Raw genomic sequence first — 57,671 nt, 5'->3', positions numbered from 1 at the left:
GGCAAACTTTTCCTGCAGGAATTTATACAATAGTTCTGTCCAATTGTTGCTTTTAATATGTGAACGGGTACCCTGCATTGTTCTTCATCAATAATAATCGGGGAATCACACTTGTTCGAGTTCTTCAATGATCGGTTCATTAAACTTCTGGAAGATACCGGATGATCCTTTCGCTTTTTGTAAGTTATCCCTTCCTCTTCAAAAGGAATACCCCCCATTTCTCTTAGCGACGTTTTTGTATGCCTTTTCATAGTCTTTTGTGTTTTGGTTTGACAAATACTTATGAAGCTGCGCCAGCCTGAGACCGGCACTAAGTGCAAGAGGAAACGGAATAAACCAGCAAGGGCAAGAGCGCAAGCTTTATGCCGTAGTCTCTTGCCTCGTGTGACGGGATCAGGCTAAATTGGCGGAAAAAGGAATGGAAAAATAGTATTGTTTTAAAATCATCTATTATAAGAAAATGATACAAGTAATATCATATTCTACTAGGTCTAACTCATCTTGTGATCCACCCGTAACCAGATGAACCTCAAATACAGAACTTGTATATAGTGAGCTGCGAAGCCCATACAAAAAAATTACCAGAAGATCATTTCTTCAAAACACCGCATTTACCTTATTAGCCATCAGATTGCTGGAAAGTATACCAATAGATGAAACCCCAAATGGAGATCGCCTTCATCTATCATATCGTGCATAGTACTTCTGCTCCTCCTTGCAATTTACTTTTTTCAGCAGCATCCATAAAGGCATAGATTTCCAAGGTTTCAGTAAAATCAACCGGTGAAACCTTGGTTCTGAAAAACCGGGCAATTTGCTTTGCCAAGGCTTCATAGCCGTCAAAGGAACCCAGCGTAAGATTGCCCCCTGTCCCGAAGGCAGTCCCACCATAGTCATGTACACCTGTACGCATTCCCCTAAAAGTCCCGATTCTTCCATCAGCCCATTTTCCTACTACTATGTCCGCATCATGGCTATAAATCCTCTTAACAGATTCACACCCGGGCCCCATCACAGTAAAAAGCATTTCCACCCCATGAATTCCATACCAAAACAGGTCGCTATGGCCTGGTTCTATTTCAGCAGGACTGAATGTATCACAGCCGATAATTTTGCCGAGTAAGTCCTCATTACGTATGGCATGTACATTTTGCTGATATCGCAGAGAAGAAGCAGAAAATAGTGGTACCCCGCTCTCCTGAGCCTCGGAATAAATCGCCTTGACTTCTTTGTAATTCGCCGCCACAGGCTTATCAATAAATAGAGGTTTATTCGCTTTAAAAACCTTTCTTGCCTGCTCTAGGTGAAGGTTGCCATCATTGGTTTCAAGAAGAACGACATCTATTTCTTCCAGAAGTTCCTCTATGGAATTTGAAATTCTTACTCCCATATCCTGGACAGCCTTTGTATATTCCGGAATCCTCTCCATACTCGATGAAATTTTCATACTGCCATAAGGAAAAGCAGATACCACTTTGAATCCCTCAAATTCTTTTAGGGGATTTTCAGCATTAAACAATTTTGTGAATGCTACTGCATGGGAAGTATCCAAGCCAATGATCCCAATCCTGATAGAAGCATTGCCGAAGTGGGGGATTGAACCTAAATCCAATCCCGCTCCAACCCCGAAAATCGCGGATTTCTTTAAAAACCTCCTTCTGGATAAATCCATGAAGTCATTATGCTGTACCATACGAGTAACTGATCTTAATTAGTATATGCATTAACCACTTGCTTATCACTTACGGCCTGAACGACCAAAGATCCGTACCCCTTCGGAAGAAAAGCGTTCCCTGATTATCCATGACCAGTAAACCTGCCTTATCAGACAGCTCGGTTAAGATCATTGACTTTGGGTCAATCCTGAAAAGCTTCTTGTTATCTGTTCCATATACATGACCATCTGGATGTAAGATAAGAAAAGAACTTCTCCAGATGTGGCTTTTAAACTCCGGAAATTCATACATTTTATGCGTATTGACAACCTTCCTGCCTATCGGGTCAAATTTAAAAAGAGTTCCATCTCCCATTCCCCATATATTACCGTCAGGACCTTTAATAAAACCTGTTAAGGCTGAGGCTCCTGGAATAGGAACAGTCTGAAAAAGCTTTTTGCCAGTTTCCGGATCCCATCCAACCAAAACCGCTTCTGTAGTTGTAGGCTTTATTCCTAGCCCACCGGAAATAGTAGTACCTACCAAAACGTATTCACCTGTATAGATAAGACCTGAAATAGCCTGTGAATCAACTGGACTTGGATGACCTTTTAGTTCGTCGCTGTTAAGATCGTAAGTGATTAAGGCACCCCCAAGTTTACCGTATTCAGGGATCATCCCAAAAACCACCATCTCTTTTTCAGGGATACTAACTTGCGCAAATGACCTGCTTTGGTTAGGGATTTGTCCAAGCATTCTTGGGTTTCCCCCTTTTGGATCCCATGGAATTCTGATGTCATATTCATAGAATTTACCTTTGGGATAGACTCCAAAATATATCTTATCCTCTTGATATGACATCCCCTCAGTCTGGTCAAGTCCCGGTAGGAATCTATGCTCTCCGGTTAAGGGATTATAGGTAGCATTTCCCCCTGCTAGGTAACCTCCCGACCAAATGTTTCCATCCGGACCATACATTAAAGACTGGATCGGTATAGGTTGGCCTGGTACGTTTAATTTAGTTTTATCAAACCGCCTGCTTTTCGGGTCATATTTAATCAGGTTTGCGCCAGAAGTCAACACATATACTTCACCTTCATTTCCCATGCTGAAGGCGTTGGCAGTACCAACTTCATCCTCCAAAACCTCAGCGTTAGCTTCTGAAAAGGCAGGGTCGAATCTTTTCAAAGAACCCCCAGAAGTATAATAAACAGCATCCCCGCTAGGTACTCCAGTAATAGAACGCATATCCATCCTTTCTATTTCCTGCTCGAATTCACCTGATTTCAGGTTATAAACCAGCGTCACACTGCCATTGGTCAGCAAGACGAACAAGCGGTCATTTCCATCTATCCCAGGAACAATTTCCAACCCATAAACAAATTCATAGCCTTGGTATTTTTCAGGAAGGATGTCCCTCTTTTCTCCTGTTTTGGGGTTGATTTCGATAAGGTGTGCTTTAGAACCCACTCCTGCATAAATCATTTCGGTTTTATGATAATAAGCTATGCTCCTCACGTAATTCTCATTTTCAACCAAAGGCCCCTTACCTACATCAGAAAATCCATCGGCAGGATGGTATCTAAACACCCTACATCCGGGGTAAGTAGCCCCAAAAACCTCAGCATCTTTTCCTGCTGTAAGATTCCACAGGTAAGTCTCTCCTTCGAGTGCCACCCCCAGATCAATCACTTCCGCACTTCCCGGCTTATGGGAAAACATCGTACCATCAGCTCCGGGGATATAAAGTGTACCATCTGAAGTCTGGGCCATATCCCAGGCACCATCTGCCTCACCCAAAGGAAGATCTACGAGTAGGTCTTTGGTTTCCACATCATAACCAAGCAGGTGCGCAGGTTCTCCCCTTACCACCGTATAGATCAATTCCCTGCCATTCCCATCCTTTAAAAAAGCACTGCCCTGTATCATTGAGGCAAATAATTGGGGGCCGTGATTATTGAATTGCACTGTATCCACTTGGGCAATCCCTGGGACACCGGAAATCAAAAAAATAAATACCGCCCCAAACTTTATTAGAAATTTCATAAATCTAGTATTTATCGTTGAGTAAAAACTCCCTTACAAATGAGTCATCATTCAGGTCGGGATATTCTTGGTGGACTCGTTGGATTTCTTCCAACTGACCGACAGATAATCGCTCATCTGGATTAAGACAATGTGTGGTCCCAAGTAAGTCTTGCTGTTTAAGCATGGTATGCATACCCGGAATACAGCCATGAAACTGATGGGATGGATCAAACATAGCCGCGTTTACATCCGTAATAGCGACTCCTTTGGAGAGTAGGCTTGCCCAGTCCTCTCCACTCCCTTGGGCCTTGCATTGCTTTACTTCCTCCAAGAGACTGACTGCCTTTTGTGTCCATACTGCCCAATGTCCCAGCAGTCCTCCCACAAAAGCTTTTTTAACCAGCTTTCCGGCAACGGTGAAACGATAGTCGGTCAACAAATCCGCTACGATATTATCATCATTGCCGGTGTACATAGCAATGCTATCTACCCTTGAACTGTTGCATACAGCCCGCATCACATCCAAGGTCTGATACCGGTTGAATGAAGCGCATTTTATCGCTACAACATTGCTGATTTCGGCGAACAGTCTCCAGAAGCCATAACTAAAAACCCTTCCTCCAACTGAAGGCTGCAGGTAAAATCCAAAAACAGGAATCACCGCGGCTACCTCTCTGACCCTATCCAATATTTCCTGTTCTGTCCACCCCTGTAATCCTCCCATACTGAGCAATCCTAATTCATAACCGTTTTCCAAAGCCAGTTTCGCCTCAGATACTGCCTGCAGGGTATCCCCACAGATGCCGGCAATTTTCAGGAAAGGACGACCCAGATTTGCTTCGTCAATCTCTTCTGATGCCCATTTTAGCACTGTTTCGTACAGGTTATGTCTGGGATCCCGTATTTCAAATTGTGTAGAGTGCACGCCTACGGCGATTCCCCCTGCCCCGCTGGCCATATAATACCTGGTTAGTTGCCTTTGCCTTTGCTCATCTATGGACCGGTTTTGGTCCAAAGCGAGTGGATGTGCAGGAATTACGGTTCCATTAAGCAGGTGTTGATACAGTTCTTTCCTTAATTCCTTCATCAAAACTTCCCCCCTCTCTGCTGAAAATGTGTAGGCTTGCCAAACTCATCACCCCCTTGAAGCAACCAATTGGCAGTGATTTCCACCATCTCCCTAGGGGTGGTTTTAGGATAACCGAATAAACGGTGACATTCGGAAGCATTGTTCAGTAATGCTGTACCGACAGGCTCATTGATGAACTTAGGCTCTTTGTTAAAAATTCTTCCAAATTCCGAGGCAATCCAGTGAATGGAAAGGATTTCCGGCCCGGTAACATTCAGCAGTTTTGCAGGTGCCGTGGTGTGTAAGAGGGCTCTTAATGCTATTTCATTGGCATCTTTTTGCCAGATTACATTCACATTAGATGTGCTCAGATCAATTTCCTTTTCGTGAAAAACAGCTTTAGCAATTTCCAGTAAAATACCATACCTAAAGTCCACCGCATAGTTAAGCCTATAGATCAACATGGGGGTCTGGTTTGTTTTTGAGAAGTACTCAAAAACCCTTTCCCTCCCTAAGCAGGACTGGGCATACTCCCCTATGGGCTCAGGTGCAGTATCCTCTGTTGCCCCTCCTGAAGAGAGAGGGACAAATGGCAGCACATTTCCTGATGAAAACACGACCAGTCTGGAATTTTTGAATTTTTCCGAAACCCTTCCCGGTAAATAGGCATTCATTGCCCAGGTAAACCCCTCATTTCCTGTAGTTCCAAACTTATGTCCAGCCAGGTAAATAATATTTTCCACCTGAGGCAAATTCTGCAGCTCACTGTCATTGAGCAGATCACAGGAAATTGTTTCAACGCCTGCCTCCTGTAATGATTTCATTGCACCAGCATCTGAAAACCTGGAAACCCCAAATACACGTTTGCCCAATCCTCCCGCTTTAATGGCATCTTTGGCAAGTTTACCCATGCTTGGCCCCATTTTTCCTCCTATCCCAAGCAACATGATATCCCCTTCTATCCGGGCCATATCTTCAATCAGTGCCTCTGATGGAACAGTCAGTTCTTTTTCTAATTCCTTTAAATTTTTCATTGATATCGGTTTATATTTTCATTCTAGTTCATAAAAAGTGCTTTGAAATTCCAGCTGGCCAAAGCGATCAGCAGCAGCAAGCCAACTGCTCCCGAGACCTTTACAAAAGGGTTATTCACTCGGTCACCCATCATCTTCTTGTCATTGGCTACTACGTACATGGCTCCCCCGATGAAAGGGACAAGAAAAATGGTCACACTTTGGGCAAAAATGATCAGCTCCAGCGGAAGCTTGCCAAAAGCCAACGAGATGCCTGCTCCGCAGACCATGACCAGAGCGATCAATCCCCTGACCTTGCCGGAGCTCAACCCGCTGCCAAATCCAACAGCGTCTCCCAATAGACTACCCCCGACTGTGGCATTTCCAATAAGTGATGAAAATGAAGCTCCGAACAGTCCTGCCAAAAACAAATAAGCCGCAGCTGAACCGAACAGTGGCTCCAGAGCTTTGGACATTTCAGACGCCGAATTGACCTGGATTCCCTGGGGGTACAAGACCGCGGCTGCGCAAATGATCACCACAGCACTCATCAACCCCAACAGGACAATTCCTGTGATACTGGTATTTTTGTCAGTATTTCCTCCTTTGCTCTTGTTTCTCTCCTGGACGAGATAGGTTTGATAAAATGCTCCTACAATTGAAAAGCATGAAGCAACAAAAGCAATCATAATAGCTTCCGAGCCAATAGGAACATTAGGAACCAATCCACTGCCGATGGCTGCAAAATCCGGTTTAATCATTACCACAGTGGTCAGGAATGAAAGTAGCATCAAACCGACCAGACCAATCATCAACTTTTCCAACGTCTTATAAAAACTCCTGAAGAACAGCAAGCTCATCCCGAGGAGATTAAAAACCAAAACCCAAACCCAGCTGGAAGTTCCGGTTGCTTCCGCAACAGCGATCCCCACTCCTATGGAGTTACCTGCCTGAAAGGAGGTAGTTACCAAGAACACTCCCATCCCTATGATGACCCCAACTGTCCTCCCCCACTTTTTTCTTATCTGGGACAGTAAGGTCTCCTGGCTACTCAGACCAATCCTTGCCCCCATATCGGTAAACACCAGCATAAAAAAGATGGCCACCACGACCAACCATAAGGTACTATACCCATATAAGGCACCCAATTTTGAAGTAATGGTCATTTTGCTTGGCCCAAAGACCAAGGCCGCGGTGATGATACCGGGACCAAGACTCTTGAGCCTGCTTATTATTATTTCTACCTGTTTGCTCATCTGTTTTGTTCAATAAAATCCGGATCGATTATTTGCGCATTCTCTGTCCATTCAGCCCTGATATAATTAAGGATATCAGCTACTTGCCTGTTGTCCAAAAACGCAAAGCTTGGCATCTGTTGCACGCTCCCGGATGCTTCTGAACCCTTCAGCACCAGTCCAATCAAAGCGGAAGGGTCTCCTGTGATCAATCGGGAGTCTTTTAAGGAAGGGAATACCTCAGGAATACCACTTCCATCCTCTTTATGGCAGGAAGCACAGTAACTTAAGTATAGATCACCGCCATTCAATATTGGCCCTTGTCGTGCTTTCTCCGGAATGAGTGGCGACGTAGACATTTCGTCCGAACGGCTTATTTTTAAGATTTTGTCATCCCCATCCAAAGGAAACCCCGGCTGGGGATTCCAGTCGAGGTTACTGGTGCTCAGATAGATTTCGCCCCCACTACCTGTCACGATATCCCGCAGCCTACCATAGCGGTTTTCAAACAGTATTTCTTCTGAGATGATATCATCCCCTTTTTCATTCAATGAAAGTATTCTGAGGCTCTTGCCCTTTAGGGTTGTCAACAGTAAAGAATTAGTCCATTCCGGAATAGCATTGCTCCCGTAATAGGTCAATCCTGAAGGCGCAATTACCGGAGTCCAGGAACGCAAGGGCTCTACCGTATTATTCTTGAGGGCAAAATCCAATTCCCCTTCAAGATCCTGTTTTCCCTCAATCTCAGGCCAGCCATAATTCCCTGACTTTTGGATGAGGTTTACCTCATCTTCAATTGCATCACCATGTTCAGAGGTATAAAGCATACCACTGGAAGAGAACACCAGTCCCTGCATATTCCTAAATCCCATCGCCCACACATAGCTTTCGGGATCAGGATTGTCCTTTGGAATGCTTCCATCTTGATTGATTCTAAGGATTTTCCCGTTCAGGGATTGGGGATTCTGTGCATTCGAGAAATCATGTATATCCCCGGTAGCCCAATACAATTTGTCATCTGGGCCGAAGTCCAGCCTGGAGCCATTGTGAGATGTCCCACCTTCGATTTCCAATAGTACAAATGGTTGGATTAGCGTATCGTTTTGGCAGGTATACCGGACGAGGCGACTAACAATTTTACTATTTTCCTTTAAAGTATAGTTAAGGTATACATAAGGAAATTCCCTAAAATCAGGATGTACAGTCATCCCCAATAAGCCTGAGGTCCTCTCTTGCCAAACATCAGAGAGTGTCAAAAGATGTTTTAAAGAACCTGTCTTTAGGTTCATCCGGGATACTTTGCCCTTTTGCTCAGCGATCCACAAATCCCCCAGTCCGTCAACTTCCAAGTCCCAAGGAACTTCCAGTCCAGAGGCCAGTATCTCTACTTTCAAGCTTGAAGAACTCAAATAGACCATATCAAGGAGATCCAGTTCAATCTCCTTTTCCTGCCTGCAGCCCGTTAATATGTACAAGCCTAGCAGTAAAAACCCCAGTACAGTCCTGTTACTTGCCATTGTTTCCAGAGATTAGTTCAGGTTTTGCAAACTGCCCGTCCATTTTGGCTGGAAGCCGATAGACATTCCCTGAACGGTCAGAAAAATAGAGTGCGGAAACTGATTTTTCCCGTCCGTGCCCGTCGGCCCAAAATGCATAAAAACCATCATTGGCATTCACTGGTTTTCGGGCATATGAGTGATTATAACTGCTGTCAAAAGTGAGCTTTCTACTTGTCCAGTTTTTACCTTGATCCAGACTGGTCCAGAGCACCATCTCGCCTCCAGTGTTGAATTTTTGGGGGCCTGCGTCAGTGGGCCCAATTACCCTCCACTTACCCTCACCATCAATGTAAAGGGATCCCATATCGTAATTATTGTCAGAGGACGTTACTGGCAGGATTTCCCACTCATTACCTGTAAATCTTGCTGTATGCCAGGTTCTGGGCCCATTTTCAGGTCCAGCTTCATACCCCTTACTGGTCAGGTATAGAATCACAGGCCTATTATGGCTGTCAAATTCCAGGTCATTGATGTAAACCAATAGACCCTCGGACTTATAATCCCTCACCAATGTCTTATTTTGAACATCCTTAAGAGGAATAGTTAGCCGATCACCACTTGCGTTTGTCCAGCTTTCCCCAAAGTCATCTGTCTGCAGGTAATATAAATTTGTTCTATAGTTGAGCCCGTTGCCCTCCTTGACAAAAGGGTGAAAATTAAAGGATGTTCCCAGCAGGTTTCCTGACTGTCCACTGGTCTGATAGTGCCCCTCCTCAATCCTGGCAATATCCTGCCACTCAGAATACGAGCTCCCATCCACACTGGTCATAAAACCAATCGTTCTTCTGGGCTTTTCCGGCTGTCCGGGTATCACTCCGGTCTGGTAATGGGTAAATAAATTGATGAATCCCTTGTTGGGTTGATACCAACTTTGGAGATAGGAAAAATTATCCATTGGGACTTTTTCACCCTGCTCGATTTTAGTGGCCAACACAGCTTCAAACTCAGAAATATCATAAGGTTGAGTACTCTTGTGAATATATGAAGGCCGTAATGTCCCATTAGAGGTAGAGAAAATCCAGATATAGCCCTCCTTATCAATGTTCATGACAGGGTTGTCATGGGCATTATCCGTTTGTTTATCCAAGACCAGTGTTGGTCTGGGAACCTGACCTGTTGTATGGTCAAAGTAGGACACCATGTGGTATAGGGTATTCCCCTCCGAATCTGCTCCCCCGTAGCAAAAAAAAGTCTTGTTTACCGCTTCTGCATACACTGAAAAGGGGTAATGGTTTGCCGGATAGGTAGCTAAACCGCCACCATATTTATAGACATACTCATTTTCAGAGGGCTCATTGCTGTACCAAATCCCTCTGTACCCCGTTTCCTTCCGGTTGGGCGTACTTATGGATTGGGCAAGTGAAGTGTTTACCAGGAGGATGGTAATAAGACAGCATATCCACGAACTGTGTAGTAGAGTTGACATTTGATAGTTTTCTTAATTCACTGATTTTCCTTATCTCAAATCAGCACATGGTAGCAAAGAGTCCCCAGCCACCCCAAAAAACTGGGGTGGTAGCTAGAGAATAGAGATATGGATAGTAGTTTTTCCGGATCAATATCCCGGATTCTGTACGATCAGACCGGGATTAATATCTATCTGACTTTGAGGTATCGGAAATAACAAGTTGTGGGCTTGGATACCTTTTGAGGAAAGTACATTCAATGCCTCATCGGTCCTGACCAGATCAAACCACCGATGTCCTTCAAAGGCAAGTTCCACTCTTCGCTCATTGGCAACTGCCGCTCTGAAATCCTGCTGGGTGGCCAACACGTATGCGGGGACTGGCCCTGAACTGCTCATCATAGGCAATCCTGCTCTTGACCGGATCTGGTTGAGCAGTAAAAAGGCCTCCCCATCCGGCTGAAAGGAGATCTCATTTAGCGCTTCGGCATACATCAGTAACACATCGGCATAGCGTAGAACAATCCAGTTATTGTCACTGTCCAGGTAAGCAGCAGGAGTTCCCGAATACTTTAGGATATAATTATGTGCCACTTCATTCCCGTTTAGCTGATAGGAAGTGGCCATTGAAAGTTCTTTTCTGGCATCCCCAACGCTGTAGGCAGCATTCATATCCTCCGTGGGAATATTCTGTCCCAGTGGATTGCCTACAGATACAACCGCTGTGCCTGATCCTATAGGAGCAAACTGGTTGGTAAAGGGACTTCCTTCTCCGTTTGAACTGCTACTAAATTGTACTTCAAAGATAGATTCAGCATTATTTTCATTCGTTGGCCCAAAAATATCCCCGTAAGAGTCCATAAGCCTATAGCCTGTCTGGCCTGAGGCATCGATCACTTCCTTGAGTTTTTGTGAAGCCTCAGTCCATTCTTTTCTGGTAAGGTAAATTTTAGCCAATAAAGTCATTGCCGCTCCTTTTGTTGCTCTTCCTGCTTCAGCACTGCTGTAAGTGAAAGGAAGACTTGCTTCGGCATCATTCAAATCAGTTATAATCTGTGTATAAACTTCCTCTTTTGGATTCCTTCCAAAAGTATAGCCTTGCTCAGGGCTGGAAATCATCTGTAACACTAAAGGAACATCCCCATATATTCTGACCAGGTTAAAATACAGCAAAGCTCTAAGGAATTTTGCCTCGCCCACGTAGCGTGTTTTGAGTGTTGCATCCATTTCTACAGTAGCGATTTTGTCTATTACAATATTCGCGGCCTGGATCCCCTGATAATGTGCATTCCAGGTAGTGCTGCTTATGGAATTGACAGCATCATTGGTGAAGTCATCCACAGCCTGTAGGTTTGCGCCAGCATTGGGGTTTGTAATTTCGGTATTGTCTGATCTGAGTTCCCCGATTATGTGCATGGAAGAATAGTAGGTTCCGCCATATTGAAGCGACCCGTAAACTGCCGTCAGGGCATTTTCCATATCAGAGGCGGTCTTGTAAAAATTAGTACTGTTTTCCTGGGAGATAGGAGCCAAATCCAGAAAATCACTGTTGCATGCGCTAAGTCCCATCATGAGCAAAGCACCAACCAATTTATATTTTAGTATGTTATTCATAAGATAATCCATTTAGAAGCCAATAGTTAAACCCAACATGTATGTCCTCGCCAGCGGATATCCTCCGGCATCAACACCAGGCACAAGTGGGTTTCCTCCCTGTGCCGAAACTTCCGGGTTGAATCCCTCATATTTGGTAAAGGTGTAGGCATTTTGAACGGTAAAATTCAACCGTGCATTGGAAACTTTTATACGCTCCAGGATAGTTGCCGGGAAGGTATATCCTAGAGTAATGTTTCTGATCCTTAAGAATGATCCGTCCTCTACAAACTGCGAAGTCACATTGTTTACCACATTGCTTCCTGCGTAAGCGTTGAAATTCCTGTCAATCATGGGAGAAGATCCATCTCCCCGGTCAGCTTCGGATTTCCATCCATTTGACGCACTTCGAAGTACATTGTAAGACCCGGCATAATTGCCATAATATCTTCTGGCCAAGTTGAGTACCTCAAATCCCTGTACTCCCTGCAGTGTAAAGGAAAAATCCACATTCCGGAACGAGAACCTATTTGTCATTCCATAGGTAAAATCAGGAAAAGGATCACCTAAAATCGTTCTGTCATCGGTATTGATAATCCCGTCACCATTGACATCGGCAAATTTCAATCTCCCTGGAATGGACTGAACAGTTCCATCGCCGTTCAATACTACCGCACTGTTTTCAACATCTTCCTGATTTTGATAAACGCCGACTACCTGATAACCATAAAAACTTCCGGGGACAGAACCGATCTGTGTAATATGTGTTGGTGAAGAGGAGGAAGTTGCCTGTCTGGAAATAATCGGTGACCCGTCCGGCCCCAATGCCATCACCTCAATCTGATTAAAAGCAATATTAAAATCTGTTGTCCAGGTAAAATCAGACACCAGGTTTCTGCTGGTCAGTGTAAATTCAATTCCTTTATTCTTAATCTCCCCTATATTCTGCAATGCATTGGTATAGCCAGTAAGAGTAGGCACCGGAACATTCAACAATAAATCAGAAGTACGTTTGATGTAATAATCTGCCGCCAGGTAAATCCTGTTTTGAAATACACCTAGTTCCAACCCAAAATCGAGTTGTTTGTTTTTCTCCCATCCCAACGTGGAGTTGGGAATATTCGCCAATCTCATGCCGTTGCTGATACTGGTACCCAGTGGATAATTCTCTATGGCGGTCAGACCGATTGCACCATAGTTAGAAATGAAATTATTACCTGTCAGACCGTAACTGGCACGTAGTCTAAGTTCCGACAACCAGCTTACCTGATTCAGGAAATTCTCTTCTGAAAGCCTCCATCCAAGTGATAGGGATGGAAATGCTCCCCATCGGTTATCAGATCCGAACCTGGACGAACCGTCCTGTCGGAAAGTTGCAGTTAAAAGATAACGATCATCATAATTGTAATTCAATCGTGCCAAATATGACAATATGGACCACTCTTCCTCAGTATTCAGTGCCCGGGTAATCAATCCTGCAGCATTTGTTGTTCTTATATTGTCATTTGCGAAATTTGTCCCAGTGATCTGACTGGCCTCTAGTTTCTCTTTTTGTACCGTATATCCAAGAACGGCATCAAATGTATGCTTGCCCAACGTCTTCCCATAGCTTAGCGTAAATTCGCCAAGCCAGTTTACCGTCTGTGCCGTATTATTGGATCCCACGGCGGGCCGGGTAAGATTGACACTGTTTGGATTGATAATGGAAGAACTGAAAATATCCTCTCTAAAGCTTCTGATATCTGTGCCTACCAAAGCTTTGAACATAAGGTTATCGACCAGACTAATCTCAGTAAAGGCTGTGCCCAGCAATCTCAGGTTTTTTTGCTGATGAAAATATTCCCTGGCAATTTTTACCGGATTATCTACCTCCGAGGTCCCAATTCCCTGTCCGGTTATCTTGGTATAGTTACCTTCTGAATCGTAGGGAGTCAAATGTGGGCCGGCCGTAATTGCGGATTGGATTATCCCACCCCCTTGCCAGTTTCCTTCGGCCAGTGACTGATTGGAAAAAGTATACGATGGAGTAATGTTCACACCCACTTTTACGCGATCGTTCATCTGGGATTCCACATTTACTCTAAAGGAATACCGTTTCAAATCCGAATTTATGATCACACCTTCCTGCTCCAAGTACCCTCCGGAAATAAAGTACCTGGTTTTAGCATTTCCTCCCGAAAAGTTAAGGCGGTAATCACTCATACGTGCGGTACGAAAAACAGCATCTTGCCAGTTTGTGCCTTTCCCCAAACTTTGTGGATTTTCAAACCCTTCAGGAATCAGGTACATGACATTCTGGATTCTATCAGCGTTGGGATCTGATGCAGATCTTCCTGGCCCAGAATTCACCCATGCATTATTTCTGGCTTCATTGATATAAGTTGCAAACTCAGATGCATTCAGCACATCCAATGTCTTTTCTACCTGCTGAAACCCTGAACTCACATTCAACTCAATTTTTGCCTGTCCTTCCTTGCCCGATTTTGTTGTGATCAGCACAACGCCATTGGAACCCCTAGAGCCATAAATAGCAGTGGCGGAAGCGTCTTTTAACACCTGGATATTATCAATGTCCGCAGGATTAATGGTGTTGAGCGGGTTGTTCCGCTGATCAAAATCATTCGTTACCGGAAATCCATCAACCACGTATAAAGGCTCGTTTCCGGCACTTAATGAACCTGCACCACGGATACGCACTGAAGCCCCTCCCCCAGGTGCCCCTGTTGCCTGGGTTACCACCACACCTGCCAATCTACCGGCGATTGCCTGATCAATACTGACAATTGGTTGATCCTTGAGCTCCTCAGATTCTATGGCGCTGACGGCCCCGGTGATGTCTTTCTTTTTGACCGTACCATATCCTACCACCACAAATTCATCAAGGGAATTCTCCTCCTCTTCCATCATCACCTGTAATACAAAATCAGAATCGATCAGGATTTCTTTTCGTTTATATCCGATAAATGAAAACAAGAGGGTCTGTCCAGGATTTGCGTCTATCGAAAAACTGCCGTCCAGTTCGGTCACTGTCCCTTCGCTTGTACCTTTTACCAAGACAGAGACACCCGGCATGGGCTCACCCAATGAATCTTTTACCGTTCCTGTGATATTTTCTTCATCTGATCTTTTGACCAACAAAGAATTATCCTGAGTTGGGTTCCTAATCACACTGATCGCATTATTGACCTGTTTAAACCTCAGTTCTGTTTGTGAGGCAATGTTAATTAGGTGATTTTCTACGCTTTCATATTCTTCAAGATAAGAAATAGCCGAGTCTGACTTGACCGCCACATAGGTATAAAAGAATTTGAACTCTGTCTTTTTCTCAATTTCATTAAAAAATTGAACCAAAGATTTGGGTTGTTTTTCCAGTTTAAGAAAAACCTCATCAATGCTTTTTACCTGGGCTTTAGAGGTATTGGCCAAAAGAGGATTGAGTGATATGCAGAGCATGAAAATTCCTCTGGCCACTAGCTTAATAGACATGACTATTAATGGTAATATTTTTTTCATATGTTTGAGGGTAAGTTGAAACATGATAATTCCCCAGACGACAGTTTGCAATGCTTCTGAACGGGGCAATGTGTTTTGATTTTAGCAGGAGCGTATTCGTAGTACGTTCCTGTTTTTTCCTTACTTGGATTTAATCATAGGCTAATCAGTTTAGTGTTATCATTACCTTTTTATCTTTTAATTCATAACTGAAATCCAAGGATCCGCTCAGAACTTCCAAGACATTCCTTAAGCTTTCATTTGAATCAAATGTCCCGCTTGCCAGCTTCTTACCGCTTCCCTGAAGAGTTATTTGCACATCATACCACCTTTCGAGAATTTTAGCGAGTTGATCAAAGTCAGTATCCTTGAATTTTAAAATCCCTTCAGTCCACAATATCCTATCCCGTGCATTTATCGCTGTCTTGCTCAGGTGTTCATCATTCCTGGACAGAACAGACCCTTCTCCGGGAACAAGCTGAATGGCATTCCCTTTACCCTCCTGTCTGAGCTCTACCTTTCCGGTAAGCAAGGTGACAGCTACTTTATCTTCTGTCCCAAAGGTGGATATATTAAAGGAGGTGCCTAAAGCGGTCGTCACTATGCCCTTGGATTCCACAGTAAAAGGATGTTCATGATCTTTGATCACCTCAAAAAAGCCTTCCCCTTCCAATGAAATGGACCTGTCCTGAAGAAAATCAGCCGGATAAGTCAACTTACTTGCTGAATTTAAAAACACAGTGGATCCATCAGGAAGAGTGATTTTGGTTTTTTTGCCGGCTGGATTGTAATGGGTAACTAGTTTGGTATCCAGTAACAACTCTTGTTCTTGATCAGGTCTATATTTTTCCCGGTTAACAAAAAACAGCGTTGAAAGACCAATTGCAATAAAAACCACTGCTGCCCTGGCCCAAGGAAGCCAATTTCTCCTTGAGTTGCTATCTCGCTGAACATAAGGACGTGCATAATTGGACTTGTTGTGGTTTAATTTTTCCCACAAAGCCATATGATCCCAATTATACTCCTTAGACTTAAACTTGCTGGACCATAACTGAATCAACTCTGCGGATAAGAATTCCTCTGCCTCCTGACTTTCTAAAAAGTCGAGAAATTCCTGGGCTTCTTCCCTAGTAAGCTTTCCTTCAAAAAAATCCTTAATTCTTTTATGATGATTCATCTTGCCTTTGTTCTATAGTATATACCCTCAGCAGATAATTTATACTCAAGACAAATTCAAAAAAAATTGGAAAATTTTAAATTCGACCAAAAATAGAATTGTTTTAGCCCGTCAAAAACAAATCAATTACTTCATTTAAAGCAATTATCCAAACACTTTTTGAAACAATTTCTAATTTATCGAGTCCTTCCTTAAAAAGTTTGGTGCTTCGGAATATGTGGTTTTCAACAGTTCGTCTGGAAAGATTCAATGCTTCTGATATTTCTGCTACTGATTTATTCTCAAGGTGCCGTAACTTAAATATCTGACGCTGCGCAGGGGGAAGTTTCTCAATAAGCTCCAATGATAGATTATGAAATTCAGCGTATATCAAATCACTGTCTGCGCTGAAGTTCGTGACCTGTTGTAAAAGTGGAATCTGATATTCCTGGAATGCAAAAAAACGTGCTTGTTTCTTTAACTGGTTTATAACCCTAGACCTTAAAATCGCAAATATATAAGCATTAATAGACAACTCTGGATCCAGTTTAGCCCTGTTTTTCCATATTTTCAAAAATACTTCCTGAACCACTCCTTCTGCATCCTCATGCCCAAGCCCCATTTTTCTGGTGATGTTGTAAACTTTTACAGAAAACAGCTCATAAAGATTTTTAAAGCATGCCTCATCACCGAGAACAAGTCCTTCCACAAGTTGCTTCAAATAAGTAGAATCTTTTACCTCCAAAACCGGATAGCTTAAGTTTGTTTCACCTGCAGTAAGAAAAGGAACTATTACACTAAGTTCTTTATCAAGTAATAATGATATGATAATATTTTTTTAAAGCCAAAAAGTCAGCAAAATTGAAATTAATTAGTGACATAGTTTTCCGGTTGGAAACATTCACATGAAATTAAAACAGCAGGCTCCGTCACCTTAAAATCAAATGCCCCAACTCAGGGGTATCAAACACCCGCTCCATTTCCATTCTGACTATCTCCTCGACATCTAGTTTGATTCTTCTATAATTCCCCTCAACCTCCTCAGAAGAAATGTCCCGTACTTTGGGGATGGCCTTATAACATTCTTCTTCTTTTTTAAGGGCAGCATGATCATTGATGATTTCAGAATGAAAAGCTTTTAACCCAATCTTCTGATCAGGCGTATCCGCCACCATGCCAACAAATTCTCCCGAAGAAAGTGAGGAGATGGTAGAAGGAGGAACCGCCTGATCCAGTTGGGTGGATTTACTCACTGATGTCTCCGAACTGTTGATTGATATACTTTCTCTGTTTTGGATAATCCTTCCAAACCGTTCGGAAAGTTGCTTCGCTGTATCCCCCAGCACCTGACCACTGATGAAATTACCCACCGTGTTCATGATTACCTCTGCTTGTTCACGTCCATAATCCTTTTTAAGCTGACTGTAATCCTGCACCCCCAAGCAGGTGGCTACCATATTGGATCGTGCAGTGGCTATCAGGTTATCAATTCCATTGAAATAGATCGTGGGAAACTCATCGAAAACCAGACTGGATTTCAGTTTTCCCTTTTTGTTAACAAGTTTGACAATCCTTGAAATATATAGTGATAAGACTGCTCCATAGACCTGCTGCTTTTGGGGATTGTTTCCCATGCAGATGATTTTAGGTGCATCGGGATTGTTCAGATCGAGCGTGAATTCACTTTCCGAAAGCACAAAATAAAGCTGTGGGGAAGACAATCGTGCCATGGTAACCTTGGCACTGGCCACCTGCCCTTCCAGCTGGTCAAATGCCTTTTTGACCAATGCGGAAACAAAGGGATTGATCAGCACTTCGATTTCAGGTTCGGTACGCAGTACCGTAAAGAGTTTCTCATATTCGACCTGCATCAACTCAATCACATGGGGAAGCGTACAGTACCTCCCCCTCCTATGCTTCTTCAAAAACCAGATAATCGCAGTCAGGAAGTTAATCGGGCTTTCCACAAAGAAATCGCCCTGCTTTCTTATCCACTCCCTGTTAAGACCCAACATAATAGTACGTGCGGCTTCAGAGGCATCGGTAATATCCAACATCGCATCAGGTTCCAGAGGATTACAGCGATGGGTATGTGACAAGCGGTCAAAATTGATCGTATAGAATTCTGGTTTTATGCTATAAGCAGAAAAATTCTTTTGAAGCGTATTGTAGGCAATTCGGGAGAGGTCATCGTACTTGAAATCATACACAAACATGGAAAAACCTTTACTGATGTGTTGGGTGATCACATGGCGGATCACAAAGTAACTTTTGCCGGAACCTGGAGTACCAGCCACCAATAATGCACGGAAGGGATTGATGATGTTGATCCAAGAGTTGCGGATCTTGCTTTTCAGTCTGTATCTAGCCGGAAGATTAACCGAGTATTCATTATCCAAATACCGCTCTTCCTGAGGGAAGGTCTCATTCAGATAATTAAAAACTTCCTGATTCTGCTGGTTCTTTAGCAACCTACTCAGCAATGATCCCCCCATCAGAATAAGGGAATACCCCAGTGCGGTGAGGGTCATATAGATAATACTTAACCTTTCCTCAGTAAAAGTCAGGTAAAAAGTAATATGGCTAGTTCCGTAAATAATAGCCCCACATATGAGTGGCCATAGAACCTGAGTGAGTTTAAGTTTATCGTCCTTCTTGCCTTTTGCACCGATCAATGAAATCAGCAATAACCCCAGCGCAAAAGCTTTGGAAATATGAAATGCGCTGAACAACCCTGTATTTCTGATATTTAACAGCAGTCTCTCCCCTATGTCATGGGTTAAACCCCACTTATCAAACGAGTGATAGCAGTAATAATAAAAATGAAGGCACAATACCCCTATACTCAACTTCCTCGTGAGGTCGATGATTTTTCTAAGTCCTTCCGTGCTCTCCCCTGTCTGCATAGGTTTAAGTGTGCAGCTTCTTGCGTCTCTTCTTTTTCTTTTGCCTCAATTCATAAGGTGTCGGATCATCCGGTTGGTAAGTATTAACAATGATCCTATTGCTAGGAACTGGCGGCTTTAACAATTCATCCGAAGGAAATTCCCTAAGGTCAGGAGCACTGAATGAAATGGTGGTTTTTCGGGAAAAATATGCAGAAAGAGCGTTGGCAGAAAGCCGTTTATCCAATGATGAACCGGTGAACACAGTGCGGCTCACATTGTCAACATAAGTAACTCCATAAAGTCTGCCGTCATCATTAATCCTGAATACCGGACGGATCCCTTTGCTTCTTAGTCTGTCTGAAAGCTCTTTCTGGGAACTGCATTTATCGACCGTCTCCAAGATTGTATTCCGGAGCTCCTCCTTATATGATTTTCGCTCCTCTTTATTCCTGACAAAACACTTTTCCAGATTGGATAACGTGGGTTTCGAATAAATAGAACTGGCTTTAATAGGCACCCCAATCCTATGACCGTTTGAATCCAGTACTGAATAGATTATCCCTCTATTCTTGTACATTTCACTTTCTTTTTCCCCACGGTAAGCGCAGACATTAAATTGTCCCAACACTGCATTCAATTCAGGAATGGAAGTAAACCGATAGGTTCTGATAACTTCCCTTGTAATATTGGAAATGGCTGCCTTTGTTTCAGTCTTGCTATACGAAGCTTTCTCCAACGACTGAAGAAAATTTACTTTTTGCTTCAGCTGCTCTTCCGCTTTTACAAGATGGTATCGCTCCTCAATTTCTTTCCGGGTCTGTTCTGACCATAACTTGCCGAGGTTATGCGTTTCAATCCGTTTTCCTGAACTTGAAATATTGGTTGTGACCAGGTGAATATGTGGATGGGCAGCATCAAAGTGCTGATATAGCAGGTAAGGTTGGTTTTCAAATCCAATTCCTTTCAAATAATCAGCTGCAATCTTTTGAAGCATAAACTCATCCACTTTATCCTTTGGAGAAAAATTCAGCGAAATATGGACGGCGTTTGTTTTCGTCCTTTTATTCAATTTCTGCAGCTTTTCAAATGATTGGATCTTATCAGCCACAGAAAGATTTTTAACCGCAAATCCTCCCATCTGTACCAGTTTTGCCTGTTCAGTTTTCACTTTCTGTTCATTGTATCGGATCACTCCTCCGATAGTCTTTCCTGTAATGATTTTAGCAACCAATTAGGTTAGATTTTTCAATCCTTCAATCAAGCTATGGAGCGCCTCTATTTTTGCTTTAGTCCGCTCAAAGTGAGGGAGCATTTCCTTCACAAAAAACAGACGCTCTTTTGGATCAGCCTGCATATGAAAATAGTGGGTAATCTGGTTGATATTCACTCCGATTTTATTCAGTTCATTTCTTAGCAGTCCCAATTCTTCAAGAGTGTTCTCCAAGGATTCGTTTCGTGTATTGAGGGTTAGTTTTCTTTTGAAAAGCACGTCTCTAACAAGCTCACTTATCGTCTGACAATAGGCGGCTTTTTCGAGTAAGGAATTGAGCTTTTGCTTTTCAAGGGCAGTCAGTCTTACCGTGAGCCATATGGATTTTTCCTTAGCTGATTGTTTCATATAGGCAACAGGACTATAAAATTCGACTTCGGAGAAATTTTATGCCCACCCGCAACTCCGGCAGCGGTGGGCAAGATCGGATTGTGGCACAATCCTACATCTTGCTCATTGCAAACACGCAATGCCAAGCTTGCCCTCAGCAGAAGGTCGAGTTGATCAAGTAAGAAATTATTATTCTTGGCAAAAGCCTCAGTTTTCCAAATTCCAGACCCAATCATCAGCGGCCATCACCCAATCTCGTATAGCGGAACCCATTTCATTTCGCCAGTCCATTCCCTGGTAATAGAAATAGAAAACTTCTGCTTCGGAAGCCGGAACTTGGAGGGAGTTAAAGTAGGCTTGTACCTGCTCCAGTGATGGCGGGACATTTCTGGAAAAGTTGAGATTCTGAGCTTCGAGATTCATAACGATTATCGTTTTTGATGAAGCTCAAAAATGTGGCAGGGATGGTTGAAAAGGTCACACTGAGATCAGAAGGGGGATGGGACAATTAATTGGGAATTGGAGGGAATTCTGTATTTTCCCAAAGGATTAAAGAATAAAAAATTAAGGTTTAGAATTTTTCATAAACAAATGGCTGCCGTATGATCAAATACACAAATTTAAGAAGGTTTAATGTTTCCTGAATTGTTTCAGCAATACTATTTCACTTTGAAAAGAAACACATCCAAATGTATGAGCTATTAAAGTTTCATTGTAGTAATTCGGTAGTTATTCTATATTCTAAAAAAATGGAAGTCCTGAAGTTATAAATCCGTTTTGGTTAGGCTAACCACAATTCTTACCTGATTGTATCAGAATTGCTAAAGGAAATCAAAATAAATGTAATGATAAAAATCCTCCACACCGCTGATTGGCATATTGGTCAGCTCTTCCACGAATATGACCGTACTTATGAGCACCAACAATTCTTGGATTGGCTGACAAAATCGTTACAAGACGAACAGGTGGATGTGCTGCTGATCAGTGGTGATGTATTTGATTTGTCTAATCCTTCTGCCGCTTCCATCAGGCTATTCTACACATTCCTTAACAGGGCCACAAGAGTCAACCCCGACCTGCAGGTGGTTATTACCGCAGGCAACCACGATTCCGCGTCACGCCTGGAATCACCCAAACCGCTTTTGGAGTCATCCAATATCCATATTGTCGGGCTGGTCGAAAAAGATGAAAACGGAGAGATTGATTATAGTCAACTAATCATTCCGCTGAAAGACAAACAAGGGAATGTGAAAGCCTGGTGCATGGCCGTTCCTTTCCTGCGCATGGGAGATTACCCGGCAATACCGGATAGTGATAATCCTTATTCGGAAGGAGTCGCCACCTTTTATAAAGAAGCGTATGCATACGCACTGGCTAAAAAGCAACCCGGGCAGGCCATCATTGCGATGGGACACCTACACGCCCAACAGGCAGAGGTAAGCGAAATGGACAAAGCTGAAAGGCTCATCATGGGCGGCGTGGAATGCATTTCCGCGTACGCATTTCACGAAGATATCCGCTATGTGGCACTGGGGCATATTCATAAAGCGCAGCGAATCGGCGGAAAAGAATATGTCCGCTACTGCGGTAGCCCAATACCCATGTCATTTTCAGAACTGAATTACAAACACCAAGTAATCGTCTTTGACGTGGATAGCGAAACCCTCGGCAAAATCAAATCAATAGAAGTACCCGTATCCATACCGCTTCAGCGCATCCCTGCCGTACATAGCACGCTGACGGAGGTGATTGCCGCCCTGACACAATTACCCGAAACGGGAGACGATCCGGCATTCGCCCCGTATCTTGAAGTACGCGTATTGCTCGATGGCCCTGAACCCGCACTCCGACATAAGGTAGAGACTGCCTTAAGTGGTAAACATGTACGGCTGGCAAAAATCGATGTGCGTTACACCACCTCATCGCCGCTGGCAAATAAAGACGAAATGGTGAGCCCGGATCAACTGAACGAACTACAACCGCTGGATGTGTTTAGTAAAGTCTACCAATCCCGGTATGGCCATGCGCTGCCGGAAGAACTGCTGCAATTGTTTCACCAGGTAACCCAGAAAGTTTCCCAAACCGAATAACGGCATGAAGATATTGGCCATACGCATCAAAAACCTAGCTTCGCTCGACGGAACCACGGAAATCGACTTCACGCAGGAGCCGCTACAGTCCGCCGGTATCTTTGCGATCACCGGTCCAACGGGCGCGGGCAAATCCACCATCCTCGATGCGCTTTGCCTTGCTTTATATGCCAGAACCCCAAGATACAAACTGGCCGAAACCGGCGTTGAAATCAAGGATGTGCAAGGGAGCACCATCCTTCAGGGCGACGTCCGGGGCATACTTCGTGATGGCACAGGAGAAGGGTTTGCGGGAGTAGATTTTGTTGGTGTAGACGGTTATCACTACCGGTCTACATGGAGTGTAAGAAGAGCCCGCAACAAAGCCGATGGCAACTTGCAGGCTTACGAGATAGCACTGAAAAACACCAGTACTAATCAGGATATCCCTGGCCGGAAAACAGAATTACTACAGGAGATAGAACGGTTGGTCGGATTGAACTTCGAGCAATTTACCCGTTCGGTGCTGCTGGCTCAGGGTGATTTTACCGCCTTTCTTAAAGCCGGCAGGGACGAAAAATCTTCCTTGCTGGAGAAGCTGACCGGTACGCACGTCTATTCCGAAATTTCAAGGCATGTTTTTGAAAAACACCGGGAACAGACTCAGCAACTTCGTGAGCTCAATGTACAACGGGAAGGTATCCCCACCCTGACTTCCGGAGAATTGGATGCCTTGGAGGTACAAAAAGAAGCCACCCAATCCGCGATAAAAACACAGGAAAAATCAGTGGCTGAGTTAGGCAAAGAAATCACCTGGCACGAACAATACGTGACATTACAGTCCCATCTGGAAACCGCACGGCTGCAATATGAGCAGGGCGCCGCTGCCAAAGAAGAAGCCTTGCCGCGAGAGCGCCGGTTGCAGCAAATCATACGGGTACAGCCTGTAAGACCAACAGTCGACAACCTGCACCACACGCAAAGTCTACTCACCGATAAATCAACACAATCAGAACAGCTTATTACCCGATTAGCGGCTTTGGATCAGCAAAAAGAAACGCTCGACCTTTCCCTGCAGCAGGCAGAATCCAACCTGAATACCAGGATTCAGGAGCAGGAAGCCGCCCAGTCCCTGCTCGATGCCGCAAAGAAACTGGATACGCAACTGACCGACAAGGAGACGCAAATCCGGCAGGCAGAAGATGAAGTAAACACCGCTCTTGAAAAGCTACAACAGCACCAGGAAAAATCAACACAAACCAAGCAGGAGGCAGACCAGTTGGAAAAGGCTTTACAACAGCTCAACCAATGGAAAGAAAAGCATGCATCGCACCAGCCCATTGCCGAACAACACCAATGGATCATATCCAAGCTCAGTGATGCCGAAACCCTGCTGGACACCCTACAGCACCGGTCTTCCCTCATGGATACTGCCGAAAAGGAGATCGGTCATAACCAACAGGAAAAAGAACGGCTAGATATTGAACAAGCTTCCTTACAAGCATCCCTGCAACAGGCACAACAGGACTTCGACAGCCTACAGGCGGCATTATCCGCCCTACCCATAGCCTCCCTGGTACAGGAAAAGTCCACCATTGATGCCTCCGTGGAAGACGCCATTGCAGCTGAGGCCCATTGGAAATTGCTTTATAGCGCGCAGACAGAACGAGACACCCTTCAACAACTACTCAAAGACAACAAAAAGCAACTGGAAGACAACCTGAATCAATTAACTGCTACTGCAAAGTCGCTCGAAACGACTAGGGCACAGCGGGACACTTCACTAAGCATGCTGGAAAAAGCCCGGCTGGCCGCCGCGAAAGATGTGGAAAGCCTGCGTGCGACGCTTGAGCCGGATGAACCCTGCCCGGTTTGCGGCAGCACCACCCACCCCTATGCGACGCACAATCCGCAGCTCGATTACGTGCTCCGCCAGCTCGAAGCCAGTCACCAGGAGATAGAAACCGACTATACACAACTCCTGACGACGCATAGTAGCCTGAATCAAGCTTGTGAGCAATTGCAAAAGTCCATCGGCACACAGGACAAAGACCTGACCTTTAAAGAAAAAGCTATTCAGCAATTGGAGGAAACATGGACTTTGTTTAAAATCCATACGGCTTGTATGAAGCAGCCTGTCGGAGATAGGGCCACATGGCTTCGGCAACAACTACAGCAACAGAAAGACAGGCAACACGAGTTGCGGGAACAAATCCGGGATTACGGCACCGGGAAAGAACAACTGGAAGCGCTGAAAAACCAACGGGATGCGTGGGATAAGCAACTCACCGAAACCGACAATGCTCTGAAAGACATAGAAAGAAATCTCAAATCCCTGCAGGAGCAATTTGCAAACCATACACAGGAACAACAGTTAGCCAATGCCAACCTCGACAAAACACAGCAAAGCCTGTCCCCCTATTTCACCTCCGAACAATGGTTCCGGCATTGGAAAACCGACCCTGAGGCCTTCATACAACGTATCCGGAAATTTGCAGAGGAATGGATAACCAATGAACAACAGCTGGAAGAAGGCGTACGGCAGCAAGGTGTGCTAACCGCAACCCTGAAGGGTATACAGGAACAAGGGGATAACTTTTCGGAAGCGGTAAAGCTAAAAGAGCAGAACCTGTCTCAGCTACAAGAACAATGGAATGATCTGACGGAAAAGCGAAAGACCATTTTCGATGGGGAGTCAATATCGAAAGTGGAAGCCAACCTGAAAGAATCGGTAACCCAGACCCGGCAGAAATTGGATGAGCGAAGAGCAGAAAAGGAGACACTACAGGCCGAGCTCACCCGCACCATCACTCAAAAAGAACAGACAGAAAAAGATATTTCCACCCTGAAGCAGCAGGAAACAAACCTTGAAGCCAAAATAAAAGAATGGCTTGATGCCCATAACCGGCAACATGCCACCACGTTGACAGAATCCGAATTAATACTACTATTGAATTTTACCCAGGATTGGATAGAGGCGGAACGGGCAGCCTTGCGTACTGTGGACGATGCGGTAACACTGACCAAATCAGTATGGAGCGAGCGGAGTCATACACTGGAAAAGCATATGCAGCAACGCCTGTCAGAACGGTCACTTGACGAACTGACAACATTGCAGGATGAAGCAACCTCCACATTACGTCAATACATGCAAACCGTCAATGAAATTGGCTTCCGCCTACGGGAAGATGCCTCCAACAAACAGCGCATCGGCCAGCTTTTGCAGGACATCGAGCGGCAGTCACTGGCAGTGGACAATTGGGCAAAGCTCAATGAGATCATCGGGTCTGCCGATGGCAAGAAATTCCGGCAGATCGCCCAGGAATATACCCTGGACGTATTGCTCAGCTATGCCAATGTCCATCTGGAAGTACTGAGTAAACGCTACATATTGCAGCGTATCCCCAACTCGTTGGGCCTACAGGTATTGGATCAGGACATGGGCGATGAAGTGCGTACCGTGTATTCCCTTTCAGGTGGAGAATCCTTCCTGGTATCATTGGCTTTGGCATTGGGGCTGGCCTCGCTTTCGTCCAGTCGCATGAAGGTGGAATCCCTGTTCATCGACGAGGGCTTCGGTTCGCTCGACCCCACCACGCTCAACATCGCCATGGATGCTTTAGAAAGGCTACATAACCAGGGCCGCAAGGTGGGTGTAATATCGCACGTGCAGGAAATGACGGAGCGCATACCCATGCAGATCAAAGTGAGTAAACAGCAGAGCGGGAGGAGTAAAGTGGAGGTGTTGGGGAATATTTAATATAAAAATATAAATACATAAAAATGCATTTAGCCAAGCTTATAATACTAAATTATAGAAGTTGCCAAAATGTTCAAATTGAATTTGACGAGCAAGAACCTAATGTTCTTATTGGCATTAATGATAGTGGAAAGTCTTCAATATTAAAAGCAGCCGATCTTTTATTTAGCGATAAACCCACTTTTAGTTTTGTAAAAGATAATAGTGCTAAAAATGATTTATCAAATACCACGTTAACGCAGGAAGAATTTGATCAAGTAATCAATGGAAATCAACTGCCGATTTTGCCATATGATAGGCGACAAAGTTTTGTGATTGGTAAATTAAATGTTGGGGAGAATGAATTAACACAAGAGTTTCTCCTAACCCTATCGCCTACTGCAAGATGGGCTTTGGAGTCAAACAATTCAAATTTCTTATGGATCGCAAAAGTCTTTGACACAAGCAATAATAGCTCAAAACCATTTGTCATCCTTAATGATTTTGATACAGGGGGTGCTTATCTCGAAGCATATTCATTGACAAATGCGCAGCTAAATAAATTGGTTGCTGATTTAGAAGTTCCGAAAGAACTTCTCCAAAATGAAAACAATGCCGGTCCTCTTTCAAATATCGAAAAAGTCAGAGCTGTATATCAAGTACGACAACCTGTTTTAATCTGGCGAGAATTTAAATTTGAAAAAGGCGATAAAGAATTATTACCAATATTTAGGTATTTAGATTGGAATTGTTCTTTAGAGGAAATAAAATCATTAGCTGCTGATGCGATGAGTGGATTGGTGGAACAGCACTTAACTCCTCTAAAAGCACAGGCCAGAAATACTGCGCAAACAGTAACAGAGGGAATTAATGAAAAGCTTCAGGAAATACAGGCGGTCATTGGGGTAGATTTTCCTAGTATAACAGCTATTAAAACAAAGGTTTATATTGACTTAAAAGAGTCTATAACTGATATCGTTATAAATAAAGCTAATGCAGACGGTGATATACATTTAGATGCTCAAGGCGAAGGAATAAAAAGACAAATATGGTTTGCAATGATCAAAGCTGCTGCCATAACAGCTCATGAACAAGGTTACACACACAACAAGTTCATTTGGGCATTTGATGAACCGGAAACTCACTTGTACCCAACAGCTCAAAGACAATTATTCGAAATTATGCGAAATATTTCTGCAGGAAATGTTCAAACTATTTTGAGCACTCATTCGACCATATTCATTGACAAAACCAAATTAGATTCTATTACAGGTGTCATACAAGGAACTAACGGCTATACTGAGCTTTACGGGATAGATAACATTGACGCCATTTTTCAAAACTTAGAAATCAGGAATAGTGATTTCTTGTTCTTCAATAAGTTTTTAATTATTGAAGGCGACACAGAAGCGTATTTAATTCCTAGGCTGTATAAAATCTGGAGAGGCCACTCTCATGAAGAAGACAATATCCAAATAATCAATATTAAGGGGAAAGATAAATGGATTGAAGCAAAGCAGATTTTGGAAAATATTTTTAGAGATTTTAGAAAAGATGTAAATAACCTAGCATTTCTGTTTGACAATGATGCGTCTTACAAAATTGGGCAAGCCGCAATTACAGAGAACATGTTTTTTGTTGGCAAACAAGATATTGAAGATAGCATAGACTCTGCTGTATGGGTAAATATTTGTAATAATAGACTAGAGCAATGGGAAATTACAGTCTCAATAGAAGAAATTAACGCAATAAAGGAAGCTATTCCTAATAATCGTTTTGCAAATAATAATGAAAAATTCTATCCACAATTACAAAGGCTTCTAAAAGAAAGAGTAAGTGTTCATATTGAAGAACCGTTGACCTATAGTCTATTATCTGATAAAGGAACAGATTCCGGAGACATGATCTTGAGTTATATATCTACTGCAGATATGATTGATTCACAGATTATTGCGGCATTTGAAAGATTAAACAATAACTAATCATAAAAAAATGAATTATGGAAAGATATGGAAATAAGAGCGGAGATTCAGGAGTTTATGCGTATGAAATTGACATGGATTATATTAGGGTACAGTTCTTCGTAACGTCCCGCACTTATACTTACAGTTATAGAAAATCCGGCAGTACACATGTTGAGAACATGAAGCAGTTGGCTCGCTATGGCAGTGGATTGAATAACTATATTAAGAGGCACACAAAATATTTGTATGACCAATTATTCGTTCAGGAGTAAAGATATACAGCTTACGTAAACCAGATTCAAAAACAATGGTAATCGCATATGAAAATAACCAACATTAAGCTCAAAGGCTTTAGAAACTTTAAAGACTCCACAATAAACGTTTCCGAGAAAACACTCATAATCGGCACAAACGATATTGGGAAATCCAATATGCTATATGCAATGCGCATACTGTTAGACAGAAGCCTCTCTGAGTGGGATATCGAACCAAAGGATTCCGATTTCTATTGTCATGAGGATACGAAGGAACTTAGCATTACAATTAAATTTGAAGAAGTAACAGAAGATTGTGTTCTTTCAAAACTTCCGGGAAAAATTAGTAATGCCGGTGTGTTATACCTTTCCTATAAAGCATGGAAAGAAAACCATGAGTACAAATTTTACGCCGGGTTCAAAGAAAACCAGCTAGAAGAAATACAGGAAAGATTCTATCGGAAAGTGCTTCATATAAAATATATAAGCAGCAACCGGGATTTACACAGCTATATAAAAAGAGAGAAGCGAAATCTCCTGAAAGATGCGCAGGAAAAGAGGTCCGATGCAGAGGTAACAACAGATGATAAAAGCCTGTTGGAAATTGAAAAAGGGTTACTTTCTACCAATGAAAAGGTATCTAAACTCTCCTATGTTAGCAGAGCAACCGAAGCTATCAATACAGAGCTGCAGGAACTATCCTTTCATCATGCAGGACAGGAGGTTATATTTGATGTGGGCAGTTCTGATGTAAACAGTTTCGTTGAAAATTTACATCTGGCTTCAAAAGTCAATAATGCAAATTTGGCAATAGGCGGAGATGGACGCAACAACCAAATCTTTTTGGCACTATGGGCAGCCAGAAATGAAATTCAGGAAGATAACCCTTTAGAAGTCACCTTTTACTGTATTGAAGAACCTGAAGCACATCTGCATCCGCACCAACAAAGGAAACTGGCTGAATACCTGATTAAGACACTAAAAGGACAAGTTTTCATTACCTCACACTCACCGCAAATTGCATCTGAGTTTTCGGCAAATTCAATTGTCCGGTTATTACAGAAGGGTAAGAGTACAAAAGCTGCCAGCGAAGGTTGCAGCCATATCATCGAAGAAGCTGTTTACAATTTTGGTTATAGACTAAATGTTATAGCGGCAGAAGCCTTTTTTGCCAATGCTGTACTTTTAGTGGAAGGGCCGTCTGAAATTCTATTTTATAAAGTCCTAGCGCGTGAATTGGGAATTGACCTGGACAGGCTTAACATCAGCATTCTAATGGCAGATGGCGTAGGATTTGAAACATTTGTAAAAATATTACACGCCTTGGAGATCGAATGGGTAATCAGGACAGATAATGATGTGTTTAAGATACCTAAAAAGGCAGAATATAGGCTTGCCGGAATTCAGCGCGCTTTATCAATTTATAAGAATAACTGTAAGAAAGCTCAAAACGTTGAGAAGCTCATTGTCTCTCATGAGAAGCTATTAAGTGGTTTTGCTATAGAAGTCCCACCAGCAAATAATTTAGATGCTGCCAATAAGTTCAGAATACAATTAGAAGGGTATGATATTTTTATTTCCCAGAAAGACTTGGAAAATGACATGTTGAGTCAAAGTCTTGAAGCCAGCATTCTGGCTCATCTTGGCGTAGATGATAAACAGGAAGCGTTAAAAGCTATGCAGAGAAGAAAGGCAACATTCATGTTTGAGTTTTTACGTAAACAATCCGGAAAATTAAAACTTTTGAGGAAATCAGAATTAGCCAAACCGCTATTTGCTTGTAAAAAACGTATTGAGAAAAATGTATGAAGCCGACAGCACAACAGGAAAAAATTATTGATGCGCCCGGTAGTCTAGTTATTGTCGCTAATCCAGGTAGTGGGAAAACATTTGTTCTATCTGAGAAAATAAAGAAAATACTCCCGGGCACAATCGAGATTAAAGGCGTAATAGCGATATCGTACACTAACAAGGCTTCTCATGAATTAAGAACTAGATGCTTAAAGGAAGGGCTGGCTCCTAAAGCATCATTTTTCGGAACTATGGACAAATTCTATTTGTCCGAAATTATTATTCCGTTTGCAAAACAGCTTTTTGGTATTCCCAAAATAGAAGTCGGTATTGTAAGAAGGAGTGATCTGAAAGACGATATTAAGGAAGAACTTAATTGGCTAGATAATGAGATTGATCCGGAGCATATGCCTCAAGAGCATATTGGCTTTTTAAAGAAGTTGTTTTTGCAGGGAAAAGTGGTGTTAGAATCAGTAGGCTTGTTGTCTATTTACATATTTAATAATAGCAAGGCTTGCCGCAACTACATTAAAGCCAGGTACACCTACATAATCATCGATGAATATCAGGATACAGGTAAGGAGCAACATCTGCTCTTTTTAAAAATTATGAAGCTGGGATTATCTGCAATTGCGGTAGGAGATGCCAATCAATCCATTTTTAAATTTTCAGGAAAAAGTTCAGAATACCTGATCAATTTAGCAAAGAGAAAAGAAGATTTTACGCTTTTTCCGCTTGATTACAATCACAGGTGTGATGCGTCTATCATTAACTATTCTCTCCTTTTACTGAACGAAGATGCTGAACTACTCCCGTATAAAGAAATCCATGTTTTTGAAAAGCAAGTACAGGGAAATGAAATTCAAATTGCTGAATGGCTAACAAAATCAATGGCTCAGTATATTAGAAAATATAATATTTACAAGGAAAACAAAATAGGCATCCTTGTTCGTAACAGCAGAACAGGAACACTGATACATAACAATATAAGACTTCCTCATAAGTATTTTGAAGCTACGCCATTAGATGAAGATTTTACAATATGGTCTGGACTTTTCAAAGAATTACTTTCCATCGTATTTGATAAAAAGCTATCGAAAACAGCATTTGTAGAAAATTATATCAGTGCCGATATAAACCGCTTTAAGGTAAAAGAAGTATTAAAACAGATCAGGAGGTTAGAAGCGGAATTGGCTGCTCCACATTTTGATGTGGTTTCAGCTATCAGCTTAGCGGATAGCATTGCGGCAAATCTTCATCCGACCGGAAAAAATGCTAATTCTATTGATCTATTGAAGGAAGTATTATCAGATTCCAGGTTGCTGGAGTCATATAAGCCTGCTGCTGATAACGAAATACAAATAATGACCTTGCATAAATCTAAGGGATTGGAGTTTGATATAGTTTTTCACTTAGATCTGTATGAGTGGATACTCCCTAAAAAGGAAATCCAAGATCATCAAAGCTTATTTTCAGATCTTACTCAGGATATTAATCTTCATTATGTGGGAATAACCCGGGCAAAAAAATGTTGTGTTTTATGTCATAGCACCAAAAGAACAAATTATAAGCAGGAGCAAAAAAACGGGAACTCATCGGAATTTTTACAATTCAATGCATTACAAAGTAAGAGAATCCCTTCACCTTTTTAAAAATTCCAGTAATCTTAAATATATACATAGATAAACCAACGTCAATAAAATCCGAAGACCGATTTCAACGCTACGAATCTTCAAAGCGTATAGCATCCGTTATTGCTAAGCCTAGGATCGATAAATCTCTAATTATAGGAATTTATGACAACGTATTTATCGAACTGTTCTGGGAAATCATAAGTGCGAAAAAATTCTATTTAAATTCTCCGGCTGACAGATTGGATCTAAATGCACAGGTAGCCAAATACTTCGGTTACTACAACCATCGCAGAAAACAAACTAGCCCAAGTGACGACACTCCATCGGGATCCTACCCTCTGATTATCATTAAGTTGATAAGTGAGAATAAATGGACAGATATTTCTCTTAAGTACTAATTCGAAGCAATTAATCGAATTTAGAAAAACCTGAACAACCTGCATAAAAGCTCCAGATCCTCCTCAAAAGAGTTCGACTTTTATACATTGTAGTGGAATTGTGGCGTACTATAGAGCGGAATATCCACCGCCAACTCCACCTGACGAGACACATACATTAAAATTATTTTTATAGGTGTCTAAGGCCATATTATGATTAATCATAATAATCAAATGATTTTGGGTTGGTGGAAACGCTTAAAGCAGAAGTCTCAGCCTACCTTGTTAGCCTACGGGTCCATAAAAACGTCCCAATGCCCATAAATCTTCTTTTAAATGGTTCGAAAACACTTTAGTTGCGTCCAAAATCCAAGCATTAACCCGGATTATCTAAAGCCTTATTTCTGAATCCAGTTTCAAAACTCTTTCAAAATCTTCCATAAATTGGTTCGATATAACTATGGCTTTGCCAGCTCCAAAATCCAAGCATTAACTCTAATTATCTAAAGTCTTATTTCTGAATCCAGCTTCAAAACCCTTTCAAAATCTTCCATAAATTGGTTCGATATAACTATGGCTTTGCCATAAAATGTAATTTGAAACCGTCACTGGATTTTGATAAAACCCTATTTTTAGAGATATATGAACATGTGAAATTTGAGCCAATGATTTTCTGTGCGAAATATTTTTCATCAAGTCTACATTTGATTAAAAGAAAAATTTAGATTCCTTTGTATAAGGTGCATCCTATATCCACGATTATAGCCCGGTTTCTACTTAGCATGTTCTGCTTGTTCATGCTGCATCAATTGGCACCCCACTCCCATCATCAGCATGGGATAAAGGATATTTCAGATCATCATCACAATAATAGTACGCATGATCATCATTCCGAAGAAAAGAGCTCTTTAGACTTTCTTTCTTTACTTTTTGCTTATCATGCACATTCACAACTGCCAGCTGATCACTCTCTTTCTCAGGTACAGCATTCCGAAAACCATGTAACTAAAAGCAAAGAGCAAAAAACGGTTCCGGAGTTTTACCGTTTATTGGTTGAGGGAGTAAGTCCTCCCTTAAAAACCAATGTCCCTGAATTGTTGGGGATAATTAAGAACACCTGCTTTTTTTCAACTGCCTTACGGGGCCCCCCTTCTTTAGGATAAATCAATCTTTGATAACCTATCAGAGTCAATGAAATAATTTCATTGAGAACAATTGATTCATTCTAAATCCAACTTCATGGTAAAAAACAATGTACTCGCTTTTTGCGTGTGCCTGTTTTCGTTTGTTGCTGTAGCCCAGTCTTCTAATCCAATGGAAGTTTTACAGCAAATCGAACAGAACAATGCCACACTAAAAGCTTTTTCTTCCTTTTTAGAAAGTAAAAAGCTATCGCAAAAAGCATCAAACAATCTTCCTGATCCACAGGCGGGGGTATATTACCTTCCTTTTGGCAATCACGCCTCGGGGGATTACACCGAGTTTCAGGTAACCCAGTCATTCGAATTTCCATCGGTATACAGTGTCCGTGGCGACCTCATTGAGATGCAAGAGGCACAGAATACTATGGAATACCAGCTGAAACGGCAGGAAGTATTACTTCCGGCTTTCAAACTATTAAACGAATTGATTTTCTTGGCCAAAAAAGAGAAAATAGAGCAACTCAGAGTCTTGCAGTCCAAGAAGATATTTGATCAGACCAATGAGCTGTTTGAGCTGGAACAAGCCGGTATCCTGGAACTCAACAAAGCCAAAATTGCCTGGATCCAAGAGCAGTTTAAGCTGGATATTTTGGAGTCAGACCGCAAAAAAATAATGATCCGTCTCAAAAATATGAATGGCGGAATTGAGTTGGACTTTGCTCCAAATGATTATATCGGATCATTGGCTATTAATGACCCGGAAACTCTGTGGCAGGAAAAAATGCAGGTTGATCCTGAATTTAAAATCCTCCTGGAACAAGAAAAAGTGGCTCAGCAGCAGATCAGGCTTTCCAAAAACAAGTCGCTTCCCAATCTAACAGCAGGGTATAATTACCAGGGTGTTTCGGGGTCTATCTATTCGGGTGTTTATGGCGGAGTTTCTATTCCCTTATGGAGCACCCGGAATACAGTAAAAGCCGCAGAGGCAAACTATGATTACCAAAAATCTTTTACCCAGGTTAAAACAGATCTGTTGCGCACAGAATTCTTGGGTGAATATGAGGTATATCAAGTGCTGCTGAAAAAATACCAGGAATACCAGTCCACCCTTGAATCTTTGGGCAGCGAAGAATTATTGCTTCAGGCCTTTGAATTGGGAGAACTTTCCTTTATGCAGTACTACATCGAATTGCAATTCTATCAAAATGCTTTGGATTCCATGCTGGTAATGGAAAACCAGTTGGTTCAATCCAAAGCCGAATTATTAAAACATCAATTATAACATTCAAACTTAACAATTATGAAAATTTCAACTATTCTATTCGCATTCCTATTCGTCGTTTCTGTTTCATGTGGCAACAAAAAAAACGTGGATGATCATGGCCACGAGCATACTACAGAAGAAGCCCACGGTCATCCGCATGAAGCAGAAGATGCAGATCATCATCAGGAAGAATTCAAGGTAGAGAAAGATACTACGGAGCATACCCATGATGACGGGACTACCCATTCTGACCATTAATATCTTCAAAGGATATTGATTATGCGATATGTAATACTAATGGTTACACTCATCCTTGCTTCCTGTCAGGCAAAGGAAGCGGAGGATCATGCACATGATGCACATGGTGCGCATCTAGTGGAAGGAGCAGAAATCCCATCTGTAGATGCCACGGTATGGACCGATAAAACGGAATTGTTCGTGGAATATCCTGCTTTGGTGGTAGGTGCTACCAGTCGATTTGCCGCTCACTTTACTATAATGGAAAGGCATCGGCCAGTCCGCGAGGGATCATTGACGGTCAGCCTGATCAAGGGTGAAAATGGAATCAGAAATACCGTTGATTCCCCGGATTCCCCGGGAATCTTTAAACCCTCTTTACAACCCAAAGAAGCGGGGCTATATCAACTGGTATTTGAACTCAAGACTTCTACAATTACAGATAAAATAGTGATTGAAGGAGTGACAGTTTACGCTTCGATGGAAGATGCTGCAAGTGACCTGAGCATGGCAGAAGGAGATGATGGTTCTATTACCTTTCTTAAAGAACAGGCTTGGAAAATAGATTTTCAGACTGCTAAAGTTGTAGAAAAAGAAATCTACCAAACCATCCCTACTTCAGGAAGGTGGAAAGTTTCTCCTTCGGATTACCAGACCCTTATTGCGCCAAACTCGGGGAAAGTGAATTTCAACAGCGGCAATCTCAACGAAGGGATGAAAGTACAAAAAGGTCAGGTACTCATGTCTGTAAGCAGTGCAGGATTGACCTCCAATAACCTTTCGGCAGAGATTCAAAAAGCGAAGGCGGCCTATGATCAGGCAAGCCTTGAATATGGGCGTAAGAAGCAGCTGTTTGAATCCAGGATTGTACCCAAGTCAGAATTCGAGCAGGTGGAGCAGAAGTATCTGGTTGCCAAGTCAACGTATGAAACTCTTAATGCCGGCTATACCTCTGATGGAAAGCAGATCCTGACACCATTTGAAGGCTATGTGAAATCAATAGCCGTGGATAATGGATCGTTTGTTTCGGAAGGTGCGAGTCTGGTGACAATTACAAGCCATAAAACCAGTCTTCTGGAAGTCCAGGTCAGCCCATCCTATGCGGTTCAGCTTCAGGATATCCACGATATCCACTATCAAAATAGATCTGATCATTGGTCTGGTCTGAAAGCCACGGCAGGTAAAGTATTATCTGTAGGGAAAGAGGTGGAAAGTGATCAGCCTCTGCTTTCAGTATTTGCTGAAATCAACGATGTGGTGGAAATGCCTGAAGGTAGTTTTACCGAGGTTCAGATAGCTTTTGGCCAGCCTAAAAAAACAGCTGTTGTTCCTGAGTCTGCACTGCTGGAAGACTACGGCATTTACTCTGTGATCGTGGAGCTTTCCGGAGAGAGTTTTGACAGGAGACCTGTTAGCATAGGCAGAAGAAATGGGCAAGAAGTAGAGATTTTAGAAGGAGTGCAGGTAGGTGAAGTGGTAGTTACACGTGGTGCTTACCAGGTGAAAATGGCTTCCATGTCAGGACAGGCACCGGCGCACGGCCATGAACATTAATGGATCGGGGCTATGCTAAATAAAATATTATCCATTTCACTTCACAATAGATTGTTGGTGCTTCTTGGGGCTGTAGTACTTAGTATCACAGGCTTGTATCTGGCACGGACGATGAATGTGGATGTGTTTCCGGATCTGACCGCACCTACTGTAACGATCCTGACAGAAGCCCATGGGATGGAATCAGAAGAAGTGGAAAAGCTGGTCACCTATCAGCTTGAAACAGCAATGAACGGTTCTCCCAATGTCAGAAGAATCCGTTCTTCATCGGCAGCGGGAATATCTATTGTATGGGTGGAATTTGACTGGGGTACCGATATCTATCGTGCCCGGCAGATTGTGGGTGAGCGGATCCCTATGGTTCAGGAAAACTTGCCTGAGGGAGTAAGTACCCCAACAATGGCTCCTATCTCATCTATTATGGGTGAAATCATGCTGTTGGGCGTTACCTCGGACAGCCTTTCTCCCATGGAATTACGTACCCTTGCAGACTGGACGGTCCGTCCACGTATCAAATCCATTGGCGGGGTTGCAAATGTGGTGGTGATAGGCGGTGATTTCAAACAATACCAGGTTTTCGCCAATCCTGAAAAGCTGAAATACTACGATGTCACGCTGGGAGAATTATTAGAAAAAGTAAGAGAGTCCAATAGGAATGCTCCGGGAGGCGTATTGAATGAGTTTGGAAATCAATACATCATCAAGGGAAGTGGCAGGGCATATGCTGTGGAAGACTTGGAAGAGGCGGTATTGAAACAGGTGAATGGGCAATCCATTAAAATAAAAGATGTAGCGACCGTGCAGATCGGGGCAGCAGACAAAATCGGAGACGGTTCATTGAATGCATCTTCGGCGGTAATTCTCACTGTTTCCAAGCAACCTGATGTAAACACCCTGGAACTTACTGAAAGTCTTGATGAGGCAATTGCAGATTTGCAGCATACCCTGCCGGCAGGTGTAGAAATCAAGAGCGAGATTTTCAGGCAGTCTAATTTCATTGATGCTTCCATTTCAAACCTGAACCGGACCTTACTAGAGGGAGCATTTTTCGTGGTGCTTGTGCTGTTTATCTTCCTGATGAACTGGCGTACTACGGTAATCTCATTAGTTGCCATCCCAATTTCCCTGCTTGTATCTGTGATTGTACTCAAGCTTTTAGGCTATACAATCAATACCATGAGCCTTGGAGGTATGGCCATTGCCATTGGTGCTTTGGTGGATGATGCAATTATCGATGTGGAGAATGTTTTCAAAAGATTAAGGGAAAACGTACGTAAGCCTGTTGGAGAGCGCCAGTCAGTGCTTCAGGTCGTTCAGGATGCATCGGTCGAAATTAGGAGCTCGATCATTATTGCCACACTGATTATCATCGTTTCATTTATTCCACTTTTCTTCTTAAGTGGTATGGAAGGACGGCTGTTGCAGCCATTGGGAATTGCATTTATCACCTCAGTCCTCACTTCATTGATCGTAGCTGTGACGGTGACTCCTGTACTTTGTTCCTATTTGTTGAAAAATAATAAGGTACTTGAAAAGCAAGCTGAAGGAACCAAAGTAGAACGTTGGCTGCAAAAGCACTATTCGGCAGTTCTGAGGAGAGCATTGGGGATCCCCAAACTAATCATCGGTATGACCGGTGCTGCATTCCTAGTAAGTCTGCTCCTTTTCTCGCAGCTCGGACGAAGCTTTCTTCCTGAATTCAACGAAGGTTCTTTGGTGATCAGCGTCGTGGGTGTTCCCGGAATGTCTTTGGAGGAAAGTAACAAAACAGGCCTGTTGGTAGAACAGCTTCTCTTAGACATGCCTGAGGTAAGTATCGTTACCAGAAGAACCGGACGGGCAGAGTTGGATGAACATGCGCAGGGAGTAAATGCCGCAGAAATAGACGTTCCTTTTGTGCTTTCTGATAAATCCAAAGAAGAGTTTTTCGAAGAAGTCCGTACCAGACTGAGCTTAGTTCCGGGCGCCAGCATTACTCTTGGTCAACCCATCGCACACAGAATCGACCATATGCTTTCCGGGACGCGTGCCAATATTGCGGTCAAAGTCTTTGGTACTGACCTGCAGCGCTTGTTTGAACTAGGCAAGAAAATCGAAACAAGTATCGAGTCAATTGATGGAATTGCAGATGTGGCAGTAGACCAGCAGGTAGAAGTCCCACAACTGAGGATTATTCCGAATCGGCAACTACTGGCTGCTAACGGAATGACAGTGTCTGACCTGATGGAACAGGTTGACATTGCCTTTGCAGGTGAAAAAGCAGGTGAAATCTATGAAGGACAACAGTATTTTGATCTGGTGGTAAGATTCAGACCCGAATCCAGAAGCACGAGGGCAAGTATAGAAAAAGCACTGATTTCACTTCCTGACGGAGGTCAGATACCGCTTGATCAGCTTGCAAGAGTAAACTCTGTAAGCAGTCCAAATTCCATAAGTAGGGAGAATGTGCAGCGTAAAATTGTGATTGCAGCAAATGTTCAGGGCAGGGATCTCCGAAGTGTTGTCAACGATATCCAACAAATCATCGGAGATCAGATTCAGCTTCCCGAAGGATACCGTGTGGAATATGACGGACAGTTTGAGAGTGAGGCCAAAGCCTCACAACTACTGTTGATCACAGCTGGTATGGCTATTATTGTCATTTTCCTTTTGCTGTATTACGAGTTTCAGGATGTCAACCTTTCCCTGGTTGTGTTACTTAACTTACCTCTAGCGCTGATCGGGGGGATCTTGCTTGTATATTTTACATCCGGTGTTATCAGTATCGCAGCTACAATTGGGTTTATCAGCCTGTTCGGTATTGCAACCAGAAACGGTATCCTGCTCGTATCGCGGTATGAAGACTTAAGAAAAGAAGGCAAAGTCGGAGCCGAACTCCTGCTTGGAGGTGCTATGGACCGGCTCAATCCAATTCTGATGACAGCGTTTACTACAGGGTTGGCATTGATCCCTTTAGCACTAAAAGGTGGTGAGGCCGGAAATGAGATTCAGAGTCCAATGGCGGTTGTGATTTTGGGGGGATTGCTGAGCGCAACCTTGCTAAATCTGATCGTAATACCCTGTGTATATGAACTGGTAACGAAGCGGAAGTAATACCTTCTCAACATTTATAAATGAAGCAAGCGTCCGGAAATTCCGGACGGTTGCTTCTTCAATAATTACCTATAAGGGTGCATATGGGCAAAGAGATGGTCTCAACCAAACTGTATAAGATTATCCCTCCCTATTGCCGGTTCCCGGATTATACATGCCATTTTTAGTGCACCTGATTACCGGGATTTCCCAATACCGGATGCCTGCTTGTCAATTAAGATCATTCCCTTCTTTGTGTATGGTCAAGTGCAGCCCTGAGCCCTTTTGCAAGTTTTTCCACCGGACCTGTACCCCAATAGTGCAAGAAGAATATCCGTGGTTCCTCATGAACCATGTGGTTGTGGACAGCAACTACTTCAATGCCGTTTTCTACCAACGTTTTGATGACAGGGGCTACTTCATCGGCAAGCATCGTGAAATCCCCTGCCACAGCTGCTTTTTCAGGAGTTCCCTGCCAGCTTGCCCACGTATTGAAGCCCATAAAAGTGCTGACAGGCGCGCCATGCTCTTTCAGAGCTACGTCTGGTCTGCCAATCGTCACCTTATAGACACCTCTGCCCATTTCTCCGCTTTGTCCCAGGGTCTTGGCAATCATAGCTGTATCTAAAGTATTGGTCACTTCTGCCTTAGGCCCATCTGCCGGATTTCCTCCACGTACCTCTTTTACTTTATCAAACACGGCTTTCACTTTGGCAGCCAGATTGGCTTCATCGCCCATCCCGCCGATGTGCATGTACATCACATTGGGGTTGTTCCTTACAAAGTGGTTGTGGATGGCTGTAATTGTAAGCCCCTGGCTGATCACTTCCTGCTGCACAGGCCACAAGTCATCCTCTGTAACCACTATATCGCCCATCAACATTACCCCTCCTTTCCCGGGAGCGAAGGCCGCCCAGCTTCCCAATCCCATAGGCGGGATGATCTGAAAACCATCGACTGTGATCTTCAGATCATTTTGGGCTACCACTACTTTATATTCCCCGTTATTTTCCGTTCCCTGCATGCCGATGGTGCTTTCAATAGCGGAGATATCCAGTGGATCAAGTTTTACTTCCTGATGCGATGGTGACGCAGGTTCTGTTTTGTGTTCCGCCTCATTTTTGGCACTAGGTTTACACGCAATGACTGAAAGTGTCATTGCCATTGCCAAACCAATAGTGTTTACGCTGAGTTTTTGCATGATTTTCATAATTTTTATGTTTAACATTAGCTAATCGAATTTCTTAATTTCAAAATCATCAAAATAAGTCACTGCATCCGCTTTTGTCCAAAAGCCCACTTTACCGGCTTCTGTAAAAGTGTTGTCCTGCACAGTAAACAGTTCTTTGTTATTGAGGAAAACCGAAAACAGATCGTCTTTTACCACTAATTTCAAGGTATTCCAGCCATTGCCCAACGGTTCCACATCCACTCCATAGGTTTTGCCCTTACCAACTAAGGGCAGATCGGTGCGCTTGCCGTTTTCCACCTTGTACAATACCACATTATCTTCCAGCGGATTGGCACGTACCACATAATAGTTGTCCTTATCGGAAAACCGCCATACAAAGCCGCCTCCCTGGTCGTGATTACCGGTAACGCCTTTCAGCCGGACAGAGAGTACCATGTCTTGGGCTGTAATGTTATTATTTACAGTAACATTAAAATGGTTGTTAGGATTATCGCTGTACAACTGTGCCATTACCTTGTTTCCAATATCTTCCACAATTTTCCATTCTGTACTGCCTGAGCCGGCATAATATTCCGACCAGTCCTCCGGGAGTTGACCGGCAGCATAATTCTCAAAATCGAATGTGATTGTTTCTTCCGGTTTGACGGAATCGGGAAATTGTGCCCGTTGATTGAACTTCTGGATTTCTTCACTCATCTGTCCTGATTTTGAGTTCGTACATGCAACCGTTATCAAAACGGATGCGATTATGGGTATTAAGTATTTTACCGCTCTTGTCATAATTCCTCCTTTTTAGGTTTTTATAAATGATTTTACAAATTCTGATGCTGAATGGCTTATTTCTTCTTTTGATCCGGCTGCTTCTACTTTTCCTGCATTCATGATAATTATCCTATCCCCTGTGTTTATGGCTTCACGGTAGTCGTGGGTTACATAAAGCATTGTGAATTTTTGCCGTTGGTGGATCCCTGACAGATGATTCAGAATATTCTCTTTTAAGTGCGTATCAATATTGGCCAGTGGTTCATCCATCAGAAGTATTTCAGGCTGCATGGCCAGGGAGCGTGCAATGGCCACCATTTGCTTCTGCCCGCCGGAAAGTTGATGCGGGTATTTGCGGGTTTTATCACTTATCCCGAATAAGTCCAGCCATTCAGCTACTTTCCCTTTCACATTCTTTTCTTTGTTTTCCTTTAATCCGAAGGCAATGTTATCATACACCGTAAAATGCGGCCAAAGGGCCAGATCCTGGAAAACGAAACCAATTTTGCGTTGGTGGGGCGGAATAAGAGTAGTCCCATTTTCACTTACCACCGTCCCGTTTATTTTTACCACACCTTTTGATGGCTTTTCCAATCCTGCCACAAGGCGCAGTACCGTAGTTTTACCACAGCCGGAAGGCCCCAGCAGACAAGTTATTTTTTCCTGCTCAAAAGAAAATGAGAAATCCTGCAAGACTTCTTTATCCTCATAGCTGTGCGTAATATGTTCGAGGGCGATCTTATACATACTGAAATTTTTTAACCATCCATTTCCCAAAAACAAAGAGCAAAAGGAGGAGAAATACTGTTACCCACAGGTTGATCAGTGTCATGCTGCTGGTAAGGGCCTGGGGCGCATTGGCGCTAATAGCAAAGGTTTTTACCTGCATCAGCTCCATACCGGGAGGATAAACCATCATCGTGGCCCCCAATTCTCCCAGGCATAAGATGAAGGACAAGACGAATGCGGTAAACAAGGACGGTATGAGCAAAGGCAGGCTGATCTTTAGAAATGTTTTCTTTGAAGAAATCCCCATTACGGACGCTGCTTCTTCAAAGGATACGGGAATTTGTTTGATACCATTGCCTATTATCCTGGATGCGATAAAGCCAAACTTTCCCAGGTACGCTATCAACAGGATGAGCGAAGTGCCATAGATGAAGTTCAGGGCAGGAAGGTTATAATACCGTATCAATGCTATTCCCAGCACGGTGGAAGGAACAATGAAAGTCAGCAAAAGCAACAAATCAGGTAGTTTGTGGTTCCTGCGTTCTTTTCCGTAAGCCGTCCATAACCCGGTGATGGTGGTGATACAGGCTCCTGCAAAGGCAAGTTTGACAGATTGAAAAGCAGCGGGGCGTATAAGCTCCCATGCCTGGGCAAAAAACAAGGTCCTCCCGGTTAAAGATTGTACAGTTAACATAAGTACAGGCAATAGCAAGGCAGAAATCAGCAAAACCCAGAAGAAGCCATGCACTATTATTTTGCGTTTTCCGGCATGATATTTTTTAGAAACACTTCCTTTTACCGATACGGAAAAGAAAGGTGCATCCGACAGATAACGGGCTTCTGACAGCATGAGCAGCAGACAGATAAGCAGCAGTATAACCGATTGCCCGATTGCCAGCGGGAAGTTATAAAGGGCGGAAAACTGTGTGAATATCTCGGTGGTAAAGGTACGTACACCAAAAAAGGCGGGAACGGAAAAATCGCTCATGCTGAATATCAGGATAAGCAAAAAAGAGATGGTCAGCGCAGGGCGAATGAGGGGGAATACGATCTTCACCATCATTTTCCTAAATGGGACGGTCATTAATCCGGCTTCCTCATATCCGGCATGAATTTGGGATAAAGCGCTTCCAATGATGAGCATCGCCAATGGAAAAAAGACAAAGGTCTGTACCAGGATCACCCCTGCTTCCGAATAGATAGCGGCTGTATTTCCCAATAGCCAAAAAAAACCGTCTTTCCAGGCCACTGCAAAAATGTAGGGAGAAATAAGCAGTGGCAATAGCAATGTCAACCTGTAAAATCCGCTGAATGGAAACTGGAACTTGTAAAGCAAAAAGGCACATATCGTTCCGGTAAAGGTTGCCAGCAACGCTACTATGGCAGACATCAGCAGACTTTTCCCGATAAGCAGCAGATTTTCCCGGTTGATAATGGAATACAGAACCGTGTCCTCTCCCGTTGTCCACCATTGCAGGAGCAGCATCAGCACCGGTAATCCCAGTACCAGGAACAGGAGAAGAAAAGGAACGGCCCCTTTGATATTTTTGACTATTGCAGTGTCCATTCTTTTAACCAAGATTGTATGGCTTCCAGTTTATCAGAAGTCTCTTTGAAATCAACTTTCATCGGATTGATGTTATCCAATGAGGGAACATTCTCCGGCACTTCCGTTCCTTTGATCAGCGGCATCTGCGCACAGGATTTGGCCAGTTTCGTTTCTGTTTCCCGTGTCAACAGGTAGTCCATTAACTTTTTCCCGTTTTCACTGTTTGGAGAACCTTTGATAAGACTAAGTGCATTGGGCATGATGAGCGTCCCGATGCCGTTTTCCTGTTGATCCAGAAAAATGTAATCCACGGCATCGCTTTCTTTTTTGGCCTCGAAAGCATCGTCGGTATCGGTAAGCCCAAAAGCCAGTTCCCCGTTCATCACCTGTTTTTTGACGTCCCCGTTGCTTGCAGTTACCACCACTCCATTTGCTTTGATATCGTTCATCCACTGTTTGGCTTGAGCATCGCCATGTGCAACAAACAGTGCTGCCATGTGAAAAGTAGTAGTGCCAAATAGCGGGTTGGCAATGGCAAATCCCCCTTTATAAGAAGGATTGGTGAAGTCAAAAACAGATTGGGGCAGGGAATCGGAAGCAATCAGATTTTTGTTATAGATCAACACCCTTGCCCTGGCCGAAAAACCAATCCAATGGTTATTTTTTTCTTTGAAGTGATCAGGGATAAGCCGGGTTTGCTCCGATTGATATGGTTCCGTAATATCCCTGGATTGCAACACGCTGTTGCGCACCGGATCGCCACTCCAGAACACATCACACTGTGGGTTGTCCTTTTCGGCTATCAGCCGGTTCATTACACCGGTAGACTTGGTCTCTTCGGTATCATACACCGCTTTTACTTTAATCCCGGTCTCTTTTTCAAAATCTTTCAGCACAGGTTCCGAAAATACCTGGTCAACGGTGCAGTAAACAGTTACTTCATCAGGTGAAGGGTTACATGCGGTAAGCAATAGCATGAATAGTACAATTATGGCAAGCAGGTGTTTCATGTCTTTTATTGTTAAATTACAAATCTCCATATCAGTTTGCCTAAAATGGTTGTTCTTTCCAGTTCCCAGTTATTCCCTGAAGTGTCGTAGGCCTGGTTGACTATGAAAAAGAAATCAGCCCCGATAATGGGAATCCATTGCAGGCGAAAATTGAGGATGGCTTCTTCATCTTCGCTGTTCCATTGGGAGAACAGGGAACCAAACAAATTCGGGTTGACTGCATATTCCATCCGGCTTCCGATCAGGTCGGTATCAAAACTTCCTTCCGGTAAGTCAATCCAGTTTTTCTCATAGTTAGCGCCAATTTTAAAATAGCGGCTTGTCCTCCATGAAAGTTCATAGGTGCTTTCTGTGCTTTTACCCAGAAAAAAATCTCCCCAGTTGATGCGGGTATAAACCGACCAGGTGCGTCCACTGAATGTAGCGGCTTGTATTTCCATCCGGTTGTACCAGTAATCGCCTTCAGGTATGGTAACTCCTTCTTTGATCTGAAAAGGTTCTCGCAAGCCTTCTGCCTTCCTTTGCAGGTTAAACTCAAAAAATTCCCCGCTGCGTGTCTCAAAGCCCAAAGGCCGTATCTCATAGGAAAAAGATTGTAATTCTCCGGTATCATCAAAGATAAAGTAATTCATATCAAACCCCTTAAAGCTGAACTGCCGAATCCATTTCAGAAAGTTTTTAGGCCGGGGTTTCCATTCTAGTTCAGCATAAAACTCCTGGAAATTGTCCCTGCGCAGGAATCCTACTTCCGGGTTGAAAGAGGGTGCGCTTCGTTGCCAGGACATGTCAAATTCCACTTTGTCGTTGGGATAGCTCAGATATATGCGATGCGCATTGGCTTTACGGTCAAAATCCCTGGAATCAATATTTTGGGTAAAAGCAGCCCCAATGTTCAGGTTTTTGTCTCCGAATAGTCTGGATATACTGTATAACCCGTAAGCACCTGTTGTGCTGTGCAGTCGGCCATTTTCGTATTTGTTGGCTGATAGCACGCCCACTGATGACTGTTCCAGGACATCCTGACGCCAACTCAATACGGAATAGTTGGCAGACGGAATGCTGTTACGGCTTGCTGTCTGCATAGACAATGCTCCCAGGGTAGATTTTTTTATCTTCCCCAAAACCCTCGCTCCGGCAATTATCGGAACGGTGGAGCGGTCTTCCGCCAGCCCTATTCTGCGGCTGTAAAAGGGGATGATTTTATCACCCATTCCCATATCGAAAAAGTCCTGCCCCTCCAGGAAAAACTCCCTGCGCTCCAGAAAGAACAGGGGAAAGCGCGTCAAGTTGATCTGCTGGCGGTCGGCCTCTACCTGGGCAAAATCGGTGTTAAAGGTCAGATTCATACGGAGGGTAGGTGTAATGAGGTAGTTGATGTCCCCGCCGGCATTCAGTTGGTTTTCGGTTTTACCGGGGACAAGTTCACTCCCGCCAATGGCATAGGGCTTTATCTCGATAAAATCCTTGCTGACGATGCTGTCCAGACCAGCCAGCGTGCCTGCCCTGTTCAGCAGTTCCAGTTCGGAATCCCTTGACCAGCCTTGCCAGAGCACTTGTTCACGCTTTCTGCGGATATTCCGCTCGAAGTTGATCCCCCATATGTGCCTATTAGTATCTGTGGGGAATTTTAGAGTGGAAAAAGGGATGGCTATTTCTGCAAACCAGCCTTCGTCAGTAATAGTGGTTTTGGCATCCCAAACCCCATTCCAGAACTCATTTTCGGATTCCCCGTTATTGATTACCTGCACGTCGGCCCTGGCACCATTGGGGTTGATTACAAAAAGAAATCCGTTACGGTCGTCATTATAGGTATCAATGATCACTTCGAAGTTGTCTTCCAGATCAAAATCAAAGTCCCGCTTCATCTCACGGGCCACCAGTTTTTGGGGCTCCCTGTCATATCCCCAAAAACCGATATAAAGAGTTTTAGCTGTATAGATAACGGCAACTTCTGTTCTTTCGGTGGCTGGTTCACCGATATTGAGTTCCCTTTGGGTAAAATTGCTGATCGGCATTGCCTGTTGCCAGACGGGTTCATTAAGCTGACCGTCCAGACGGATGGGTTCATTTGAGAATAATGCGTAAATCGTATCCGGTCTACTGGTCTGGGCCATGCAGGTAGCATTGCAAATGGCCCAAACTAGAAACGTGATAAGGAAACGGCTCATACCATACCCGAGTTAGTTGATGGACATTCCCTCAATCATTTCCTCATTGGGCTGCAAGAGGATGTGATCCCCGGCACCAAGTGCGCCAAACACCTCTATCGTGCTTTCGCTTTTCATGCCTGTTTTTACTTCTACCCATTTCAGCTTACCATCCACTATCTTTCCCACAGCTTTTCTGCGCAGGGTGGTCAATACCGCGCTGTGAGGTACCCATATACTTTCATCGGTACGCTGAACGTTCAACTGTACTTCGGCAAAAAGCCCGGCATTTAGCTCTCCTTTTTGATTGTTCACAATAAATTCCCACATCTCCGTGCGGGTGCCCGGATCGATGCTCCTGGCCCTCCTATAATAATCTGCTTTGAACCATCTCCCAGGGAAAGATTCTACATTAAACGTAGCAGAATCCTTTGCAAGGGAACTTCCGGTCAGTGCTTCCGGCACCGGTACTTTTAACCGTAATCTTTGATTGTTTTCGATCACCAGTAAAGATGCTTCCTTGTTTCCTCCCACAAGGTTTCCCGGGTCGGTAGTCCTTTGGGTGATCACTCCGTTGAAAGGTGCCCGGATAGTAAGATAATCCAGCAACTGCTGTTTTGCCCTTGCTGTATGTTCTGCCGCCACCAGCCGGGTGCTGTCTGCCATGGCTTTGTTCATTGCCCTGATAAGATCCGATTCTGAAACCGCCCCGGGCTTACCGGAGGCTTTCATCAGCCGCTCAAAGACATCTTTACTGCCCATGTAATCGGCACGGGCAGAAGCTGCCTCGCTTTGAGCCTCAGCGTAAGCAGCATCGATTTCCGGTGCCTGTATTTTCACCAGGACTGTTCCATTTGCTACTTGATCACCAATATCTACCAGCACCTCGCGTACGTACCCCTGCACTCTGGCATTAAGGTGCGCTTTCTCAAAAGCATGCAGCTCTGCGGGAAGAGTTAGGGCATATGGAGCATTTTCGTAACCCAGCGTTATGGTCTCCGCTTTTTGAGTAGGCCTCTCTTTACTTTCCGTACTCCTATTTTCAGCAGTGTTCGAACAGGCTGAGATAATGGCTACATATAAAATTGGCAGGATATATTTTTTCATGCATCTAAATTTTTACGCTTTGTCAGGTATCAAATAAATTTTTGCTATTGTCCGAAATAAGTACTTTGCTCATCATCCGGATCCAGTGATATACTTTTGTAGTGTTTATGGCCGATCAGTTGCCAGTAAATGGCAGGCAGTATAAACACAGTAGCAAATACGGAGAACAGCAATCCGCCAATCACGGCTATCCCCAGCGGAGCTGTCTGCTCGCCTCCTTCACCCAATCCAAGCGCCATGGGTGTCATACCGGCTATCATGGCAATGCTGGTCATCAGTATGGGTCTCAACCGGTCCTTTATTCCTTCCAGATGCGGGTTTTGTATCTGATCTTTCCTGTATTGCTCCACTATGGTAACAAATAATATGGCATTGGCCACTGCCACACCTATGGCCATGATACTCCCCATGAAAGATTGGATGTTCAGTGTGTTCCCACTTATCCAAATAAGAAGGAAGGAACCTACTATTACGGCCGGTACGGTAGAAAGCACTGCAAAGGAAAGCCGGAACGACTGAAAGCTGGCCGCCAGCAGCAGGAAAATCACTGCTACTGCCAGCAAGAGACCGATACTCAGTTCATTGAAGGTTTGGGTAAGGGTCTCTGCCAGTCCCCTGAATTTTACACTCATTCCAGCCGGTGGCCCTCCCAGAGCTGTTACTTCATGCCGGAGCACCTTAAGGGCACTACCCAGGTCTTTGTCATGAATGTTTCCGGTAACTGTAATGAACCGCTGCTGGTTGAGACGGTCGTATTCCCCGATCATGGTAGATGCTTCCCATTTGCTGACATCACCCACATAGACGGTTTTTCCGTTTTCCGATTTAAGCGGTACCTTTTCAATAGCATCAGGTTGATCTACCAGATATTGGGGAAACTCCACCTGCACCTGGTAGGCATTTCCCGAACTGGCATCCAGCCAGTAGTTGGGCTGAGTGAAACGACTGGAAGAGGTGGCGGCTGTTACCGAGCGGCTGATGTCTTCTATGGTAATTCCTAGCTGGCCGGCACGGACACGGTCATACTCCAGGTCAATAGAAGGGTAATTCAGTGGAATACCAAACTGAACATCCCGCATAAAAGATAACCCTTCAATTCTGTTCTTTATTTCTTCGGCAAATTTTCGCGATTCAGAAAGGTCCTTACCCTGCACGGCAATTTCCACCGACGTATTTGCCCCCTGGCTCATCACCTGATCTACCAGATCGGCAGGTTCGAAGGACAGGCGCATTTCAGGTAGGGTTTCCACCGTCCTTTTTCTGAGCTTTTCCTTGAGGTCGTCCAAGTCTTGTCCTGCTTCTTTCAGTTTGATCTTTACAACTGCTTCATGCGGACCGCTTGTCCATAAAAAAATGGTATTGACCGGATAACTGGGCGGTTGGATACCGACAAATGCGGAAGTGATCTCTACATTTTCTTTGCCGGCCACCTCATTTACGAGTTCCAGGAACTGCTTTGTTTTCTCTTCGGTGTTTTCAATACGGGTGCCATCTGGCAGCCTTAGCCGGACCTGTAACTGTCCTGAGTTGACCTTAGGAAATATTGCTGTTCCGGTAAACTGCCAGAGAGCCCCAAGCATGGCAATAATGACTACCAGATAGCTGCCAACAGTCCATGCTCTCTTATCTGTGATATTCTTTACATACCCTGTGATTCTATCACGAAACCGATGAAACTTTCCATTCTCATTTTGTGGGACATGATCTTTTAAAAACCAATTGGTAAGAATGGGCACCATCGTCTGGGAAAGCAGGAATGAGGCAATCATGGCGAAACCTACCGCCAGGGTAAGCGGCAAAAACATGGCCCGGGGCGTGCCACTCATAAAAAATGACGGAACAAATACAGCAAGGATACTGATCAGGATGAGGAGTTTGGGCAAGGCAATTTCCTTGCACGCATCCAAAATGGCCCGTGCTTTCTTCTTGCCCATTTCCTGATGTCGGTGTATGTTTTCAATCGTCACAGTCGATTCATCTACAAGAATACCTATCGCCAGTGCCAGTCCGCCCAATGTCATGATGTTGATTGTCTGTCCGGCCAGATAAAGGCACACTATTGCCGATAATATGGCAAGCGGTATGGTGAGGATCACTATAAGTGCACTGCGCCTGTCACCCAGGAACAGCAATACCATAAGGCCGGTAAACATTGCGCCCAGTACCCCTTCAAAGGACAGGGTTTTCAGCGAGTTGATCACATAGCCCGATTGATCAAATTCATAACTCACTTTGATATCATCAGGCACAGCGGCCTGCATGTCCGGAAGGTTGGCCTTGATCTGCTTTACCACATCCCAGGTGGAAGCGCTCGCCCGCTTGGTTACCGGGATATACACCGAACGGCTGCCATTGATCAGGGCATAGCCAGAGGCCACATCGGATCCGTTTTGAACCTCGGCAACATCCCGGACATAAACAGCCGGCCCGGAGCCTTTCTTCAATGGGATATTGGCCAGCTCCTGTATATCACTAACCACTGTATTCTGATTTGCGATCAAGAGCTTGTCCGCTGTCCGGATGTTTCCTGAGGGAGAAATGGTATTGCCCTTGGCAATGGCCATAACCAGTTCATCCGGACTGATGTTGTAACTGCGCAGTTTAGAGGGATCTGCCTTAATAAGAACGGTACGTTGGTTTCCACCAAAAGGAGGCGGTGCCGACACGCCTGGAATGGAGGCGAATTTGGGGCGTACTTTAAAGAGTGCAAGATCTTGTATTTCACCCAATGACCGGGTTTCACTGCTAAAAACCAGTTGGCCAACCGGTGCGCCCCCTCCGTCAAAACGGGTGATGAATGGCGGTACTGTACCGGGAGGCATAAATGCCCTGGACCGGTTGACCTGGGCCACTACTTCAGCCAGGGCCTGGGACATATCAGTCCCCTCATGAAAGGTGAGCTTCATCAAGGAAACGCCCTGGATCGTTTTGCTTTCTACTTCTTTTATACCATTGATGTACAGGAAATGATATTCGTAGTAGGAGGTCATAAAACCCTCTATTTGGTCGGGAGCCAAACCTCCGTACGTTTGGGCCACATATATAGTGGGCGTACCCAGCTTCGGGAATATATCGACCGACATGTTCCTGATGGCCAGCACAGCAAAAAATACGATCGCCAAAAGGGCCACCATGACTGTTACAGGTTTTCTTAATGCGGATATGATTAATTTGATCATCTCTTATAATTGGTTTAAAAAGATTTCCAGGTCAGCATTCACAGCAGCCATATACAGTAATGCTTGCCAGGCTTCCCAATAGGATTTTCGGAGTTCGATTTCTGCTGTTACCAGCTCATTGCGGGCTTCAATCAGCTCGGTAAAGGTGATGAGACCAGCCTGGTATTGGGATTGTATGGCTTCATAGGCAAACCTGGCATCCTGAAATTGGACAGGGGTTTTCCCGGCAACGGCCAGTGCCGTTTTTAATGTGTTATCAGTGACGGATTTTTGTTTATCAAGGGCCAGGCGGACCTCTTCCAGTTCCTGTTTACCGGCTTCAGCTTCCAGTTCCTTTGCTTTCCACTGGGTTTTGAAGCGGATGGTCTGGGTCAGCGGTATGGCCAGTTGTACGCCAATGCCATAATTGAACCGGTTGAGGCTAAGACCATCGGCAGGGTTTTCGACGAATGTGCTGCCGTTGTTATCCAGCTGCACACCGGAACCCCTGCCATAAGCAGTACCCCATACACTCAGGGTGGGCATCCAGCTTAATTTTTCTGCTTTAAACAGATATTGCGAGGTTTTCCACTCAGCCATGGCCACTTGTTCTCCCGGATGGACCATTTCTGAAGATCCTGCTAATCGAGGCAGTACGTTAAAAAAAGTAGAATCCATCAGGTTTTCAGGCAAATCAGCCGCAATCAGTTCCGATAACGTTGCCCTGTATTCATAAATAGTGTTCTGTTGCTGCAGGACCTTAATAGTTGTTTTGGAAAGTTCGGTATGAAAACGTGCCGTATCCACCCCCGAAACCAATCCGGAAGCAGCCAGGTTTACGGCCTGTCCATAATTTGCTTCGGCTCTTTCCTGATCACTTTCCAGTACATCCAGGATTTGCATGGCAAGCAGATAATTCAGGTAGGTGCCTGATAGTCGCACCTGGTGTTCCAGCAGGGTAAGGTTGTTCAGGGCTGAACTTGCCTCATAACTGCTTTCGGCTGCCTTTACCTTGTTGCCTCTGCGTCCGAAGGTGTAGGGCTCCCATTTCATGAGCAACCCGGCAGCCGATCCCCAGACCATATCGTTGAGATTCTCAGTAGATGGGGGACCGCTCACCGGTAAAATGTATTCGGGATAAAACATCCCGGTAAGATTGTTATAAGTCGAATAGTTGACCTGGGCAGAAGCGCTGATATCGGGTATCAATGTACGTCGGGCTGATTTGACCGTTTCTCCCGATGCCTGTTTCTGCGCCTCTGCGGCAAGAATTCCAGGATAGTTTTTTGTGGCCGTTTCCAATAGCTGTTTTATGGGTACTGCCGTCTGGGAGCGTACTCCCGTCCCGGCAAATGCCATAATGGCTATCAGCAGGGTGATCTTGAATATTCGAACCATTTTCAATTTTGTGATCAATTCATCACAAACCTATGATCAGATTCTGTAGAAATATGGGAATGGGGATGGAAGAGGAGAATCCTGAGTAGGAAGTTGGAAGAGGTGTCTTATGAAAAGGCGAAATGATACAGGATCCCGCATATTACACTGACCAGGATTGTTTTCAGCATGTCCCATTTCAGAATGAAATAAACAAAAGCGGCAATAAGTCCAATGACCAAGGAAGGGATGTCAATTGTAGCCCACTCCGGGATTAACCACCTTATCCCCAGGGAATGGTTTTCGTTTACTTTTCCAAAAAGCGTATGGATAGCGAACCACACCCCAAGATTGAGTACAACGCCTACTACGGCAGCTGTAATTCCGGACAAGGCAGTGGTCAGGTTTTTATTGCCCCTGAGGTATTCTATGTATGGCGCCCCTGTGAATATAAACAGGAAACTGGGAACAAAGGTAGTCCAGGTTACCAGTAAGGAAGCCAAGATTCCAGCCATCATGGGATCCAGGGAACCAGCAAAACGATAGGCACCCATAAACCCGACAAACTGTACGACCTGGATAAGTGGACCCGGTGTTGTTTCTGCCATACCCAGTCCGTCCAGCATTTCGCCGCTTTTCAACCAACCATAGTCTTCCACTGCTTTCTGAGCGATATAGGCCAATACGGAGTAGGCTCCACCAAAGGTAACCACTGCAGTTTTGCTGAAAAACAGGCCTTCCGAAAAGAAAATGTTCTCCATCCCTATCCACAGGGCGATCAGTACTAAGGGCAGTGCCCATAAACTTAAAAAGAGGAGTACGGTTTTCAGGGTCTTTACCGGGGACGGTTTTACCGGCCGTATGTAGCTGTCTATGAAGTAGCCACTATCTCCATCACTTTTTTCTCCATGTCCCTTGATCACATAAAATTTTTCTTCCCAAAGTTTTCCGCCTATAAAACCTGTTAAACCGGCTACCACAACGATATAGGGGAAATCGACCTGGAAGAAAAAAATGGCGACAAAAGCCAGTACTGCCATGGTCACCATGACCTCATTTTTTAGTGCCCTTTTCCCTATTTTGATGACTGCACCAATAACGATGGCCAAAACAGCGGGTTTAATGCCAAAAAATATGGCCGCTACAATTCCTATATCCCGGTATGCCGCATAAAGAATACTTAGTATTAATATGGAGATAAAACCGGGCAGGACAAACAATATCCCCGCAACCAGTCCACCCTTGCTTCTGTGGAGTAACCAGCCGATATAGGTAGCCAGTTGCTGTGCTTCTGGCCCCGGCAATAACATGCAGTAATTGAGAGCGTGCAGAAAGCGGTTCTCACTGATCCATTTTTTCTCCTCGACCAGGATTTTATGGATCACGGCAATCTGCCCGGCAGGTCCGCCAAAGCTATTGATAGCTACCCGGACCCAGACTTTGAAGGCTTCTTTAAAGGAGACCTGTTTATCGATCATATATTATGTCTATATACGTGGTAACAAAGGAACGGCCAAGTGATATTATTCTATATTCCAACAAAAGTTATCCGTGTAATTTTTTAGCAGGATAGTTACCCCACCTATGATTGCTGAGTTCCTCAAGGAAATTCTTTCTGTTCATCACTTAGGGGATTTTGATTAGGGTATACTAAATTTATCTTTCCGTCAAAAAAAAGGATCAAATCTGTAGAAATATGGGAAGATAATCAGGTTAACTGAAATCTATCTCAAAAGCATGTAGTCCCCGTTCATCTCTATAATGTAGCCCCCAGCCACTTGTTTCGGTAATCTTATGGGCAATTGCCAACCCCAACCCCCAGGTATCGGGATTACCGGATTGTTTGTAGAAGCGGTTGAACAATTTATCCTTTTCCAATACAGTTCCTGTTTCTTGCTTTTCATACCCTGTATTGGTAATTATGAGCTTCCGCCCCTTTATTTGAACGTTCACCAACCCATTCTCAATGTTATGCAAAAAAGCATTTTTAAGCAGGTTCTGTATCAATATCTCAGTAAGCATCACATTACCCTGAACGACCATATTCTCTTGGGTTTCCATTTCCACCGATATATTCAGGGCGGCTTTCTGTTCTTCATAATATTCCATGGATCGGCTGATAATTGTGTTGACATCAACCTGTTCTGAAAAGAGAAACTGACGGTTTTCTATTTTAGATAAGAGCAACAGGGTTTTACTCAGCTTTTTTAAACGTTGTGTAGAGCCGATAATGCCCTCTACAATTACTGCCTGCTCCTGTGTGAGTTCAGCCTGGCCGATGAGTGCTTCCAGCCTTGACTGGATAACAGACAAGGGCGTTTGCATTTCATGGGAAGCGTTTTCAATAAATTGCTTCTGGCTTTCAAAGACTTCCTTATTTTTCCGGGTCAGTTCATTCACCGCTTCATTCAGCATCCTGAATTCATCAATATCCGTAGATGGCAGTTCCGGCAAATCTTGCTTATCAAAGCGAAAGAGCCGGAGCTTTTCGAGTATTTCGAAAAACGGTTTCCATATTTTTTTGGAGATAGTACGCTGTGATAAGTAAAAAGAAAGTGCTAACCCCAGAAATAGGCCTCCGAGTGTAATGGCAATGGTCCCGATCATTTCTGCCGCTTCCAGGTGGGGCTTTACAATTTCCAGCCGGTAATGGTTGCCCCCTAATTTCGTAAAAGTGGTCAGCTTGCGGTATTCATCTAACTCATCATCAACACGCTCATAAATAAGAGTATCGGTGTAGCTTTCATAGCTTTCCTGAAATACCGCTTCTTCAACAGGATAAAAGGTAAAATCGTCCAGTGGGTTGTCTCCCTTAAACGGAGCTTGAGGGTTTTCTTCAAGATAAGCCAGCAGGTTGACTTTGCGGTTGTACAACACTTCATCAACATTTTGGAGTACATTCCAGCTTAATACCAGGTAAAACAAAATGGAAAAAAATCCAATCAGAACCAGGAAATAAATCAATTGAATGCGGGAGGTGTAGGTAAGCAGCTTCATAATGCCTGGATTTGATAACCTACCCCATAGATGTTGTTGATTTCTACCTGTACCCCGGCATCTTTCAGCTTTCTCTTGAGGTTCCTGATCTGCGAGAACAGAAAATCAAAACTTTGGGCCTCATCCACATAATCGCCCCAAATATATTCCGCCAGCGATACTTTGGTGATCACCCGTTTATGATTATTGATCAGGTACGTAAGAATAGCATACTCTTTTTTGGTGAATGAAATAGGATTTTCAAGGTCGTTTACCCCAATCATGTACTGATCAGGTTCGATAACCAGGTTAGCAAAGTGGACAAGCTTGTTGGTTTTGAATTGTTTTCGGCGGATGATGGCTTTTATCCGTGCATTGAGTTCGGAAAAATAGAATGGCTTGGTGAGGTAGTCATCAGCCCCAAGTCCCAGGCCTTTTAGTTTATCATCCAACGAGCCACGTGCTGAAAGGATGATCACCCCGTCTGTCTTACCTTCTTTATATAGTGTTTCAAGCAGGTCAAACCCGCTTCCATCAGGAAGATTGATGTCCAGGATTATGCAATCGTAGTTATACAGAGAAATACGTTCCAGAGCAGCTTCTAGGCCTGTTGTGGAATCACAAGTAAACCCTTCTTTGGAAGCAAAATCTTCCAAATCCAGCAAAAGCGTCTGTTCATCTTCGACAATTAACAGCTTCATATTTTCAAAATAACAACTTAAATCTGTAGAAATATTGGATTGTTGAATTAACCTCCCTTTAAACTGTAGGCCACTTTTTAGTTGAGATTTCCTCAAAGTGATTTATTAAGGAATTCTGTAAGGGGCTTAGCCAAAAAAGTGGTTGTTACTGACACTACTGAACTGCTAACAGAAGAAATGGAAAAAGGGAATGGCGTTCCAATACAAGAACAAAATTTTTGAGCAAAATTCTCCTGTCCATGACACAAGAATGTAAGTACAGGGCTTGGCTAGAAAATGAATTATCCTTCAGAAAGTTTGCTTGTAAATGAACTTTCCCAGATCATTGAGCATGGAAAAAGTTAAGCATCAGCTCAAGTCAATAGTATAATCACTATGGTTTATTGGCAAGTAGGATTCAAAATAAACACCTATATATTCGAATGTGACCGTGGAGCGTATGGCAAAACAGTGGTGGCAGATATATCTGATCAATTAACACCAAAATATGACAAAAGCTTTGATCTTAGGAATCTGCGAAGAATAAGGCAGTTTGCCGAGGTCTTTTCTGAATTTGAGATTGTGTGGCCAGTGGCGGCACAATTGAGTTGGTCACATTTTATAGAACTACTATCCATCAAATCTTCAGAAGCCCGGATGTTGTATGCTAGAAAGAACGCAGAAGAAACTTGGAGCAAACAAACTCTAAAGAGATTAAAACAACCTAGCCAATAGCTCCAAATCCTCTTCAAAATGGTTCGGCTTCTGTATTGTCCGCTCCTGCTGACGAGACATTAAATAGAACCAGAACACCAATCTTAATTAGCCATCACAATACAACTGAATAAGAAGTTTAGAGAGATGTTTAACTAAATCTAACGGTTTTGAGAACTCCTAAAAAGGATATTGATTTATTCTATTTTTGGCACCATTTCTAAAAAACCACAAATAATATAATTAACTTGCTGAAAATTAATCAATTACATTACTTAAAAATAATTTTGCCTTATTAGGTGACCTGAAGAAAAATTTAGCAGATAAAATATTGTATATCAGTAGATTATAAGCGTAGGTTCGAATCCTGCCACCCCGACGAAAGCCACTGATCAGTTTCAGTGGCTTTTCTGTTTTCAACCCAAACCAAGTTTTGGATATGGTGATGATCGCGTCCCGATTTTGATCGGGAAGGTCGTA

The 57,671-nt window shown here is 43.6% G+C and carries 37 protein-coding genes and 1 pseudogene; 10 read left to right on the top strand and 28 right to left on the bottom strand.

Annotation, left to right across the window (positions count from 1 at the left end; genetic code table 11):
• Positions 1-685: 685 nt before the first annotated feature.
• The 15 genes from LZF95_RS16400 to LZF95_RS16330 form a co-directional block, all read right to left on the bottom strand.
• Positions 686-1,693 carry a Gfo/Idh/MocA family protein gene (locus LZF95_RS16400; protein WP_225586751.1) on the bottom strand — a complete coding sequence of 336 codons (1,008 nt, stop codon included), beginning with the start codon at positions 1,691-1,693 and terminating at the stop codon, positions 686-688.
• A gap of 49 nt (positions 1,694-1,742) precedes the next feature.
• Positions 1,743-3,701, bottom strand: a complete 1,959-nt coding sequence (locus LZF95_RS16395) for a hypothetical protein (RefSeq protein ID WP_225586753.1) — start codon at positions 3,699-3,701, stop codon at positions 1,743-1,745.
• Between the two features lie 4 nt (positions 3,702-3,705).
• Positions 3,706-4,770, bottom strand: coding sequence for a dihydrodipicolinate synthase family protein (locus tag LZF95_RS16390; protein WP_192085579.1), 1,065 nt, complete (start codon positions 4,768-4,770; stop codon positions 3,706-3,708).
• Complete coding sequence (locus LZF95_RS16385) at positions 4,770-5,786, bottom strand: NAD(P)-dependent oxidoreductase (RefSeq protein ID WP_192085581.1); 1,017 nt, start codon at positions 5,784-5,786, stop codon at positions 4,770-4,772. The genes LZF95_RS16390 and LZF95_RS16385 overlap by 1 nt, the downstream gene beginning before the upstream one ends.
• Before the next feature lie 23 nt (positions 5,787-5,809).
• A complete protein-coding gene (locus LZF95_RS16380) occupies positions 5,810-7,021 on the bottom strand; it encodes an Nramp family divalent metal transporter (protein ID WP_192085583.1) in 1,212 nt (403 codons plus the stop codon).
• Complete coding sequence (locus LZF95_RS16375; protein ID WP_192085585.1) at positions 7,018-8,517, bottom strand: PQQ-dependent sugar dehydrogenase; 1,500 nt, start codon at positions 8,515-8,517, stop codon at positions 7,018-7,020. The genes LZF95_RS16380 and LZF95_RS16375 overlap by 4 nt, the downstream gene beginning before the upstream one ends.
• The gene (locus tag LZF95_RS16370) at positions 8,507-9,985 is read right to left on the bottom strand and encodes a BNR-4 repeat-containing protein (protein WP_192085587.1); all 1,479 of its coding nucleotides are present in this window, start codon (positions 9,983-9,985) and stop codon (positions 8,507-8,509) included. Before LZF95_RS16370 ends, LZF95_RS16375 begins: the two co-directional genes overlap by 11 nt.
• Before the next feature lie 129 nt (positions 9,986-10,114).
• Entirely contained in the window at positions 10,115-11,578 is a 1,464-nt protein-coding gene (locus tag LZF95_RS16365) for a RagB/SusD family nutrient uptake outer membrane protein (protein ID WP_225586755.1), read from the bottom strand.
• Positions 11,579-11,590: 12 nt separating this feature from the next.
• Entirely contained in the window at positions 11,591-15,070 is a 3,480-nt protein-coding gene (locus LZF95_RS16360) for a TonB-dependent receptor (protein ID WP_225586757.1), read from the bottom strand.
• Between the two features lie 145 nt (positions 15,071-15,215).
• A complete protein-coding gene (locus LZF95_RS16355) occupies positions 15,216-16,226 on the bottom strand; it encodes a FecR family protein (RefSeq protein ID WP_192085591.1) in 1,011 nt (336 codons plus the stop codon).
• Between the two features lie 103 nt (positions 16,227-16,329).
• Positions 16,330-16,950 (bottom strand): RNA polymerase sigma factor, encoded by a 621-nt coding sequence (locus LZF95_RS16350; protein WP_192085593.1) that lies wholly within the window; start codon positions 16,948-16,950, stop codon positions 16,330-16,332.
• Positions 16,951-17,134: 184 nt separating this feature from the next.
• Positions 17,135-19,111 carry a conjugal transfer protein MobC gene (gene mobC / locus LZF95_RS16345; RefSeq protein WP_192085595.1) on the bottom strand — a complete coding sequence of 659 codons (1,977 nt, stop codon included), beginning with the start codon at positions 19,109-19,111 and terminating at the stop codon, positions 17,135-17,137.
• 4 nt (positions 19,112-19,115) lie between these two features.
• Positions 19,116-20,324 carry a relaxase/mobilization nuclease domain-containing protein gene (locus LZF95_RS16340; protein WP_192085597.1) on the bottom strand — a complete coding sequence of 403 codons (1,209 nt, stop codon included), beginning with the start codon at positions 20,322-20,324 and terminating at the stop codon, positions 19,116-19,118.
• Positions 20,325-20,711, bottom strand: coding sequence for a plasmid mobilization relaxosome protein MobC (mobC, locus tag LZF95_RS16335; protein ID WP_192085599.1), 387 nt, complete (start codon positions 20,709-20,711; stop codon positions 20,325-20,327).
• A gap of 189 nt (positions 20,712-20,900) precedes the next feature.
• The gene (locus LZF95_RS16330; protein WP_192085601.1) at positions 20,901-21,116 is read right to left on the bottom strand and encodes a hypothetical protein; all 216 of its coding nucleotides are present in this window, start codon (positions 21,114-21,116) and stop codon (positions 20,901-20,903) included.
• A 422-nt stretch (positions 21,117-21,538) separates the two neighbouring features.
• On the opposite strand from LZF95_RS16330, the gene LZF95_RS16325 reads away from it, so the two are divergent.
• The 9 genes from LZF95_RS16325 to LZF95_RS16285 all read left to right on the top strand — a co-directional run bounded on the left by LZF95_RS16325 (position 21,539) and on the right by LZF95_RS16285 (position 39,811).
• The gene (locus LZF95_RS16325) at positions 21,539-22,783 is read left to right on the top strand and encodes an exonuclease SbcCD subunit D C-terminal domain-containing protein (RefSeq protein WP_192085603.1); all 1,245 of its coding nucleotides are present in this window, start codon (positions 21,539-21,541) and stop codon (positions 22,781-22,783) included.
• Positions 22,784-22,787: 4 nt separating this feature from the next.
• A complete protein-coding gene (locus tag LZF95_RS16320; protein ID WP_192085605.1) occupies positions 22,788-26,522 on the top strand; it encodes an AAA family ATPase in 3,735 nt (1,244 codons plus the stop codon).
• Positions 26,523-26,545: 23 nt separating this feature from the next.
• Entirely contained in the window at positions 26,546-28,483 is a 1,938-nt protein-coding gene (locus LZF95_RS16315; protein ID WP_192085607.1) for an ATP-dependent endonuclease, read from the top strand.
• A gap of 302 nt (positions 28,484-28,785) precedes the next feature.
• Positions 28,786-30,528, top strand: coding sequence for an ATP-dependent endonuclease (locus tag LZF95_RS16310; protein ID WP_192085609.1), 1,743 nt, complete (start codon positions 28,786-28,788; stop codon positions 30,526-30,528).
• A complete protein-coding gene (locus tag LZF95_RS16305) occupies positions 30,525-32,162 on the top strand; it encodes a UvrD-helicase domain-containing protein (protein WP_192085611.1) in 1,638 nt (545 codons plus the stop codon). Before LZF95_RS16310 ends, LZF95_RS16305 begins: the two co-directional genes overlap by 4 nt.
• Positions 32,163-33,760: 1,598 nt before the next feature.
• Positions 33,761-34,945: a TolC family protein gene (locus LZF95_RS16300; RefSeq protein WP_192085613.1), complete on the top strand. Its 1,185-nt coding sequence runs from the start codon at positions 33,761-33,763 to the stop codon at positions 34,943-34,945.
• An 18-nt stretch (positions 34,946-34,963) separates the two neighbouring features.
• Positions 34,964-35,185 carry a hypothetical protein gene (locus LZF95_RS16295; RefSeq protein ID WP_192085615.1) on the top strand — a complete coding sequence of 74 codons (222 nt, stop codon included), beginning with the start codon at positions 34,964-34,966 and terminating at the stop codon, positions 35,183-35,185.
• A 39-nt stretch (positions 35,186-35,224) separates the two neighbouring features.
• A complete protein-coding gene (locus LZF95_RS16290) occupies positions 35,225-36,718 on the top strand; it encodes an efflux RND transporter periplasmic adaptor subunit (protein ID WP_225586758.1) in 1,494 nt (497 codons plus the stop codon).
• 12 nt (positions 36,719-36,730) lie between these two features.
• Entirely contained in the window at positions 36,731-39,811 is a 3,081-nt protein-coding gene (locus tag LZF95_RS16285) for an efflux RND transporter permease subunit (protein ID WP_192085619.1), read from the top strand.
• 220 nt (positions 39,812-40,031) lie between these two features.
• On the opposite strand, the gene LZF95_RS16280 is transcribed toward LZF95_RS16285, so the two are convergent.
• The 12 genes from LZF95_RS16280 to LZF95_RS16225 form a co-directional block, all read right to left on the bottom strand.
• Positions 40,032-40,991, bottom strand: a complete 960-nt coding sequence (locus tag LZF95_RS16280; protein ID WP_233756152.1) for a DUF1259 domain-containing protein — start codon at positions 40,989-40,991, stop codon at positions 40,032-40,034.
• A 30-nt stretch (positions 40,992-41,021) separates the two neighbouring features.
• A complete protein-coding gene (locus LZF95_RS16275; protein ID WP_192085621.1) occupies positions 41,022-41,678 on the bottom strand; it encodes a hypothetical protein in 657 nt (218 codons plus the stop codon).
• Between the two features lie 96 nt (positions 41,679-41,774).
• Positions 41,775-42,491: an ABC transporter ATP-binding protein gene (locus tag LZF95_RS16270; protein ID WP_192085623.1), complete on the bottom strand. Its 717-nt coding sequence runs from the start codon at positions 42,489-42,491 to the stop codon at positions 41,775-41,777.
• Positions 42,484-44,040 (bottom strand): iron ABC transporter permease, encoded by a 1,557-nt coding sequence (locus LZF95_RS16265; protein ID WP_192085625.1) that lies wholly within the window; start codon positions 44,038-44,040, stop codon positions 42,484-42,486. Before LZF95_RS16265 ends, LZF95_RS16270 begins: the two co-directional genes overlap by 8 nt.
• Positions 44,025-45,032: an extracellular solute-binding protein gene (locus LZF95_RS16260; protein WP_192085627.1), complete on the bottom strand. Its 1,008-nt coding sequence runs from the start codon at positions 45,030-45,032 to the stop codon at positions 44,025-44,027. Before LZF95_RS16260 ends, LZF95_RS16265 begins: the two co-directional genes overlap by 16 nt.
• Before the next feature lie 11 nt (positions 45,033-45,043).
• Positions 45,044-47,200, bottom strand: a complete 2,157-nt coding sequence (locus tag LZF95_RS16255; protein WP_192085629.1) for a DUF5916 domain-containing protein — start codon at positions 47,198-47,200, stop codon at positions 45,044-45,046.
• A 12-nt stretch (positions 47,201-47,212) separates the two neighbouring features.
• Positions 47,213-48,286, bottom strand: a complete 1,074-nt coding sequence (locus LZF95_RS16250) for an efflux RND transporter periplasmic adaptor subunit (RefSeq protein WP_192085631.1) — start codon at positions 48,284-48,286, stop codon at positions 47,213-47,215.
• A 44-nt stretch (positions 48,287-48,330) separates the two neighbouring features.
• Positions 48,331-51,465 (bottom strand): efflux RND transporter permease subunit, encoded by a 3,135-nt coding sequence (locus LZF95_RS16245; protein WP_192085633.1) that lies wholly within the window; start codon positions 51,463-51,465, stop codon positions 48,331-48,333.
• 3 nt (positions 51,466-51,468) lie between these two features.
• The gene (locus tag LZF95_RS16240) at positions 51,469-52,842 is read right to left on the bottom strand and encodes a TolC family protein (RefSeq protein WP_192085635.1); all 1,374 of its coding nucleotides are present in this window, start codon (positions 52,840-52,842) and stop codon (positions 51,469-51,471) included.
• Positions 52,843-52,949: 107 nt separating this feature from the next.
• A complete protein-coding gene (gene chrA, locus LZF95_RS16235) occupies positions 52,950-54,299 on the bottom strand; it encodes a chromate efflux transporter (RefSeq protein WP_192085636.1) in 1,350 nt (449 codons plus the stop codon).
• 235 nt (positions 54,300-54,534) lie between these two features.
• Positions 54,535-55,818, bottom strand: a complete 1,284-nt coding sequence (locus LZF95_RS16230) for a HAMP domain-containing sensor histidine kinase (protein ID WP_192085638.1) — start codon at positions 55,816-55,818, stop codon at positions 54,535-54,537.
• On the bottom strand, positions 55,815-56,498 hold the full coding sequence (locus tag LZF95_RS16225; RefSeq protein WP_192085640.1) for a response regulator transcription factor: 684 nt from the start codon (positions 56,496-56,498) through the stop codon (positions 55,815-55,817). Before LZF95_RS16225 ends, LZF95_RS16230 begins: the two co-directional genes overlap by 4 nt.
• A 360-nt stretch (positions 56,499-56,858) precedes the next feature.
• Here LZF95_RS16225 and LZF95_RS16220 point away from each other — a divergent pair.
• Positions 56,859-57,212 (top strand): annotated as a pseudogene (locus LZF95_RS16220) (DUF1016 N-terminal domain-containing protein); the annotation flags it as partial.
• Positions 57,213-57,449: 237 nt separating this feature from the next.
• Here LZF95_RS16220 and LZF95_RS16215 read toward each other — a convergent pair.
• Positions 57,450-57,671 (bottom strand): hypothetical protein (locus tag LZF95_RS16215; protein WP_233756151.1); only part of this gene is annotated, 222 nt, incomplete at its 5' end.

It is taken from the genome of Algoriphagus sp. AGSA1 (assembly GCF_021390545.1).
In the GTDB taxonomy this organism is placed as follows: domain Bacteria; phylum Bacteroidota; class Bacteroidia; order Cytophagales; family Cyclobacteriaceae; genus Algoriphagus.
This window is presented reverse-complemented; position numbering and strand designations above follow the sequence as displayed.

Bases quoted from the DNA above. Each gene is read 5' to 3' on its own strand.
- LZF95_RS16400 (WP_225586751.1), bottom strand. From the start codon at position 1,693: ATGGTACAGCATAATGACTTCATGGATTTATCCAGAAGGAGGTTTTTA.
- LZF95_RS16395 (WP_225586753.1), bottom strand. From the start codon at position 3,701: ATGAAATTTCTAATAAAGTTTGGGGCGGTATTTATTTTTTTGATTTCC.
- LZF95_RS16390 (WP_192085579.1), bottom strand. From the start codon at position 4,770: ATGAAGGAATTAAGGAAAGAACTGTATCAACACCTGCTTAATGGAACC.
- LZF95_RS16385 (WP_192085581.1), bottom strand. From the start codon at position 5,786: ATGAAAAATTTAAAGGAATTAGAAAAAGAACTGACTGTTCCATCAGAG.
- LZF95_RS16380 (WP_192085583.1), bottom strand. From the start codon at position 7,021: ATGAGCAAACAGGTAGAAATAATAATAAGCAGGCTCAAGAGTCTTGGT.
- LZF95_RS16375 (WP_192085585.1), bottom strand. From the start codon at position 8,517: ATGGCAAGTAACAGGACTGTACTGGGGTTTTTACTGCTAGGCTTGTAC.
- LZF95_RS16370 (WP_192085587.1), bottom strand. From the start codon at position 9,985: ATGTCAACTCTACTACACAGTTCGTGGATATGCTGTCTTATTACCATC.
- LZF95_RS16365 (WP_225586755.1), bottom strand. From the start codon at position 11,578: ATGAATAACATACTAAAATATAAATTGGTTGGTGCTTTGCTCATGATG.
- LZF95_RS16360 (WP_225586757.1), bottom strand. From the start codon at position 15,070: ATGAAAAAAATATTACCATTAATAGTCATGTCTATTAAGCTAGTGGCC.
- LZF95_RS16355 (WP_192085591.1), bottom strand. From the start codon at position 16,226: ATGAATCATCATAAAAGAATTAAGGATTTTTTTGAAGGAAAGCTTACT.
- mobC (WP_192085595.1), bottom strand. From the start codon at position 19,111: ATGCAGACAGGGGAGAGCACGGAAGGACTTAGAAAAATCATCGACCTC.
- mobC (WP_192085599.1), bottom strand. From the start codon at position 20,711: ATGAAACAATCAGCTAAGGAAAAATCCATATGGCTCACGGTAAGACTG.
- LZF95_RS16330 (WP_192085601.1), bottom strand. From the start codon at position 21,116: ATGAATCTCGAAGCTCAGAATCTCAACTTTTCCAGAAATGTCCCGCCA.
- LZF95_RS16325 (WP_192085603.1), top strand. From the start codon at position 21,539: ATGATAAAAATCCTCCACACCGCTGATTGGCATATTGGTCAGCTCTTC.
- LZF95_RS16320 (WP_192085605.1), top strand. From the start codon at position 22,788: ATGAAGATATTGGCCATACGCATCAAAAACCTAGCTTCGCTCGACGGA.
- LZF95_RS16315 (WP_192085607.1), top strand. From the start codon at position 26,546: ATGCATTTAGCCAAGCTTATAATACTAAATTATAGAAGTTGCCAAAAT.
- LZF95_RS16310 (WP_192085609.1), top strand. From the start codon at position 28,786: ATGAAAATAACCAACATTAAGCTCAAAGGCTTTAGAAACTTTAAAGAC.
- LZF95_RS16305 (WP_192085611.1), top strand. From the start codon at position 30,525: ATGAAGCCGACAGCACAACAGGAAAAAATTATTGATGCGCCCGGTAGT.
- LZF95_RS16300 (WP_192085613.1), top strand. From the start codon at position 33,761: ATGGTAAAAAACAATGTACTCGCTTTTTGCGTGTGCCTGTTTTCGTTT.
- LZF95_RS16295 (WP_192085615.1), top strand. From the start codon at position 34,964: ATGAAAATTTCAACTATTCTATTCGCATTCCTATTCGTCGTTTCTGTT.
- LZF95_RS16290 (WP_225586758.1), top strand. From the start codon at position 35,225: ATGGTTACACTCATCCTTGCTTCCTGTCAGGCAAAGGAAGCGGAGGAT.
- LZF95_RS16285 (WP_192085619.1), top strand. From the start codon at position 36,731: ATGCTAAATAAAATATTATCCATTTCACTTCACAATAGATTGTTGGTG.
- LZF95_RS16280 (WP_233756152.1), bottom strand. From the start codon at position 40,991: ATGCAAAAACTCAGCGTAAACACTATTGGTTTGGCAATGGCAATGACA.
- LZF95_RS16275 (WP_192085621.1), bottom strand. From the start codon at position 41,678: ATGAGTGAAGAAATCCAGAAGTTCAATCAACGGGCACAATTTCCCGAT.
- LZF95_RS16270 (WP_192085623.1), bottom strand. From the start codon at position 42,491: ATGTATAAGATCGCCCTCGAACATATTACGCACAGCTATGAGGATAAA.
- LZF95_RS16265 (WP_192085625.1), bottom strand. From the start codon at position 44,040: ATGGACACTGCAATAGTCAAAAATATCAAAGGGGCCGTTCCTTTTCTT.
- LZF95_RS16260 (WP_192085627.1), bottom strand. From the start codon at position 45,032: ATGAAACACCTGCTTGCCATAATTGTACTATTCATGCTATTGCTTACC.
- LZF95_RS16255 (WP_192085629.1), bottom strand. From the start codon at position 47,200: ATGAGCCGTTTCCTTATCACGTTTCTAGTTTGGGCCATTTGCAATGCT.
- LZF95_RS16250 (WP_192085631.1), bottom strand. From the start codon at position 48,286: ATGAAAAAATATATCCTGCCAATTTTATATGTAGCCATTATCTCAGCC.
- LZF95_RS16245 (WP_192085633.1), bottom strand. From the start codon at position 51,465: ATGATCAAATTAATCATATCCGCATTAAGAAAACCTGTAACAGTCATG.
- LZF95_RS16240 (WP_192085635.1), bottom strand. From the start codon at position 52,842: ATGGTTCGAATATTCAAGATCACCCTGCTGATAGCCATTATGGCATTT.
- chrA (WP_192085636.1), bottom strand. From the start codon at position 54,299: ATGATCGATAAACAGGTCTCCTTTAAAGAAGCCTTCAAAGTCTGGGTC.
- LZF95_RS16230 (WP_192085638.1), bottom strand. From the start codon at position 55,818: ATGAAGCTGCTTACCTACACCTCCCGCATTCAATTGATTTATTTCCTG.
- LZF95_RS16225 (WP_192085640.1), bottom strand. From the start codon at position 56,498: ATGAAGCTGTTAATTGTCGAAGATGAACAGACGCTTTTGCTGGATTTG.